This window comes from Mycolicibacterium chitae (assembly GCF_900637205.1).
Lineage (GTDB): Bacteria > Actinomycetota > Actinomycetes > Mycobacteriales > Mycobacteriaceae > Mycobacterium > Mycobacterium chitae.
Genome location: NZ_LR134355.1, coordinates 4948651 through 5006321, shown reverse-complemented (window position 1 = coordinate 5006321; position 57671 = coordinate 4948651). Strand labels below are relative to the sequence as shown.

Annotated in this window: 50 protein-coding genes (2 of these 50 only partly in view); 27 read left to right on the top strand and 23 right to left on the bottom strand. The window is 68.2% G+C overall.

Annotation, left to right across the window (positions count from 1 at the left end):
- Positions 1-295 carry the end of a TetR/AcrR family transcriptional regulator gene (locus tag EL338_RS23935; protein WP_126336020.1) on the top strand. It extends 305 nt beyond the left edge of the window, so the window shows 295 of its 600 coding nt (coding positions 306-600); its start codon lies off the left edge, out of view; it ends in the stop codon at positions 293-295.
- 102 nt (positions 296-397) lie between these two features.
- On the opposite strand, the gene EL338_RS23930 is transcribed toward EL338_RS23935, so the two are convergent.
- Positions 398-1705: an acyltransferase family protein gene (locus tag EL338_RS23930; RefSeq protein ID WP_126336019.1), complete on the bottom strand. Its 1308-nt coding sequence runs from the start codon at positions 1703-1705 to the stop codon at positions 398-400.
- Between the two features lie 249 nt (positions 1706-1954).
- On the opposite strand from EL338_RS23930, the gene EL338_RS23925 reads away from it, so the two are divergent.
- Positions 1955-2932: an LLM class flavin-dependent oxidoreductase gene (locus tag EL338_RS23925; RefSeq protein WP_126336018.1), complete on the top strand. Its 978-nt coding sequence runs from the start codon at positions 1955-1957 to the stop codon at positions 2930-2932.
- 25 nt (positions 2933-2957) lie between these two features.
- Entirely contained in the window at positions 2958-4031 is a 1074-nt protein-coding gene (locus EL338_RS23920; protein ID WP_126336017.1) for an NAD(P)H-dependent amine dehydrogenase family protein, read from the top strand.
- A 9-nt stretch (positions 4032-4040) separates the two neighbouring features.
- On the opposite strand, the gene EL338_RS23915 is transcribed toward EL338_RS23920, so the two are convergent.
- Both EL338_RS23915 and EL338_RS23910 read right to left on the bottom strand, forming a co-directional pair.
- Complete coding sequence (locus tag EL338_RS23915; protein WP_126336016.1) at positions 4041-5222, bottom strand: cytochrome P450; 1182 nt, start codon at positions 5220-5222, stop codon at positions 4041-4043.
- Between the two features lie 67 nt (positions 5223-5289).
- Positions 5290-6075, bottom strand: coding sequence for a spirocyclase AveC family protein (locus EL338_RS23910; protein ID WP_126336015.1), 786 nt, complete (start codon positions 6073-6075; stop codon positions 5290-5292).
- 233 nt (positions 6076-6308) lie between these two features.
- Here EL338_RS23910 and EL338_RS23905 point away from each other — a divergent pair, with 233 nt between their 5' ends.
- Positions 6309-6968: a TetR/AcrR family transcriptional regulator gene (locus EL338_RS23905; protein WP_126336014.1), complete on the top strand. Its 660-nt coding sequence runs from the start codon at positions 6309-6311 to the stop codon at positions 6966-6968.
- Positions 6969-7003: 35 nt separating this feature from the next.
- Here the strand turns inward: EL338_RS23905 and EL338_RS23900 are convergent, their stop codons facing one another.
- Both EL338_RS23900 and EL338_RS23895 read right to left on the bottom strand, forming a co-directional pair.
- Complete coding sequence (locus tag EL338_RS23900; protein ID WP_126336013.1) at positions 7004-7882, bottom strand: mycofactocin-coupled SDR family oxidoreductase; 879 nt, start codon at positions 7880-7882, stop codon at positions 7004-7006.
- A 22-nt stretch (positions 7883-7904) separates the two neighbouring features.
- Positions 7905-9173 carry a cytochrome P450 gene (locus tag EL338_RS23895; RefSeq protein ID WP_126336012.1) on the bottom strand — a complete coding sequence of 423 codons (1269 nt, stop codon included), beginning with the start codon at positions 9171-9173 and terminating at the stop codon, positions 7905-7907.
- Positions 9174-9366: 193 nt separating this feature from the next.
- Here EL338_RS23895 and EL338_RS23890 point away from each other — a divergent pair, with 193 nt between their 5' ends.
- The gene (locus EL338_RS23890; RefSeq protein ID WP_126336011.1) at positions 9367-10647 is read left to right on the top strand and encodes an amidohydrolase family protein; all 1281 of its coding nucleotides are present in this window, start codon (positions 9367-9369) and stop codon (positions 10645-10647) included.
- 20 nt (positions 10648-10667) lie between these two features.
- Here EL338_RS23890 and EL338_RS23885 read toward each other — a convergent pair whose 3' ends face one another.
- Positions 10668-12068, bottom strand: a complete 1401-nt coding sequence (locus tag EL338_RS23885; RefSeq protein ID WP_126336010.1) for a TetR/AcrR family transcriptional regulator — start codon at positions 12066-12068, stop codon at positions 10668-10670.
- 275 nt (positions 12069-12343) lie between these two features.
- Here EL338_RS23885 and EL338_RS23880 point away from each other — a divergent pair, with 275 nt between their 5' ends.
- From EL338_RS23880 to EL338_RS23845, 8 genes are all read left to right on the top strand, one after another.
- On the top strand, positions 12344-13456 hold the full coding sequence (locus EL338_RS23880) for an ABC transporter substrate-binding protein (protein WP_126336009.1): 1113 nt from the start codon (positions 12344-12346) through the stop codon (positions 13454-13456).
- Between the two features lie 432 nt (positions 13457-13888).
- Positions 13889-15103 (top strand): MCE family protein, encoded by a 1215-nt coding sequence (locus EL338_RS23875; protein ID WP_126336008.1) that lies wholly within the window; start codon positions 13889-13891, stop codon positions 15101-15103.
- Entirely contained in the window at positions 15100-16128 is a 1029-nt protein-coding gene (locus tag EL338_RS23870) for an MCE family protein (RefSeq protein ID WP_126336007.1), read from the top strand. The genes EL338_RS23875 and EL338_RS23870 overlap by 4 nt, the downstream gene beginning before the upstream one ends.
- Positions 16125-17207 (top strand): MCE family protein, encoded by a 1083-nt coding sequence (locus EL338_RS23865; RefSeq protein ID WP_126336006.1) that lies wholly within the window; start codon positions 16125-16127, stop codon positions 17205-17207. The genes EL338_RS23870 and EL338_RS23865 overlap by 4 nt, the downstream gene beginning before the upstream one ends.
- Positions 17204-18529: an MCE family protein gene (locus EL338_RS23860; RefSeq protein ID WP_126336005.1), complete on the top strand. Its 1326-nt coding sequence runs from the start codon at positions 17204-17206 to the stop codon at positions 18527-18529. Before EL338_RS23865 ends, EL338_RS23860 begins: the two co-directional genes overlap by 4 nt.
- Positions 18526-19701 (top strand): MCE family protein, encoded by a 1176-nt coding sequence (locus tag EL338_RS23855; protein ID WP_126336004.1) that lies wholly within the window; start codon positions 18526-18528, stop codon positions 19699-19701. The genes EL338_RS23860 and EL338_RS23855 overlap by 4 nt, the downstream gene beginning before the upstream one ends.
- Positions 19701-21188 (top strand): MCE family protein, encoded by a 1488-nt coding sequence (locus EL338_RS23850; RefSeq protein ID WP_126336003.1) that lies wholly within the window; start codon positions 19701-19703, stop codon positions 21186-21188. Before EL338_RS23855 ends, EL338_RS23850 begins: the two co-directional genes overlap by 1 nt.
- Positions 21185-21676 carry an Rv2253/PknI dimerization domain-containing protein gene (locus EL338_RS23845; RefSeq protein WP_126336002.1) on the top strand — a complete coding sequence of 164 codons (492 nt, stop codon included), beginning with the start codon at positions 21185-21187 and terminating at the stop codon, positions 21674-21676. Before EL338_RS23850 ends, EL338_RS23845 begins: the two co-directional genes overlap by 4 nt.
- 3 nt (positions 21677-21679) lie before the next feature.
- On the opposite strand, the gene EL338_RS23840 is transcribed toward EL338_RS23845, so the two are convergent.
- From EL338_RS23840 to EL338_RS23825, 4 genes are all read right to left on the bottom strand, one after another.
- On the bottom strand, positions 21680-23002 hold the full coding sequence (locus EL338_RS23840) for a TetR/AcrR family transcriptional regulator (RefSeq protein ID WP_126337083.1): 1323 nt from the start codon (positions 23000-23002) through the stop codon (positions 21680-21682).
- Positions 23003-23059: 57 nt separating this feature from the next.
- A complete protein-coding gene (arr, locus tag EL338_RS23835; RefSeq protein ID WP_126336001.1) occupies positions 23060-23488 on the bottom strand; it encodes an NAD(+)--rifampin ADP-ribosyltransferase in 429 nt (142 codons plus the stop codon).
- 103 nt (positions 23489-23591) lie between these two features.
- Positions 23592-24629 (bottom strand): CobW family GTP-binding protein, encoded by a 1038-nt coding sequence (locus EL338_RS23830; RefSeq protein WP_126336000.1) that lies wholly within the window; start codon positions 24627-24629, stop codon positions 23592-23594.
- Positions 24630-24753: 124 nt separating this feature from the next.
- Complete coding sequence (locus EL338_RS23825) at positions 24754-25728, bottom strand: SDR family NAD(P)-dependent oxidoreductase (RefSeq protein WP_126335999.1); 975 nt, start codon at positions 25726-25728, stop codon at positions 24754-24756.
- Between the two features lie 220 nt (positions 25729-25948).
- On the opposite strand from EL338_RS23825, the gene EL338_RS23820 reads away from it, so the two are divergent.
- The 10 genes from EL338_RS23820 to hrpA all read left to right on the top strand — a co-directional run bounded on the left by EL338_RS23820 (position 25949) and on the right by hrpA (position 40652).
- Positions 25949-27595, top strand: a complete 1647-nt coding sequence (locus tag EL338_RS23820) for a nitric oxide reductase activation protein NorD (protein ID WP_126337082.1) — start codon at positions 25949-25951, stop codon at positions 27593-27595.
- A 159-nt stretch (positions 27596-27754) separates the two neighbouring features.
- Positions 27755-28603, top strand: coding sequence for a CbbQ/NirQ/NorQ/GpvN family protein (locus EL338_RS23815; RefSeq protein ID WP_126335998.1), 849 nt, complete (start codon positions 27755-27757; stop codon positions 28601-28603).
- An 87-nt stretch (positions 28604-28690) separates the two neighbouring features.
- Entirely contained in the window at positions 28691-29809 is a 1119-nt protein-coding gene (locus EL338_RS23810) for an ABC transporter substrate-binding protein (protein ID WP_126335997.1), read from the top strand.
- A gap of 40 nt (positions 29810-29849) precedes the next feature.
- Positions 29850-30995: a spirocyclase AveC family protein gene (locus EL338_RS23805; RefSeq protein ID WP_126335996.1), complete on the top strand. Its 1146-nt coding sequence runs from the start codon at positions 29850-29852 to the stop codon at positions 30993-30995.
- Positions 30988-32052 (top strand): SDR family oxidoreductase, encoded by a 1065-nt coding sequence (locus EL338_RS23800; protein ID WP_126335995.1) that lies wholly within the window; start codon positions 30988-30990, stop codon positions 32050-32052. The genes EL338_RS23805 and EL338_RS23800 overlap by 8 nt, the downstream gene beginning before the upstream one ends.
- On the top strand, positions 32045-33526 hold the full coding sequence (locus EL338_RS23795; RefSeq protein ID WP_126335994.1) for an aldehyde dehydrogenase family protein: 1482 nt from the start codon (positions 32045-32047) through the stop codon (positions 33524-33526). The genes EL338_RS23800 and EL338_RS23795 overlap by 8 nt, the downstream gene beginning before the upstream one ends.
- Before the next feature lie 37 nt (positions 33527-33563).
- Positions 33564-34781 (top strand): cytochrome P450, encoded by a 1218-nt coding sequence (locus EL338_RS23790; RefSeq protein ID WP_126335993.1) that lies wholly within the window; start codon positions 33564-33566, stop codon positions 34779-34781.
- An 8-nt stretch (positions 34782-34789) separates the two neighbouring features.
- Positions 34790-35719 (top strand): SDR family NAD(P)-dependent oxidoreductase, encoded by a 930-nt coding sequence (locus EL338_RS23785; RefSeq protein WP_126335992.1) that lies wholly within the window; start codon positions 34790-34792, stop codon positions 35717-35719.
- Positions 35720-35819: 100 nt separating this feature from the next.
- Complete coding sequence (locus EL338_RS23780; protein WP_126335991.1) at positions 35820-36716, top strand: mycobacterial-type methylenetetrahydrofolate reductase; 897 nt, start codon at positions 35820-35822, stop codon at positions 36714-36716.
- Positions 36717-40652: an ATP-dependent RNA helicase HrpA gene (gene hrpA, locus EL338_RS23775; protein ID WP_126335990.1), complete on the top strand. Its 3936-nt coding sequence runs from the start codon at positions 36717-36719 to the stop codon at positions 40650-40652. It begins immediately after the preceding gene.
- Between the two features lie 6 nt (positions 40653-40658).
- On the opposite strand, the gene EL338_RS23770 is transcribed toward hrpA, so the two are convergent.
- From EL338_RS23770 to EL338_RS23725, 10 genes are all read right to left on the bottom strand, one after another.
- Positions 40659-41465 (bottom strand): acyl-CoA thioesterase, encoded by an 807-nt coding sequence (locus EL338_RS23770; RefSeq protein WP_126335989.1) that lies wholly within the window; start codon positions 41463-41465, stop codon positions 40659-40661.
- A 26-nt stretch (positions 41466-41491) separates the two neighbouring features.
- The gene (locus EL338_RS23765; protein ID WP_126335988.1) at positions 41492-41848 is read right to left on the bottom strand and encodes a limonene-1,2-epoxide hydrolase family protein; all 357 of its coding nucleotides are present in this window, start codon (positions 41846-41848) and stop codon (positions 41492-41494) included.
- A gap of 76 nt (positions 41849-41924) precedes the next feature.
- On the bottom strand, positions 41925-43133 hold the full coding sequence (locus EL338_RS23760) for a cytochrome P450 (protein WP_235666271.1): 1209 nt from the start codon (positions 43131-43133) through the stop codon (positions 41925-41927).
- A gap of 68 nt (positions 43134-43201) precedes the next feature.
- The gene (locus tag EL338_RS23755; RefSeq protein WP_126335987.1) at positions 43202-43954 is read right to left on the bottom strand and encodes an SDR family oxidoreductase; all 753 of its coding nucleotides are present in this window, start codon (positions 43952-43954) and stop codon (positions 43202-43204) included.
- A 29-nt stretch (positions 43955-43983) separates the two neighbouring features.
- Positions 43984-45294, bottom strand: a complete 1311-nt coding sequence (locus EL338_RS23750) for an amidohydrolase family protein (protein ID WP_126335986.1) — start codon at positions 45292-45294, stop codon at positions 43984-43986.
- A gap of 14 nt (positions 45295-45308) precedes the next feature.
- Positions 45309-46298, bottom strand: coding sequence for an enoyl-CoA hydratase/isomerase family protein (locus tag EL338_RS23745; protein WP_126335985.1), 990 nt, complete (start codon positions 46296-46298; stop codon positions 45309-45311).
- Between the two features lie 22 nt (positions 46299-46320).
- On the bottom strand, positions 46321-47985 hold the full coding sequence (locus tag EL338_RS23740) for a class I adenylate-forming enzyme family protein (RefSeq protein WP_126335984.1): 1665 nt from the start codon (positions 47983-47985) through the stop codon (positions 46321-46323).
- A 39-nt stretch (positions 47986-48024) separates the two neighbouring features.
- Positions 48025-48558 (bottom strand): VOC family protein, encoded by a 534-nt coding sequence (locus tag EL338_RS23735; protein WP_126335983.1) that lies wholly within the window; start codon positions 48556-48558, stop codon positions 48025-48027.
- Between the two features lie 52 nt (positions 48559-48610).
- Entirely contained in the window at positions 48611-49465 is an 855-nt protein-coding gene (locus tag EL338_RS23730) for a phytanoyl-CoA dioxygenase family protein (RefSeq protein ID WP_126335982.1), read from the bottom strand.
- Between the two features lie 60 nt (positions 49466-49525).
- The gene (locus EL338_RS23725; protein WP_163791911.1) at positions 49526-50935 is read right to left on the bottom strand and encodes an amidohydrolase family protein; all 1410 of its coding nucleotides are present in this window, start codon (positions 50933-50935) and stop codon (positions 49526-49528) included.
- A gap of 221 nt (positions 50936-51156) precedes the next feature.
- Between EL338_RS23725 and EL338_RS23720 the strand changes: the two genes are divergently transcribed.
- The gene (locus EL338_RS23720) at positions 51157-51765 is read left to right on the top strand and encodes a TetR/AcrR family transcriptional regulator (RefSeq protein WP_163791909.1); all 609 of its coding nucleotides are present in this window, start codon (positions 51157-51159) and stop codon (positions 51763-51765) included.
- Positions 51766-51794: 29 nt separating this feature from the next.
- Here the strand turns inward: EL338_RS23720 and EL338_RS23715 are convergent, their stop codons facing one another.
- Entirely contained in the window at positions 51795-52721 is a 927-nt protein-coding gene (locus EL338_RS23715) for an SDR family NAD(P)-dependent oxidoreductase (RefSeq protein ID WP_126335979.1), read from the bottom strand.
- 334 nt (positions 52722-53055) lie between these two features.
- Here EL338_RS23715 and EL338_RS23710 point away from each other — a divergent pair, with 334 nt between their 5' ends.
- Genes EL338_RS23710 through EL338_RS23700 form a run of 3 tightly spaced genes read left to right on the top strand, consistent with a single transcriptional unit; the run spans position 53056 to position 55901 of the window.
- A complete protein-coding gene (locus EL338_RS23710) occupies positions 53056-54234 on the top strand; it encodes a cytochrome P450 (RefSeq protein ID WP_126335978.1) in 1179 nt (392 codons plus the stop codon).
- Between the two features lie 12 nt (positions 54235-54246).
- Complete coding sequence (locus EL338_RS23705) at positions 54247-54663, top strand: VOC family protein (protein WP_126335977.1); 417 nt, start codon at positions 54247-54249, stop codon at positions 54661-54663.
- 32 nt (positions 54664-54695) lie between these two features.
- Entirely contained in the window at positions 54696-55901 is a 1206-nt protein-coding gene (locus EL338_RS23700; protein WP_126335976.1) for a cytochrome P450, read from the top strand.
- A gap of 25 nt (positions 55902-55926) precedes the next feature.
- Here the strand turns inward: EL338_RS23700 and EL338_RS23695 are convergent, their stop codons facing one another.
- Positions 55927-57081 (bottom strand): acyl-CoA dehydrogenase family protein, encoded by a 1155-nt coding sequence (locus EL338_RS23695; protein ID WP_126335975.1) that lies wholly within the window; start codon positions 57079-57081, stop codon positions 55927-55929.
- Positions 57074-57671 carry the end of an acyl-CoA dehydrogenase family protein gene (locus tag EL338_RS23690; protein ID WP_126335974.1) on the bottom strand. Its footprint extends 599 nt past the window's final position, so 598 of the gene's 1197 nt are visible here — the last part of the coding sequence; its start codon lies off the right edge, out of view; the stop codon is at positions 57074-57076. Before EL338_RS23690 ends, EL338_RS23695 begins: the two co-directional genes overlap by 8 nt.

Below are 57671 nucleotides of genomic sequence, written 5' to 3'. Positions count from 1 at the left end.
CATCGGCGCGGCGCAGCGGGCCGCGCTGGGCTACGAATTCACGCTGTTCCTGCTGCGCAATCCGGAGGCGCGGGCGGCGCTCGCCGAGCGTCGACAAGAGACCATCCGCTCGCTGGCGCACTACATCGACGCGCATCTGGAGAAGGTCGGCGGCCGCTCGCGGGTGCCCACGGAGGTCCTGGCCAAGCTGCTGATCGCCACCAACGAGGGGGTCACCCTCGGCAGCCATCTCGACGACGAGAACCTCTATCGGCCGTTCATGGAGATGGTCATGAGCCAGATCGAGCCGGCCTGAGAAGGTCGCGTGGGCCGGGGCCGCGAAAATGCTGCCAGGGTCGTGAGCAGCTCCGGGCAACAGCCCTTGAGGCAATCTCGGCACCAAGGCTCAGCAGCGGCCTCAGGCGGGATCCTTCACCCGGCTGCGCGGCCGGATCGCCACCAGGATCAGCCCGCCGAGGAACAGCGCGGCGGTGCCGACGGGGAATTCACCGTCGGGTGCGAAGCCGCCGGCGGCCAGCCGGCCCAGCGCGACGGCCGCGGCCGTCGTCCCCAGGTAGAGCCCGACGGTGGCGACGGACTCCGGGATCGGCACCCCGAAGCTCGGGACCGGCGCGGCGAAAATGGCCCGGCCCCACCACAGCAGCACCAGCAGCGCCACCGTGACGACCGCGAGGATCAGCTCCCACTCGAGCCGGGCCAGCCACCACGCGCCGGAACCGGTCGGCGGCTGGGGCAGCAACCCGGTGGGGTAGCCGACCAGCGTGACGATCACCACCGGCAGCATGTGCCAGAGGTACAGCGCCATCACGTTGTTGTTGGCCACCCCGATGATCTTCGGCCACCGCCCGCGCCGCAGGAAGCGGTTGACGGGACCGGTGATCGCCAGCAGCACACCGATCTGCACGGCGGCCAGCGCCAACAGCGCCACCGACGGCGGGGCGCTGTTCTCCACCCGCACCCCGGGCACGCCGATCATGGCGATCGGATACGGACCCCAGGTCACCAGCATGGGCAGCGCCACCGCCGCGACGGCGGCCATCCCCAGCAGCAGTCCGCGTCGCAAAAGACCGTCGCGCCAGGCGATCCCGAGCTGGTAGATCGCCGCCCAGCAGAAGAAGTAGTTGAGCATCCGGATCTCGGGCACCTCGGTGGCGATGCCGATTACGTCGACGACGATCACCGCGCCGGCCAGCACGGCCGGTACGGCCAGCCCCCAGCGCCGGTGCGCGGCGACCGCCACCGGTGTCAGGGCGACCACCATCAGGTAGACGGCCAGGAACCACAGGTGCATCGCGACGGCCCAGCCGCCGAGGGCCAACACCGATCCGCTGATCCCCGCGGCGAACAACACGGCCATCACGATGAACACCAGGACCACGTAGGCCGCCGTGGGACCGAGCACCCGGCTCACCCGGCGGCGCAGCCACTCCTGCCGGGTCGCGCTGCCCTCGGCCTCGAACCGCGCCCACGACACCGCGCTCGCGAACCCGGCCACCGCGAAGAAGACCGGAACCACCTGGAAGAACCAGGTGATCCATTGCGTCCACGGCATCAGCACCAGCGGGTTGTCCCGGCCGAACGTCCCGTCGTCGTAGGTCATGACCGAGAGCAGCCAGTGGCCGATGACCACCAGGATGACCGCCGCGCTGCGGTACAGATCCAGCGCGAGCTCGCGGGTCGGACCAGTGGTGGCGGCGTCGTTCATGCGCGTCCTCTTCGGCCAGTGTTGGGCCCGGTCCTGCGGGGAAGGCGCCGGGTACCGTCGTCGTCCGCACGCTACCCGGCGGCGGGCGCTGCCGCGTTCGACGCAGCTCCCGGGAACGTCGCAGTCCGCGTCGAACACCTAATATTTGCTGCCGGACGGGAGGCTTTCCCCTGTACTCAACATTTCAGAACGACACTAGCGAAACAAAAATTAGGTTAGTATCGGTGCCTGTGACGACGGCGGGTCCCGATGCTCATCTTCAGGTTTGACATGCGGGCGCCCGGCGGCGCCGGGATCGCCGACCTGTACGCGGCCGCCCTGGACATGTGCGCCTGGGCGGAGACCCGCGGTGCGGTGCTGGCGGTGCTGTCCGAGCACCACGGCGCCGACGACGGCCACCTGCCCACCCCGCTGCTGTTGGCCTCGGCGATCGCCGCGCGAACCACGCAGTTGGCCATCCTGCTCGCCGCGGTGCCGCTGCCGCTGTGGGACACGGTCCGGCTCGCCGAGGAGATGGCCGTCCTCGACATCCTCAGCCGCGGCCGGGTGTCCTACGCGCTGGGCGTCGGACATCGCGCCGAGGAATACGACCTGTTCGGACTCGACTACCGGCGACGCGGCGCCGTGGCCGACGATCAGTTGCCGGTGCTGCTGGCGCTGCTGCGCGGGCAGACCGTCGAGCACGGCGGCCGCACCTTCCGGGTGACGCCGCAATGCGCGACGCCGGGCGGCCCGCACGTGGTGATCGCCGGCGGCAGCCGCGCCGCCGCACGCCGCGCGGCCCGCCACGGGCTGGGCTTCATCTCCCAGACGGCCGACGAGGGACTCGTCGAGTACTACGAATCCTGCTGCCGGGCAGCCGGAACCACTCCCGGACCGGTGCAGCTGCCGGTGCCGGGCGCGCCGACCGCGGTCTTCGTCGCCGACGACGTGGACAAGGCGTGGCACGAGATCGGCGAGTACCTGCTGCATGACGCGATCGCGGCGGCGAGCTACCGGCCCGACGACGACACGGTCGCGAGCATCTCGCGGGCGGGCACCGTCGCCGAACTGCGGGAGCCGGGCGGACCGTACCGGATCCTCACCGAAGCGGAGGCGGTCGAGTACCTGCGCGCGGGCCGGCCGCTGCCGTTGCTCCCGCTGTGCGGCGGCATGCCGCCGGAGATCGCCTGGCCCTACCTGGAGCGGGCCGCGGCAGCCAGCGCGGCCGCTCGGCAAACCACCTGACCGACACCATGATTGGGGAGATCACATGACAGCACCGCTGCGAGTCGTCGTCTGGGCCACCGGCGGAGTCGGGTCGATCGCCATCGATGCCATCGGCCGCCGTCCGGACCTCGACCTGGTGGGCGTGTGGGTGCACTCGCCGGACAAGGTGGGCCGCGATGCGGGGGAGTTGGCCGGCGGCGCACCGACCGGGATCCGTGCCACCGACGACGCCGCGGCGCTGATCGCCCTGCAACCCGACTGCGTGGTCTACACCGCCAGCGGGCCGGAACGCGACGCCGCGGCCGTCCCGGATTACGTTCGCCTGCTGGAGGCCGGCATCAACGTCGTCTCGACCTCGTCGACCACGCTGGTGTACCCGCCGTCGTTCTACTCTCCGCAGTGGCGCGAGCAGTTGGCGGCCGCGGCGACCGCGGGCAACGCGTCGTTCTACGTGTCGGGGATCTTCCCGGGGTTCGGGTCGGATCAGTTGGCGCTGCTGCTGACCACGCAGTCCAAGTCGATCCGCCGGATCACCGTCACCGAGGTCGCCCTCAACGACCACTACCCGGTGGCCGACATCATGATGGACGGCATGGGATTCGGCCGACCGCTGGACTTCCAACCCATGCTCGAGACGCCCGGATTCATCGAGATGGCCTGGCGCGCACCGATCGCGCTGATGGCCGATGCGCTCGGCGCCCAGGTGAGCGAGGTGCGGGGCAGCCTGGACCGCGCGGTCACCGACCGGGACCTCGAGGTCGCGTTCGGCACCATCCCCGCCGGCACCTGCGGCGCCGTGCGCACCCGGGCCCGGGGCGTGGTCGACGGGGACGAACGCATCGTGGTCGAACACATCATCCGGATGGCGCGCGACGTCGCGCCCGAGTGGCCGACCTCGGATGCGGACGCCACCTACCGGGTGGACATCGACGGCGACCCGGATGTGCACTGCGCCATGACGCTCGGGGCCGCCGAGGGGCACGGCGCCGGTCGGGCCGCCATGACGGCCACCGCCATGCGGGTGGTCAACGCCATCCCGTATGTCGTGGCGGCCAAGACCGGCCTGCTGAGTTCGCTGGACATGCCGAACACGTTGCCGCGCCACGCCTTCGACTGAAGGCGCGGCTCAGCGCGTCCGGACCGGGAGTTGTGCCCAGCCGCGCACGCTCGAGGTGTGCGCCATGCGCGTACGGGAGTAGTCGACCTCCCAGTCCGGCCAGCGCTTGAGCACCTCCTCGAACGCGACCCGCGCCTCGAGCCGGGCCAGCGCCGCGCCGAGGCAGAAGTGGATGCCCTGCCCGAAGCTCAGATGTCCGCCCTTGCGGTGGATGTCGTAGCGGTCCGGGTCGGTGTAGCGGGACTCGTCGCGGTTGGCCGATCCGTTGATCAGCAGCATGTACGAGCCCTCGGTGATGACCTGTCCGTAGAGTTCGACGTCGGCGGCCACGTAGCGCGCCTGCACGGGCGACGGCGGGTCGTAGCGCAGCGTCTCCTCGACCGCCGAGGGGATCAGCGAAGGATCGGCGACGAGTTCGCGACGCTGATCGGGGTGCTTGCCCAACTGCTCGCCCATGAACCCGATGAGCCGGGCCGTGGTCTCCCCGCCCGCACCGGCGATCATCGCGGTGTAGGCCAGCACCTCGGTGCGTTCGAGTTGCCGCCGGGTGCCGTCGGGTTCCTCGACCTCCGCGTTGAGCAACTCGGTCATCAGATCGTCGGACGGGTGGGTGGCCCGCCATTCGATGTACTCGGCGAACAGGGCCAGCGACTCGGCGAACACCGTCGCGCTGACGTCGCCGACGTCCTCGCCCACCGAGATGTTCTTGTCGGTGCGGGCGCGGATCTGCTCCTGGCCCTCCTCGGGGATGCCGAGCAGATAGCCGATGGTCCGCATCGGCATGATCGCGCCTAGATCGACGACGAAGTCGAACCCGTCCTCGCCGACGAGCGGATCCAGTGCGCGCGCGCAGAATCCGCGGACCAGATCCTCGACCGCCAACATCCGTCGCGGCGTGAAGACCCGCGACAGCAGGCGGCGGTGCAGGTCGTGCAGCGGGGGGTCCTCGAACAGCAGGATGCCGGGCGGCACCTCGATACCGCTGAACAAGATGTCGGCGGTGGTGCCCCGGCCCGAACGGTAGGTCTGCCAGTCCGGCAGTGCCTGCGCCACATCGTCGTACCGACTCAGCGCGTAGAAGTTGTACTTCTCGTTGTAGTACAGCGGAGCCTCGGCCCGCATGCGCTTCCACACCGGGTACGGGTTGTCGTCGATCTCGAAATCGAAGGGGTCGTAATACAAGTCGGTCATCGGATCAATCGTCACTGGGGTTTCCGTCTTCCAATACTGGCGGCCGCGGGAGCCGCGGCGCAAGGTGTCATTGCGGCTGGTTGGGGACGCCGGGGAACAGCTGCTCGGTGGGACCCGAGGTCACCCAGCCGTTGAGCTTGGTCACCAGGTGCGGTGCGAACACCGAACCGTAGACCGCGTGCCCGACCACGATGGCCGCCACCACCGAGACCAGTGCTGACTGCAGCTTGGTCTTGGACAGCTTGTCGGCCAACATGTCCAGGACGTTGCGGCCTTGGGCGTCGGTGCGCCCCAGCAGGTAGGTGAAGGTCATCATCTGCACGCCCATGGCGATCGAGTCGTAGATCGGGTACTGGTTCTTGGTGCCCTCCCAGAGTCCGAGGCCGGGGATGACATACCCGTAGTAGAACAGCCCGAGGCGCGCGCCGATCAGCGCGTTGAACACGAACGCCCAGCAGAAGCCGACGGCGAACCCGACGGCCAGCAGGGTCTGCGGCCGGCGCCACTGGAACTTCTTGGCCACCCACCGGCCCAGCGCGGCGCCGATGACGGCCGGGAGCACGAAATAGGCGATGTAGCCGACCGGCACCGCCGAGGGCAACCCGCCCCAGGTCATGTCCAGCGGCCACCAGGACGGCATGCGCGGCAGCGCGGGCGGGAACTGCGCGTACACCGCCCAGTCGTAGGGCGCCTCGATCCAGGAGAACGAGATCGCCGAGATGGACAGCAGCAGCAGCGGATGCAGTCGGCCGCGCCGGTAGCTCAGGTAGATGCCGATCAACAGGAACGCCAGGCCGCCCACGTAGGCGAACGTGACGCCGGCGGTGATCAGGAAATCGACGCTGACGTTCACTGGTCAACCTCCGGGGCCTGGGCGCCGCGCGCCTCCGGGTCGAAGTACAGCACCAGTCCGACGATGAGGACGATCAGTCCAAAAAGTGTGCCGAGCATGACAATTGCGCCCACGGCTGCCTCCTTTGGCGGGCAATGCGATGTGTAATAGTGGACACTATTAACCGGGCTGGGTCAAGCATGGGCCTATCGTGAAAGGTCAACCGCGCCGGGCGGTTCGAGGAGTGATGCACCGTGCCCCAGGGACGTTCGACCAACAGACGGTCGACGGGAGAGAAGTCGGCCCCGCGTCGGGCGCCCGGCGAGGCCCGTCGGTTGTTGCTCGAGGCCGCGCGTGACCTGTTCGCCCGCCGGGACTATCGCAGCACCACGACGCGTGAGATCGCCGAGGCGGCCGGTGTCACCGAATACCTGTTGTTCCGCCACTTCGGATCGAAGGCCGGGCTGTTCCGGGAGGCACTGGTGCTGCCGTTCACCAACTTCGTCGACGAGTTCGGCGCGACGTGGCAGGCCGTCGTCCCCGAGGAGACCGACGAGAAGGAACTGGCCCGGCAGTTCGTCGGCCGCCTCTACGACGTCCTGGTCGACCACCGCGGCCTGCTGCTGACCCTGGTCGCCGCCGACGGCCTCAGCGAGGAGGACATCGAGAGCGCCGGCATCGCCGACATCCGGCGCGCGTTGACGCTGCTCGGCGGGATCAGTGGCGAGGGGATGAGTCTGCGCGGAATGCATTCGGGGCAGCCGGATCTGCCCGCGCACTCCACGGTGGCGATGATCGTCGGGATGGTGGCCCTGCGTTCGACGTTCTTCGGGAACAGTCCGCCGCCGCGGGAAGCCATCGTCGATGAACTCGTGCAGGCCATCCTGCATGGCTTCCTGCACCGGCAGGACTGAATCCCGCGAAGATCTCCTGGACCTATGCCCGCGGCCTAGCCGCCGGGGCCGTTGGGCCACTTGAGCAGCGACCCGGCGTCCACCCGGATCTGTTGACCGGTGATGTAGCGGCTCTCGTCGCTGGCCAGGAACACCCCGAGGTGGGCCATGTCCTCCGGTTCGACGTAGGGGATGGGCATCGCCTGGAAGAGCGAGAACAGCGGTTCGGCATCCTCGCGGGTGGCCGTCTTGCCCTCGGCCTTCAGGTCCGGGCGGAACACCCCGTACATGCCCTCGTTCTGCAACAGGTGCGTGTTGCAGTTCGTCGGATGGATCGCGTTGACGCGAATCATCTTGGGCGCCAGGTGCAGACTCATCTCCTCCACGTACTCGATGACCACGCGCTTGCTCCAGCCGTAGCCGGCCCCGCCGGGGCCCATGTCCGGGCTGGTGGTGGTGCCGCGGATCATGCCGGCCGTCGAACCGGTCACGATGATCGACGAGCCGTCGGGCAGGTGCGGGACCGCGACGGCCACGGTGTTCATCACGCCGACCAGGTCGACGTCGGAGGCGTCGACGAAGCCCATCGGGTCCGGGTTGCCCATCGCCATGGGCAGGATGCCGGCGTTGGCGACGACGATGTCGACCCGGCCCAGGTCGGCCACGCCCGCCTCCAGGGCATCCCGGAGTTCGTGGCGCTCACGGACATCGGCGACGCGGGCCACGATCCGGCGGCCGAGTTCCTTGACCGAGCGTTCGGTCTCGGCCAGGTCGTCGGGCGTGGCCAGCGGATAGGGGTTGGACGCGATGTCGCGACAGATGTCGACCGCGATGATGTCGGCGCCCTCGCGCGCCATCGCCAGCGCGTGTGCGCGGCCCTGACCACGCGCCGCCCCGGTGATGAAAGCGACTTTGCCGCTGAGCTTTCCGGTCATATGTGTTCCCTTTGCTGTCGGTTCAGTCGAGCGGTTTGAAGGTGATGTTCAGTTCACTGAGCCCGCGCATGATGAACGTGGGCTCGTAGCTGTAGTGCCGGTTGTCCGCCGCTCCGTGGTGCTCCTCCGAGATGGTGATGTCGCGCATCCGGTCGAGGATCCGATTCAGTGATACCCGGCCCTCCGCGCGCGCCAGCGGCGCTCCCGGGCAGGAGTGCACGCCCCGAATGAACGCGATCTGTTCCCGGACGTTAGCGCGATCGGGCCGGAAGGTGTCGGGATCCGGGAATTTTCGCTCGTCGCGGTTGCACGCGCCGGGCAACACCATCACCGTGGTGCCGGCCGGCACCTCCACCTCGCCCAACTTCGTTGTGGTGCGCGCCATCCGGAAGTGCGCCTTGACCGGGCTCTCCACCCGCAGCGTCTCCTCGAGGAAGGACGGAATCCTGCTGCGGTCGTCGCGCAGCTCGGTCTCGAAGTGCGGGTTCTCGCCGATGATGCGCACCGCGGCGCTGACCAGCTTGGTGGTGGTCTCGGTGCCGGCGGCGAACAGGAACGTCGACAGGTTCATCACGTGTTCGATGTCCGGTGTCGAGCCGTCCTCGTGTTTGGCCTGGGCCAGCTCGGTCAGTACATCGCCGCGCGGTGTGCGTCGGCGGTCCTCGATGTAGCCGTAGAATTTCTCGTTCAGCCAGCTCAGCGGATTGTGGTCGGTCGGCGCCTCCTGTCCCAGCTCGCCGACCTGGGACAGCGCGAACGCGGCCTTGAACTCCTCGTGATCCTCGGCGGGCACGCCCAACAGGTCGGCGATCACCAGCAGCGAGAACGGCTTCGCGTAGTCGGTGAGGAATTCGCAGGTCCCGCGTTCGAGGAAGGTGTCCAGTTGCTGGTCGGCCAACCGCCACATGAAGTCTTCGTTCTCGCTGAGGCGCTTCGGGGTGATCAGCCGGTTGAGCAGCGCGCGGGTGCGGGTGTGCACCGGCGGGTCCTCGGTGGTGATGTGCTCGGCCATCGGCACCTGACCGCGATGTTGCTCGATCAGCTCGGAGACATCGTCGGAATCCCCCGGCCCGAACGGCAGGCCCGAGAACGGCCCGGCCACCGAGACGCACGACGAGAAGGACTGGTCCTTGTAGACGGCCAGCGCCTCCTCGTAGCCGGTCACCGCGAGCACGTTGAACGGCGTGGCGTTGGTGACCGGGCACTTCGAGCGCAGGTGGTCGAAGTAGGGGTACGGGTCCGGGACCAGGGTCTCGTCGGTGAAGAAATCCATCGTGTCGAAGTCGGTCACAAGGCGCTCCTGCTCCATTCGCTGCCGACCACCGGAGGTGATCCGAGAAAACCTAACGTTTGTTCTGGCCAGACTAGCGGCGTCCGGCCGCTGTGGTCAATGGCGAGGTAGTAACCGGGTTCAGCCAGCATTCCAGGTTTGGCGACGCCCAAACTATTGACCTAATATCTGTTTCACTCTAGCGTCGTCCGCCATGAACATGAATGACTTCGTGCTGGTCTCGGTCGACGATCATCTGGTGGAACCGCCGGACATGTTCGAGGGCCACATCCCGGACAAGTACAAGGATGACGTACCCAAGCTGATCCAGCGCGCCGACGGCACCGACGCCTGGGTCTTCGAGGGGCAGGAGGCGACGAATGTCGGCCTCAACGCCGTGGCGGGCCGGCCGCCCGACGAGTACGGCGCCGAGCCGACCAAGCTCTCCGAGATCCGCGAGGGCTGCTACGACATCCACGAACGCATCCGCGACATGAACGCCAACGGGGTCGCGGCCGCCCTGAACTTCCCGTCGTATCCGCAGTTCTGCGGCCAGTACTTCGCCCGCGCCCAGGACAAGGATCTCGGGCTCGCCGTGCTGCGGGCCTACAACGACTGGCACATCGACGAATGGTGCGGTGCGTACCCGGGGCGGATGATCCCGCAGGCGCTGCCGCCGATCTGGGATCCGCAACTCATGGCCGACGAGGTGCGGCGGGTCGCCCGCAAGGGCTGCCACGCCGTGACCTTCTCGGAGAACCCGACCAAGCTGAACTACCCGTCGTTGCACGATCCGCATTGGGATCCGTTCTGGCAGGCGTGCAGCGACGAGAACACCGTGGTCAACCTGCACATCGGGTCGTCGTCGAGCGTGGTGATCACATCCGTGGACGCCCCCGTGGACACGATGATGACGCTGCAGCCGATGAGCATCGTGCAGGCCGCCGCGGACCTGATCTGGTCGCCCACGCTACGCCGGTGGCCCGACCTGACCTTTGCGTTGTCGGAGGGCGGGATCGGGTGGGTGCCCTACTTCCTCGAGCGCATCGACCGCGTGTACACGATGCACCGGGCCTGGACGCACCAGAACTTCGGCGGCAAGCTGCCCAGCGAGGTCTTTCTGGAGCGGATCGCGCTGTGCTTCATCGACGACGGCTTCGGCGTCGAGAGCCGGCACAAGCTCAACCTCGACATGGTCACCTGGGAATGCGACTATCCGCACTCAGATTCGACCTGGCCGCTGGCACCGGAGTCGCTGTCGCTGTATCTGGACGGGGTCCCCGACGTCGAGGTGGACAAGATCACCCATCAAAATGCGTTGCGGCTCTACAGCTTCGATATGTTCGCCCACCACCGCAAGGAGGATCTGACGGTTGGTGCCCTGCGCGCCCAGGCCACCGATGTGGACCTGGGCTTCCGCTCCTCGGAGCGGTTGAAGAAGACCGGCACCGACACCGTCACGGTGCTCGATCTGGCGGCCAAGCTGCCGACGTGAGTCGGACGGCGTGATCCGGGTCAGGCGCGGCTGGCGACGCCCCGGATCACGTCGTCGCGGGCCATCCCCAGGGCGCCCTCGGCGCCGAGATCGCGGATCAGGTTCTCCGGTACCCACAGCACGTCGATCACGCAGCGGGCCAGCAGATCCAGCGGCGGCCGCGGTTCGACCCGCAGGTCGCCGTCGTCCAACCCCTGCACCAGCAGTTCCGCCAGATCCTGCATGCGCTGCCCGAAGGAGTGCGCGGGGCTCTGGTTGTCGGATGGGGCGTGGCGCATCCAGGCGAGCTGGATCTTCCATTCGTCCGGAAACCGCAGGACCGCGTTGATGTGGGTCCAGATCACGGCGTCGAGCTTCTCGACGGTGGTGGAATCCGACTCCAGCGCGGCCACCGTGGCCGCGCCGATCTTGTCGCCGAAGGCCTGCATGATGGACCCCAGTAACCGGTCCTTGGCGCCGATCACCCGGTACACCGTGGCGGCATTGAGACCGGCCTCGGCGGCGATGTCACGGATGGTGGTCAGCTCGAAACCCTTGCGCGCAAACACCGTACGCGCCGACCGGCGGATGTGGTCGGCCTTCGCCTCGCCGTTCGACGGGGGGTGGTCGGTCCGGGCGGCGGCCACCGGATCGGCGCTGTCGCCCCACTGGGCCAGCGCGGCGTCGGCGGCGGCGCGGGCGGCCGAGCGGTCGAGGCGGCGGTCCTCGGCGGGTTGCGCGGCCAGGCCGTGCAACAAGATCTGACACAGCACCCGGGCCACGTCGTCGGCGGGCGCGTCACACCGGATGACGTCGAGGCCGACGTGCAGCATCGACTGGCAGATCCGATCGGCCAGCGGGGCCAGGTCCAGATCCGCCCGCAGGTATCCGCTCCAACGCCCGGCCCGCAGCGTCTGGACCATCGCGTCCTGGATCGCGACGGGCCGCCGACTCAGCAGGTCCTTTAATTCCTGGCTCTCCGTGGGGGCTTCGAGGAAGGACATCTGCAGCGCGGCCCGGTTGCGCACGGCGCAGCGGGCGATATCCGCCGCGAGTTCGATGATCCTGTCCTCGACGTCGGTGGCGTCGGCGGCGTCGAGTCGGCGCAATCCCGCGGCGCCGACCTCGGCCAGATCCGCGTGATACCGGCGCACGAGTTCGATGAGCAACGCCTCCTTGGAGGCGAAGTGGTGGTAGAGGCTTCCCGTGAGGATCCCCGCGGCGCTGGCGATCTGCTGCAGCGACGTGCGCAGGCCCGTCGTGGCGATCAGGGCCTCGGCGGTGGTGAGGATCTCGGCGCGACGCGAACTCTCGCGCGAGAGCGGATCGGCGTCCTCGACCGGTGACGCTGTCGAAGGTGCCCGGTCATCGGCGGAGTGCTGCAGCGACACCACACCTCCCAGGCGGCCGAAGTCGTGCCGATGGGCGCGCACACGTCCCATCCAGCGCCTATGACACCACTGCTGCCAGAGCCCGCAGTGAGGGCAAACGTTATCAGATCCGAGCCCCGCGCACGCCCCGGTGCAACAAACGTTAGGCCGTCGCCGCCGGATCTGCGCAGCGGGCCACAGCCGGCTCCGGTTGGTTCCTTGTCTTCGGGCACCAGTGGTCTGAGCAGTTCAACCGACTGATCTCGGCGGCAATCCGGACGGTGCCGTTGACCCTGGCGTACACCGCCCAGTAGCGTCCCAGAACAAAGATTTGGGGAGGAGTGGAGATGTCCTACGAGGGCACAGCGGAACCCATCAAGATCGGCTACCTGATGGACTTCCTGCTGTCCGACGATTATCCGCAGGATCGCCGCGACGACCTGACCATCCCCTTCGACATGGTCTTCGACGCCGCCCTCGAGGAGGGCCTGATCGACCGCCCGATCGAGATCGTCTACCGCGAGGTGGAGGGTCTGCCCAAGGGCACGGTCAAGGCCGTCATCGACGCCTACGAGGAGTTGGTGGACGAGGGTTGCCTGGTGATCTTCGGGCCGCACATCGGCGACAACGCGGTGGCGATCAAGGACGCACTCAACGAGCGGTTCCGGGTCCCGGCGATCAGTGTCACCGGTTCCGATGAGGCGTTGGGCGAGTGGTTCTTCGCGTTCCCGATGGGTTCCCACTTCGACGAGCCCATCTTCTGGGCCGACCTCCTGGTCAAGGGCGGTCACACCGAGGTCGGTGTGTTGATGGAGAACTCGTTGGTGGGCGAGGCCTACGTGGCGAACTTCCGCAAGGCCTGCCGGCGGCGCGGTATCCGGATTGTCGCCGAGGCCACCATTGCGCAGACCGCGCAGGATGTCGGCGCGGCGGTGCGCACTCTGCGCGACGCGAAGGCCACCGCGATTGTGCACGCGGGCTTCGGGTTCGGCGTGGTCCTGGTCAACCCGGCACTGGCCGAACTCGATTGGGACCCGCCCCGGTTCGCCGGCACCGCCTTCGAGAACGCCTGGATCAATCCGGTGATGTGGAACGCGTTCCTGGGCTGGACCGGGATCGACCAGTACGACGAGCACAACCAGGTGGGGCAGGCGTTCCTCGACGAGTTCGAGGCGCGGCACGGCCGCCGCCCGCAGTGGTGTGTGCCCGTGGTGAACCGTGACGTGGCCGTCACGATCCTGCACGCGCTCACCGACGCGCACCCGCTGAGTCCGCGTGGGGTCAAGGAGGCCCTGGAGCGGGTGAAGATGGTGCCCGCGGCCTCCGGCGCGCCGGGCACCAGGATCTCTTTCGGGCAGTGGAACCGCCGCGGGTGGATGGGTCCGGGATACCTGGTGGCCCGCCAACTCGAGGACGACGGCGAGTCGTCGCGACTGATCGAGCGGTTCGGCGAACCGTAGCGGCGCGACGCATCTACCCTAAGTTTTGTTGCGGTGACCGTTTGCGCCAGGGCGGCGGGTGGCGTCGGCATCCCCTCCGGAAGCGGCGTATGCGGCCTGGTCCGGCGGCTACACATGCGTAAATAAGATGACCTCGGCGATGCCAGGGGTCCCCCGGTGTCGCGCCGGGTCGACCGCCGAACGCACTGGGCGGAAGGGGTATTGACCAAACATCTGTTTCTGTCGTAGTCTCGGCACGCTCAGCCCCTCGGGGTTCCGGACTTCGGCCGGGACCCCCTCACCGATGGAGACCGCACACGTCCACTTCGGCGAAACATCCACGCGCGCAGGTCGATACGGCCGGGCGCGACGTAGACGCACAACCAGACCGCACGGCGACGCGGTGACGAGGAGCGGGGGAAGCGTGGAATGCACAGGCTAGGTCGGCCGCGGATGTTTCACCCCGGCAGGCCGGAGCGGCGCGATTACCTGATTCGGCCCCTCGTCGGGTTGGTGACGGTCCTGGGCCTCGTCGCCCTCGTGGCGCTCACCGCGGCGCTCTTTCGCGGCAGTTTCATCCCCAGTGCCCCGCTGACCGTTCTCGCCGAGCGAAGCGGGTTGGTGTTGAACCCGGATGCCAAGGTGAAGATGCTCGGCGTCCAGATCGGTCGGGTCGCGGCGATCGAACGCCAACCCGACGGCACCGCGGCGATCCAACTGGCGATGGACCCGGATCGACTCGCGATGGTCCCCGCCAACGCCCGGGTGGACATCGCCTCCTCGACGGTGTTCGGCGCGAAGTTCATCGAGTTCCTGCCGCCGACCGACGCCGCGGACACCCCGATGCGGCCCGGTGACGTCGTACGGGCCGAGCGGGTCACGGTGGAGATCAACACGCTCTTCGAGAAGCTGTCGTCGGTGCTGGCCGTCATCGAACCGGAGAAGCTGAACCAGACCCTGGGCGCGCTGTCCTCGGCTCTCGACGGGCGGGGGGAGCAGTTGGGCCGGACCATCGCCGACTTCGACGCCGTTCTTGCCGAACTCGAGCCCGCGCTGCCCAGCCTGGCGCACGACATCGCAGTGCTCCCCTCGGTTTCGGCCACCTTCGCCGACGTCGCTCCCGATCTACTGGACACCGCCGCCGCCGCCGCGAGCCGGATCAGCGACAGCATCGTCGCCGAGCAGCACAACCTCGACGCCTTGCTGGTCAGCGTGATCGGGCTGGCCGACATCGGCGACGACGTGCTGGGGACCAACCAGGCGGCACTCGCCGAGACGCTGCGGCTGTTCGCACCGGTCACCGACCTGACCAACCAGTACCACCCGGCCCTCACCTGCGGGCTCGGCGGCCTGTTGGTCATGGCACAGGCCCCGCCGCTGAAAGTGCCGGGCGCCCAGGTGCTCACCGGCTTCCTGTGGGGTCAGGAGCGCTGGCGGTATCCGGAGAACCTGCCCAAGGTGGCGGCCAAAGGCGGGCCCCAGTGCACCAACATGCCGGTGGTTCCGTTCGAAACCCGGCCGCCCTATCTCGTCACCGACACCGGCGCCAACCCGTGGCGCTACGACAACCCGCGCATCACCTGGAATTCGGATGCCCTCAAGCAGGCGCTGTTCGGGCCGCTCGACGGACCGCCGCGCAACTCTGCCCAGATCGGACAACCCGGATGAACCAAACCCGGGGCACGGCATGGAAGTTCGGGATCTTCGCCGTGGTCATGGCCGTGCTCACCGCCTTCATGGTGATGATCTTCAGCGAGTACCGGGGCGGTGACACCACGCGCTACAGCGCCGAGTTCGCCGACGTGTCGAGCCTGGAAACCGGTGACACCGTCCGGATTTCGGGCATCCGAGTGGGACAGGTCAGCGCGGTCCGGCTGACCGCGGACAAAACTGCGGTGGTGGACTTCGACGCCGACAGCACGGTGGTGTTGACCACCGGCACCAAGGCCGTCGTGCGCTACCTCAACCTGGTGGGCGACCGGTACCTGGAACTCGTCGACGGGCCCGGGCCTACGACCGTGCTGCCGGCCGGCGCCCAGATCCCGGTCGAGCGGACCGTACCTGCGCTGGACCTCGATTCGCTGCTCGGCGGGCTCGAGCCCGTCATCCAGGGGCTGGACCCCGCCGACGTCAACGCGCTGACCTCGTCGCTGGTGCAGGTCCTGCAGGGGCAGGCGGGCACCACCGAGTCGCTGTTCGCCAGGACCTCGACGTTCACCACGGCCCTCGCGGACAACGGTCAGCTGCTCGAAGACCTGATCGAGAACCTGAATGTGGCGATGGGCGCCGTGGCCCGCGACGGCACGAAGTTCTCCGAACTCGCCGATGGAATGGAACGTCTGGTCACCGGCCTGGCCGCCGAGCGGGAGCCGATCGGCGCCGCCGTCGACGCGCTCAGCAGCGGCACCAGCACGCTGCTCGACCTGCTCCGCGAAGCCCGACCCCCGCTGGCCGGCACCGTCGATCAACTCAACCGCCTGGCGCCCGCGCTGGACGCCAAGAAGCACCGCATCGAAACGGCTCTGCAGAAGGCGCCGGAGAACTACCGCAAACTCGTCCGGATCGGCGCCTATGGCAGCTTCGTGAACTACTACCTGTGCTCGATCTCGATCCGCATCTCGGACCTGCAGAACCGGACCGCCCAATTCCCGGTCTTCACCCAGGAAACCGGCCGCTGCGCGGAGACCGAATGAACCGATACCGCGGCCCCCGCCTGATCCGCACCGGCCTCATCGGCGCGGTCCTCGTCGCGCTGATCATCGCGGTGGGACTGCAGCCGCAGCGAATCCTCGACTGGGCCGGCGCCGTCCGCTACCAGGCGACCTTCGCCGAGGCCGGCGGCCTGATCCCCGGCAACGACGTGAAGATCGCCGGGGTGACGGTGGGGTCGGTGTCCGACGTGGCGCTCGAACACGGCCGCGCCCAGGTCAGTTTCACCGTGTCGGGCAACGTGCCGCTGGGCTCGATGACCACCGCCCACATCCGAACCGGAACGTTGCTCGGCGAACGGCTACTGGTGCTCGAGTCGGACGGGGAATCCACCATGCGGCCGCTGGAGGTCATCCCGCTGGCGCGCACCTCCTCGCCCTACTCGCTGACCGAGGCGGTGGGGGACCTCACCACCAACGTCGCCGGCACCAACACCGAGTCCTTGAACCAGTCGTTGGACACCCTGGCCGCGACCATCGACCAGATCGCACCGCAACTCGGGCCGACCTTCGACGGCCTGGCCCGACTGTCCCAGACGGTCAACCGGCGCAACGACACGGTGACCGAACTGCTGGCCAACACCGGAACCGTCACCGGGATCCTGTCGGACCGCAGCCAACAGGTCAACACGTTGCTGCTCAACGCCAACGACCTGCTCGACATCCTGGTGCAGCGCCGCCAGCAGATCGTCCAGTTGATCAATGCCAGCTCGGCTGTGGCACAGGAGCTTTCCGGTTTGGTCGCCGACAACGAGCACGAGCTGGCCCCGACCCTGGAGAAGATGAACGCCGTCACCGAGATGCTGGAGAACAACCGCGACAGCATCGCCAAGGCCCTGCCCGGCCTGGCCAAGTACCAGGTGACACTGGGCGAGACGGTGGCCAGCGGCCCGTTCTACACCGCCTTCATCCCCAACCTCGACCTGCCGCCGCTGCTGCAGCCGTTCCTGGACTACGCCTTCGGTTTCCGCCGCGGCGTCAACGCGGGTCAACCGCCCGACGACGTTGGCCCGCGCGCCGAATTCCCCTTCCCCTACAACGGAATTCCGGAGCATCCCCGATGAGCGCCCGGGCCCGGGGGCCGCTGGCGCTGGCCCTGGCGGTGCTGCTGCTGGCCGGCTGCGCGGTGTTGGTGCGCGCCACCGTGTTCCGACCGATGACCATCACCGCCTACTTCAGTTCGGCCACGGCCGTCTATCCCGGTGACGACGTGCGGGTGGCGGGGGTCAAGGTGGGCACCATCGAGCGGATCGAGCCCGACGGGGCGCACGCCCGAGCCACGCTGCGCGTCGACCGTTCCGTCCCGATCCCGGCCGACGCCAAGGCCGTGATCGTGGCGCAGAACCTGGTGGCCGCGCGATATGTGCAACTGGCGCCGGCGTATCTGGACTCGGGTCCGACCATGCCCGACGGCGCGGTGGTCCCCGCCGACCGCACCGCGGTCCCGGTGGAATGGGACGAGGTCAAGGACCAGATGATGCGGTTGGCCACCGAACTGGGGCCGACCGGCACGGTGTCGGACACCTCGGTGGCCCGGTTCGTCGACAGCGCGGCCGACGCCATGGGCGGCAACGGCGCCAAGCTGCGCGAAACCCTGCGGCAGTTGTCCGGTGCCGGCCGGATCCTCGCCGAGGGCAGCGGAAACCTCGCCGACATCATCGAGAACCTGCACACCTTCGTGCGCACCCTGCGGGACAGCAACGAGCAGATCGTGCAGTTCCAGGACCGGCTTGCCACCCTGTCGGCGGTCCTCGACGGGAGCCGCTCCGACCTGGATCTGGCCCTGCGCAACATCTCCGAGGTGATCGGCGAGGTCACCCGGTTCGTGCGCGGCACCCGCGACCAAACCGTCGAGCAGGTCCAGCGGCTGGCCAACGTGACCCAGACCCTGGTGGACAACCGCCGCAGCCTCGAAGAGGTGCTGCATGTGGCGCCGACCGCATTCGCGAACTCCTACAACATGTTCGACCCGCGCACCGGCGGTGCCAGCGGCGTGTTCACGCTGAACAACTTCGCCGACCCGGTGAAGTTCATCTGCGGCCAGATCGGTGCGTTGGAGAACGTGACGGCGACGGCGACCGCCGAACTGTGCAAGAAATCGCTGGGCCCGGGGCTGCGCAGGATGAACTTCAATTACCTGCCGTTCCCGTTCAACCCGCTGCTCACCGCCCAACCCGCCCCGCACCAGATCATCTACTCGGAACCGCATCTGCGGGACGGCCCCCCGCCGGCGCCACCGGAACCGGTCCCGGCCGTATCGGCCTACACCGGCGCGGGCGACGTCCCCCCGCCGCCGGGCATGGCGGCCCCGGCCCGGCTACCGGAGGTACTACTGCCCGCCGAGCAACCGGCACCCGATGCCGCACCGGGGAGTCCACCGTCATGAGGATCTCGGTTCTGCTTCGTCGTCTGGCCGCCGTCGGCTGTTGTGCGCTGCTGCCGGGCTGCGCGTTTGGCGGGGTCAACTCGCTGCCGTTGCCGGGCGCGGTCGCCAGCGGCTCCGACGGCGTCACCTACCACGTCCAACTGGCCAACGTCGGCACGCTGGAACCGAATTCGCCGGTCCTGATCGACGACGTGGTGGTGGGCAGCATTCGGGGCATGCGGTTGCAGAGTTGGCAGGCCGACGTCGAGGTATCGGTGCGCTCCGACGTCACGGTGCCGGCCAACGCGGCGGCCACCGTGGGGCAGACCAGTCTGCTGGGCTCCATGCATCTGGCGCTGGATCCCCCGGTGGGCGAGGCGCCGGCCGGTCGGCTGGCCCCGGGCGCGACCGTGCCGCTGAGTCGGTCGAGCGCGTATCCCTCGACCGAACAGACGTTGGCGTCGCTGTCGACCGTGGTCAACGCCGGCGGCCTGGGCCAGATCGGCGACATCGTGCACAACCTCGGCACCGCCCTGGCCGGCAATCGGGACGAGGCGCGAGATCTGTTGGCGCGCCTGGACCGTTTCGTCGCCGTCTTCGACGAGCAACGCGAGAGTGTCATCGCCTCCATCGCGGCGATGAACCGCCTGGCAGCCACCCTGGCCACCCAACGAGATGTCGTCAGCACGGCCCTGCAGCGCATCCCGCCCGCGCTGGAGGTCCTCAACCGCGAACGGACACGGTTCACCACCGCGCTGGACAAGCTGCGCGTCTTCGCTGACACCGCCCGCGGCCTCATCGACCAGACCCAGGACGATCTGGTGCGCAACCTGCGCAACCTCGACCCGACCATCCGGTCACTGGCCGATGTCGGACCAGACCTCGGAGACGCCCTCGCCTTCGCTCCCGTCTACCCGATGGGGCAGAACCTGATCGACCGCGGGATCCGGGGCGACTACATGAACCTGTTCATCGTGATCGACCTGACCCAGCATCGGCTCAAGCGCGGCCTGGCGGCGGGAACCCGTTGGGGTAACTCGGATCTGCCGTTGGTGCCGGCCCCCGGCGACCCGGGGTACGACGCGTACTACGCGGCGAATCCGCTGACCGCCCCGCTGGCGCCGCCGCCGGTCCCGGCACCGCCGCCGGAGGTTGCGCCCCCGCCGGTGGCCGAGTTCCCCGGGGGTGGGTGATGCTGACCAGGTTCGTGCGCGTGCAGTTGATCGTCTTCACGGTGGCGTCGGTGATCGGCGTGGCCACCATGCTCTACACCTACATGCAGGTGCCGACCCTGCTGGGGATCGGCCGGATCACGGTCACCCTCGAACTGCCTGCCGCTGGCGGGCTCTACCGGTTCGGGAACGTCACCTACCGCGGTGTGGAGGTCGGCAAGGTCACCGCGGTCGACCTCAACGGGGGCCGGGTCGAAGCCACGCTGTCCCTGCAGACCCGGCCGCGGATCCCCGAGCACGTGGTGGCCGAGGTCCGCAGCATGTCGGCGGTCGGCGAGCAGTATGTCGATCTGCTGCCCGACGACGCTGAACCGCCCTATCTGCGCAACGGGTCGGTGATCCCGCTCGAGAACAGCAGGATCCCGCAACCCGTCGGCCCGATGCTGGACAAGGTCAGCGCATTGGTCGGCAGTATCCCGAAGGACAGCATGGCGGCGCTGCTCGACGAGTCGGCGCAGGCGCTCGGCGGTGCGGACTTCGACCTGGGCTCACTGCTGGACTCCGCCGCTACGGTGGCCGCGGACTCCAGCGCCGTGCGGACGGACCTTCGGGGACTGGTGCGCGACGGCGCGGTCCTGCTCGACGGGCAGGTTCGCTCCGAGCAGTCGACCCGCACCTGGACCAAGAGCCTGGCCGGGGTCACGCGACAACTCACCGACAACGATCCGCAGATCCGCACCATCCTGGAGAGCGGACCGGCACTGGCGCAGGATGTCTCGATGTTGCTCGACCAGGTCAAGCCCACCCTGCCGGTGCTGTTGGCGAACCTGGTGAGCGTGGGCCAGGTGGCCGTCGCCTACCGCCCGAGCCTGGAGCAGTTGCTCGTCCTGCTGCCGCCGGTGAGCAGCTACTACCAATCCTCCATGCCCAAGGGCAACGCCACCGGCATGCCGGTCGGGGACTTCCGGATCTCCGTCGACGACCCGCCCGGCTGCATGGTCGGATTCTTGCCGCCCTCGGAATGGCGCTCGCCCGCAGACACCACGACCGTCGACACCCCGGACGGGCTGTACTGCAAGCTTCCCCAGGATTCCCCGATCGCGGTGCGCGGCGCGCGGAACATCCCGTGCATGACCCGGCCGGGCAAGCGGGCCCCGACGGTCGAAATCTGCGAGAGCGACAAGGAATTCATGCCGCTGGCCATGCGGCAGCATGCGCTCGGTCCGGCACCGATCGATCCGAACCTGGTGCGCCAGGGTATCCCGCTCGACGAGCGGGCCGGGGACACGCAGCTTTTCGGCCCCATCGAGGGGACCCCGCTGCCCGGTCCGGCGGTTCCCAGCGCCAACCACGGCGAGGCGGACATCGGGCCGGCGGTGGCCGTCGCGGAGTACGATCCGCGCACCGGACGTCACCTCGGTACCGACGGGTTGACCTATGAGCAGTCCAATCTGGCAGGCGCGCCGGATGATTGGCGCGCCCTGATCCTACCGAAGGGGCCGGCATGATCGCACGGATCTCAGCTGCACTGGGCAGTGCCACGCTGGCCGCCTCGCTGGCGGGGATGTCCGCGGCCCCCGCCTCCGCCGACGACGAAGTCGCCGTCAACGGGGTCTACACCGCGGTGTCGGACGGGCAGTGGTCGGCCACCAACGAACGCTTCGAACTGCGGCCCTCGCTGATCAGTACGTGGACCATCAGTTCCCATTGCCAGAACTACCTGGATTGCACCGGCCGGGTGGAAAGCGACCACGGCTGGCAGGCGGATCTGACCTATCGCGGGGGAGACTGGTGGGTCGAACACACTGTGCCGGACTGGCTGACCTGTCCGGACGGGACGAAAGCACCTGGCAAGCAGGGCTTCCGGTTCTGGGCGGACCGGGCCAGGCCCGGCGTGCTGATGGGCTGGGACAAGACGGTCGGTCCCAGCGGTGCGTGCGGCATCAACCGGCCGGTGGTCATCGAGATGCCGTTGACCCTGACCCCGGTCGGCTGAGCATCAGTCTTTTCGGGTGGTGACGCCGCGGATCACGGTGTCGCGGGCGTGGATCAGCGATCCACGCGGGCCCAGTTCCAGCGAGATGTTCTCCGGAATCCACTGCACGCCGATCACGCAGCGGGCCAGCGTCTCCGCATTGGGATGCTCGATGTCGATCTCGCCGGACCGAATCCCCTCGGACAGCAGGGATTTCATCTGCCGCACCCGGGTCGAGAAGGCTGCGCCGGGGTTCGGGGTGTCCGGCGGTGACTGCCGCATCCAGGCCAGCTGGATGCGGAATTCATCGGGGAACCGGGTCAGCGCATTGATGTTCACCCAGCTGAGCGCGTCCAGCTTCTCCACCGGGGTGGCCCGCGACTTCAGCACCGCGGTCCAGCCCGCCCCCACCCGCTGGCCGAATGCCAGCATGATGGACATCAGCAGGTCTTCCTTCGATCCGATCAGCCGGTACACCGTGCCGGTCCCCATCCCGGCGGCGGCCGCGATGTCGCGCACGGTGGTGGTCTCGTAGCCCCGTCGACCGAATTCGGCGCGCGCGGCCGCCCGCACCCGGTCGGCCTTGTTCTCCAGATCCAGATCGGCGTCGTGCCAGGTGTTCACCACCTCGTCGGCCGCGGCGAACGCCGCGGAGCGGTCCAGGTCGGGGTCGGTGGGCTGACCGGCGGCCAAGCCCTGCAACAGGATTCGGCAGAACACCGTGGCCACCCGGTCGCTGGGAGCGTTGTTACGGATCACATCGAGCCCGACATGCAGCATGGTCTGGCAGATCCGGTCGGCCAGGATCGGCAGGTCGACGTCCGCGCGGATGTAGCCACTCCACTTGCCCGCGCGCAGGATCTGCAGCATCGCGGCCTGGATGGAGGTGGGCCGCCGTCGCGTCAGTTCCATCAGTTCCGGATCCGCGCTGGGGCCCTCGTAGAACGACATCTGCAGGGCCGCGCGGTGTTCCACCGCGCACGCGGCGATCGCGCAGCCCAAGTCGGTGATCTGCGCGTCGATGGGCGGCGGGTTGGGCGCGTCGAGTCCCTCGAGGACGCGTTGTCCGATGCGGTCCAGATCGGCGTGGTAGCGCCGGATCAACTCGATGAGGATCGCTTCTTTGGACTCGAAGTGGTGATACAGGCTGCCGGCCAGGATCCCGGCGGCATCGGCGATCTGCTGCAGCGACGTGCGCAGCCCGGAGTTGGCGATCACCGTGTTGGCGGTCTGCAGGATCTCGGTGCGCCGACTGGCGTCGTCCGATGCCACACCCGCCGCCACCGTGTTGCTCACCGCTTCCTGCACGGTTACCGACTCCGTCCTGCCTTGGCGCAGCAATCCCATCGGTGCGCTCGGCACCAGGATTCTTAGCGGCGATTCTACCGGCCGCGCCGCGCCTGTTCAGTCGTAGATGACAGCGAGTCCTTGGCGGCGAAGGTCCTCGAGCCGATCCCGGAAGTCCTGTAGGAACTCGGGGGAGTGCCCCACCCAGTCGGTGATCTCCCCGACGACCGTCACCGGTTCCCGGCTGCGGTAGGAGTGGGTGGGGTTGCCCGGGGCCTTCTTGTCCGTCACGTTCGGATCGTCCTCGACGTCGCCCTGCGGCTCGACGACATAGACGCGTTCGCGACCGGGGCCGGCGGCGAACTCCGCGGCCAGGACCGCCGCAGCCAGCACCTTCGTCATGTAGATGTGGTTGGCGATGCGGCCCTCTTCGTAGTTCGACGGGCGCCCCGGCACCAGCAGATCCCCGACCCGGAGGTCGGCCTTCGTGCCGTGCAGGAAGGCGCCCGACTCGTGAACCCTGTAGAACTCCGATTGCTCTGTCATGCCGGTCTCAGTCCCCCTTCGTGTCGGTGCCGTGCGATTTTGCACCGCCCCCGGGGCCTTGCGGCAAGCCCACCCTCAGGCCCTAAAGTGAGAGCGGGATGGGTCAGATGCTGAGCTTGCGGTAACGCTGCAGCCGACGAAACCCCGCCGCCGGCGCCGGACCGTCCACGGGCCGCACCGCCGCCTCGACCCGCGCGCGCACCTCGTCGACATCGAGTCCCGTGCCGATGGCGACCAGCGAGTTGCTCGGCGCCTTCGGTGGCGCCGCGCCGATGTGCACGGTCGCCCCGACGGTGTTCACCAGGTAGCGGCGCGAGCGATCCCGGGAGCGGACCGCGACGACGCCCTTCATCCGGTACACCCCGGCGGGCGGGTCCTCGAGCAGGTCGAGCAGGGCGCCCGGATCGACATCGCCAGTGCTGGTGGCGGTCACGGAGGCGGCGTGCGCGCCGTCGTGGGGGTGGACATGAGCGTGGTCGTGGTCGGCCGCGTCCTCGAGCAGCAGTTCCCGCAGCGACAACTGGCTCGACTGGTCCTCGGCGCCGGCGATGTCGAACAACAGCGCCGGATCGATCTTGGCCCCCACGGCGCCGACCACGTGGACCGCCTCGTTGGACTGCCGGATCCGGGCCTCGATGCGCTCGAACACGCCGGCGCGTTCGGCCTCGGGAATCTGGTCCAGCTTGTTGACCACCACCAGCGAGGAGGCCGAATATCGGGCCGGCGGAGTCGGATCCCGGTCCACGGTGTCGAAGTGGGTCGCGGCGTCGATGACGTCGACGACACCGCCGAGTCGGACGTTGTCGACGCCGCTGAACCGGATCAGCCGGCCCACCGCGACGGGTTCGGCCAGCCCGCTCGCCTCGAGGATGATGGCGTCGAGGCGCAACTTGGGGTCGGCGAGCTTGGCCAGCGCGTCGTCGAGGCCGCCCTCGTCGGACAGGCAGCAGATGCAGCCCCCGGCGATCGAAGCCGGCTCGTCCACCTGCCCGGTCACCAGCGCGGCATCGACGTTGAGTTCGCCGAAATCGTTGATGACCACTCCGATTCGGGCGTCGGGTGTGCGCAGCACGTGGTTGAGCAGCGTGGTCTTACCCGCGCCGAGATGTCCGGTCAGTGCGATCACGGGCACCGTTGCCACGCCATTCCCTCTCCACTTGGCCGACGACGTCGCGACCGAGTGTAGATGTCGGGCCCGACGGGGCGCCCGCCTCGACCCGCCGCGCCGCGGCAACCGAGGCGCCAAGCCAAATATTTGTTCCGTCCTAGGCGGTGCTGGGTGCGGGGAACGCCACCTCGGCCCCGCCGGGCATCGCGCTGATGCCCAGCCGACCGCACACCTCGAGCACCTCGTCGACGATCGACTCGGGAACGGTGAACCGCTCGGTGTCCGATACTTGATCGATGTTCGCCCGAATGTCCTCGGCGCTCGGGTCGTCGGCGGGGTCGGCCAGCCAGCCTTCGGCCAGGCCGACGAAGACCCGGGCGTAGCGGCCCGCGCAGGCGGAGTAGTTGCGATGGGTGAATTCGCAGGCCGCACTCGCCAGGTAGGTGACCAGGGGCACCACCAGTTCGGGCCGGATGGCGCGCATGAACCCCGACTCGGCCAGGAACTTCTCATCGCCCACCGTTTCGGTGACCATTCGCGAAAAGCCGGTGGGTAGAACGGTATTCGACCGTATCCCGTAGGCGGCACCTTCGATGGCGATGACGTTCGAGAGCCCGACCAACCCCGTCTTGGCGGCGGCGTAGTGCGCCTCCAGCGGTTGACCGAAGTTGCCCGCCGACGACGAGATGAACACGAATCGGCCGTAGTTCTGCCCGGCCATCACCTTGAATGCCGGTTGGCTCAGGTAGAAGCCGCCATCGAGATGGACCTGCAGCATCCGCCGCCAGTCATTGGGCGACAACTGGTCGAAGGGGATGCTGTTGAAGATGCCGGCGTTGCTGATCACCGCGTCGACGCGCCCGAACTCCGCGACCGCGGCGTCGACGATCGCCTGGCCGCCGGCCGGGCTGTCCACTGAGTCGTAGGACGCGACGGCGCGTCCGCCGGCCGCGGTGATCTCCTGGACCACCTGATCGGCCACGCTGGTGTCGGTGCCCTCGCCTCCCATGCTGCCCCCGAGGTCGTTGACCAGCACCGATGCTCGGCGTCGGGCCAGGTCGAGGGCGTAGAGCCGGCCCAGTCCGCGGCCGGCTCCGGTCACGATCGCGGTCTGGCCGGCAAAGTCGATCATCGCGGTGCTCCCTGGTCGGGTGGCTGCAATTGTGCTGAGCCACTGTCGTTCTACCGGTCGGCCGGCGCGGGCGGATTCAACTTTTTCGTTGACCGCGACCGCGGTGGAACTTTACGATGGAACAGATATTTGGTCAACGAACCCGTCCGGCGGGCTGGAGGCACGAGTGGACAACGATCCTCGGGACGGCGCAGGCAACTCCCATGTGCAGGCCCTCGGCATGTTGGCCTCGGCGCTGGCGGGCCGTCCCGTCGGGGTCTCGCCGCTGTCGGCCGGCGAGCCGTCGTGGACGGACGGGCGAACCATCTTCCTGGATCCGTCGGCGCCGCCGGGGGAGCGCACCGCCGCCGTCGCCGTGCACGCCTCCCTGATCGCCGCCGGCAGTCTCGATCCCGAGGTCATCCAGCCCCTGGTGCGGCATTCCCGGGTGGCCAAGAGGTACCTCGCCGTCGAGGGACACCGCGCGCTGGTGGCCAACACCACCATGCTGCCGGGGCGGCTGCTGGGCCTGGCGGACCCGACCGTGGGCGGGGTCAGCGACGGCACCGCGACCTCGCTCGCGCTGGCCCGCGGCCGCGAAAAGCTGCAAAGCGCCCCGCCGAGCTTCGGGGTCCTACGGCCCAAGAAGGTCCTGGCGGCGGCCGCCGCGGCCGCCCGGCAGGTGGACCACGAGCAGGTGGGGCACGTGCCGCGGCAGCAGTCCAACCCCGACCTGGAGGAACTCGACGAGGACGCCGTCGACGACTCCGATGATCCCGACCTGTTCAGCAGCCCGGTCGGTGGCGGCGGGGCCATCGGCAAGCTGCTCAAGAAGCTCCTCTCGTCGGCGCGCAAGACCGGGGGCAACGGCGGTGGGCCGCCGGGTGCCGACGCTCCGACGCATCGGATCAATTCGGCGAACCGCGGCGCGTACGCGGTGTCGTCGCTGGCCACGGTCAACACCGAGGAAGTGGTCGACGTCGAAAAGGATGGGCTCAAGTACCCGGAGTGGGACGCCGAGCGCGGCGTCTACCGACCGGACTGGTGCACCGTGCGCGAGGTCGCGGCGACCATCAAACCGTCGGCCACGCAGGCCATCGAGGGGGCCGTCGGCGTGCGGCGTCCGTTGGCGCGCCTCGGCATGGGACTGCACCGACGGCACCGTCAGCCGCAGGGGGACGACATCGACGTCGACGCCGCCGTCGAGGCCCGGGTCGAGGTCCGGGCCGGTTCGGTGCCCGACGAGGCGGTGTACCTCGACAGCCTGCGCCGCCAGCGCGACCTGTCCGTCCTGCTGCTGCTGGACATCTCGGGCTCGACGGCCGAGCCGGGCACGGTCGGACGAACCGTCCACGAGCAGCAGCGGGTGGCGGTCGCGCACCTGATGGTCGCGCTGCACGATCTCGGCGACCGGGTGGCGCTCTACGGCTACTACTCGTCGGGGCGCACGGCGGTGAACATGGTGCCGGTCAAGCGTTTCGACGACCACCTCGACGCGCAGATCCTGCGGCGGCTCAACAGCCTCGAACCCGGTGCGTACTCGCGGCTCGGCGCCGCGATCCGGCACGGGTCGGCGGTGCTCGAGGACCGTGGCGGAACCTCGCGGCGGCTGTTGGTCGTGATCTCCGACGGCCTCGCCTACGACCACGGTTACGAAAAGGCCTACGGCGCAGCCGATGCGCGCCGAGCCCTGACCGAGGCCCGCCGCCGCGGCACCGGCTGTGTGTGCCTGACAGTCGGCGCGAGCACCGATGTCGCCGCGCTGCGCCGGGTGTTCGGCAGTACTGCGCACGCCACCATCGCCCAGCCCGATCACCTGGCCACGGTCATCGGGCCCATGTTCCGCTCGGCCGTGCGTTCGGCCGAAGTTCGCCGTCGAGTGGCATGACGGATTTCGAGAAAAGGTAGGAGTCAATGACAAGTTCCGGAGAAGTGCTGGTGTACCGACGGCCGATCCCGTTCGCGGCGGCCAACTACTAAAACAAACTTCTGTTCTGTCGTTGCGCATCCGCGCGGCGGAGGGGCGGATGCGACGAAAGGTATCTAGATGTCGAACGAGTCCGGGCTTGCCTACCAGAACGGTGCGCGTCCGCAGACCGAGAGCGCCCGCCCCTATTACCAGGCGGTCGGCAACGAGGAGACGGTGTTCAAGGCGGCCTACCGCCAGGGCCTGTCGCTGGTCCTGAAGGGCCCGACCGGCTGCGGTAAGACCCGCTTCGTCGAGGCCATGGCCCACGACCTGGGCCGGCCGCTGATCACCGTGGCCTGCCACGACGACCTGACCACCGCCGACCTCGTCGGCCGCTACCTGCTCCGCGGTGACGAGACGGTCTGGGTCGACGGGCCCCTGACGCGTGCCGTGCGCGAGGGCGCGATCTGCTACCTCGACGAGGTCGTGGAGGCGCGCCAGGACACCACAGTCGTTCTGCATCCGCTCGCCGACTACCGCCGCCAACTACCGATCGAGCGACTCGGTGTCACCCTGGACGCCGCCCCGGGCTTCGGCCTGGTGGTGTCGTACAACCCCGGCTATCAGAGCGTGCTCAAGGACCTCAAGGATTCGACCCGGCAACGCATGGTCGCCATCGAGTTCGGTTTCCCGCAACCGGATGTCGAGGAGGGGATCATCGCCCACGAGGGGGGCGTGGACCGCGCCACCGCGGTGGAACTGGTGCGGTTCGGTCAGGCGATCCGGCGTCTCGAGACCGGCGGGTTGCGCGAGGTGGCCTCCACGCGCGTGCTCATCGCGGCGGGCCGGCTGATCGCCGAGGGCCTGTCCATCGCCGAGGCCGCTCGCGTCGCCATCGCCGGACCGCTGACCGACGACGTGGCGGTGACCCGCGGGCTCAACGAGATGATCGACATCTACCTGGGTGAGGCGGCGCCAGGCCATTGATCTGCGGCGGCACCGCCGCTAGGGTCTAAACAAATATTAGGTTTCGTATCCCACGCGCCGGTGACCGGCGCCGCCCACGGAGGTCAGATGTCCTACGAGAGCACCGCAGAGCCCATCAAGGTCGGCTATCTGATGGACTTCACCCTGCCCCCGGGATTCCCGGAGGAACTGCTGAACTCGTTCACCCGGACCTTCGATCTGGTCTTCGAGGAGGCCGTCGAGCAGGGCCTGATGGACCGGCCGGTGCAGATGATCTACCGCGAGGTCGAGGGTCTGCCGAAGGGTTCGGTCAAAGCGGTCATCGACGCGTACGGCGAGCTCGTCGACGAGGGCTGCCTGGTGGTCTTCGGACCGAACATCACCGACAACTGCGTGCCGCTGCGGGAGGCGATCGAGGAACGGTTCAAGGTGCCGGCGATCAGCGTCACCGGCACCGACGACTGGCTTGGCGAATGGACCTTCGCCTTCCCGCAGGGGTCGATGACCGACGAGCCGATCTTCCTTATCGACCTGGTGGCCAAGCGCGGCCTGAAGGAGATCGGGGTGCTCGTCGAGCAGAACCTCATCGGTGAGAGCTATCTGAAGAACCTGCGAAGTGCCGCTGCCCGCAAGGGAATTCGGATTGTCGCTGAGGCGGCCATCGCGCAGACCGCGCAGGACATCAACGCCGCGGTCGCCACGCTGCACGAGGCCAAGGCCGAGGCCATCGTGCACCTCGGCTTCGGCTTCGGCATCGTGTTCATCAATCCCGCCCTCGAGGCCGTCGACTGGGATCCGCCGCGCTTCACCACCACCGCGTTCCAGAACGCCTGGGTCAACCCGATCATGTGGAACGCGTTCCTGGGCTGGGTCGGGGTGGACCAGTACGACGAGGGCAACCCGGTGGGGCAGGCCTGGCTCGATCGGTACGCCGCGCGGTACGACGGCAGCCGGCCCGAGTACTGCGTGTCGGTGGTCAACCACGACGTCGCGGCCACCCTGGTGCGGGCCTTCACCGACGCCCACCCGTTGAGCCCGCGCGGGGTCAAGGAGGCGCTCGAGCGGGTCAAGATGATGCCCGCCGCCTCCGGAGCTCCGGGAACCCGTGTCTCCCTGGGGAAATGGACCCGCCGGGCCTGGATGGGTTCGGGGTACCTGGTGGCCCGGACCCTCGATGCCGACGGCATCAACTCGCATCTGGTCGATCGTTTCGGAGAGGACACCTGATGACCTTGCTGATGCTGCCGACACCGCCCCGGGGCCGACCGTGACCACCGAGGAGTACGCGCCGCTGACCACGGAGAGGCCGGCGGCCGGTAAGGGGTCGGCCAAACGCACCGGACCGAACTGGGGCCGCTGGGCGGGGGCCTTCGCCCTGCTGGCGTTCTTCAGCCTGTTCATCGCTTTCGCCCGGACCGAGGTCCACCCCCGGGTGGCAAACCCCGACGTCGAGGGCCGACCGCGCCCGGTGGAGTTCCTGTTCGGCTTCGACGGTTGGTTGTGGGTGCACCAGATCGGCACCGTGATCCTGCTGGTCATCCTGGTCGCGATCTTCGTGCGCGGCTGGCGGCGCGACCCCGGCAGCCCGATCATGCTGATGTTCCTGTGCACCACCCTGATCGTGTGGCAGGACCCCATCATGAACTGGGCCCCGTTCGCGGTCTACAACCCCGAATTGATCCACTGGCCCGAGAACTGGCCGCTGATCATGTTGTCCCCGACCGTCGAGCCGTTCATCGTGTTCGGTTACGTCGCCTTCTATTTCGCACCGTTCTTCCCGGCGATCTGGATCGTCCGCAAGCTGCAGGCCAAGTACGGCCCCACCGCGTTCGTGTCCCGGCATCCACTGATCAGCCTGGGCTCGATCACACTGGTGATCGGGTTCGTCTTCGACGCCATCCTCGAGGTCAGCCTGGTCCGCACCGGTCTCTACATCTACTCGCAGGCCATCCCGTTCGGGACGCTGTTCCCCGGCACCACGTTCCAGTTCCCGCTGATCTGGGAATCGCTGGCCGTGACCTTCGTGATGGTTCCGGCCGCGGTGCTCTGCTATCGCGACGACACGGGCAAATCCGTGGCAGAGAAGCTCGCCGCCCGGGCACGGCTGTTCCCGAGCAAGCCGGTGCTCGGCACCTTCCTAGTGATGTTCGTGATCATCAACGTCGCCTATTTCGCCTACGGCAGTTGGTTCTGGGCGATCAAGGCCAGCGGCGCGGCCACCGCTGTTGCCTGTCCGTGGCCGTATCCCGAGGCGAAAGTCTATGACCCGCAGGGTTATTACCGGGCAAATGGCGCCGAGGGACCGTATTCGGTCGGGAAATGGGCCACCTGGCAGCAGGGGCCGTTCCAAGACCTCGACGTCGAGCTGGGTTCCAAGGGTGATCGGTGCGCACCGGAGAATGCGAATGGGTGAGCCGCGTTCGGTTGTCATCACCGGTGCGTCACGGGGATTGGGGTTCGCCTCGGCCGTGCGCCTGCACCGCGACGGGTGGCGCGTGGTCGCGGCGATGCGATCGCCGGAGAAAGGGGTGCCGCTGCTGCGCGAGGCCCTCGGCGTCGATGAGTCCGACGACCGGCTCATCGGCGTCCAGTTGGACCTGATGGATGCGGCGTCGATCGCCGCCGCCGCCAAATCGATCGAGGAGGCCGTCGGCGCACCCCATGCATTGGTGCACAACGCGGGCATCTCTGCGGCCGGAATGGTCGAGGAGACCTCCCCGGAACTCTGGGAGCGGATGTTCGCGACCAACGTCTTCGGTCCGGTGGCGCTCACCAAGGCGCTGCTACCTGCCATGCGCGAGGCCGGCCATGGTCGCATCGTGCTGATCTCGAGCGCGGCCGGTGTGCGTGGAATGCCGGCCACCGCACCGTATTCGGCAGTCAAAGGGGCGCTGGAGCGCTGGGGTGAAGCGATGGCCGGGGAGGTGGCGCCATTCGGGATCGGCGTGTCGGTGCTGGTCACCGGGACCTATGACACCGACATCATCACCGACGCCGGGACCACCGACGACCGGGACCTGGACGGGCCGTACGCCCCGCACCACCGCACGATGGACAAGCGCGGGCGGGCCATGATGAAGCACGCCGCCCGCTCGCCCGAGGACTTCGCCGCGGGCCTGGCCAAGGCGCTGGACAGTGCGAAACCCTTCGCCAAGTCCGCGGTCGGACCGGACGCGCGAATGTTGTTGGTCGCCAACCGGTTACTTCCACCATCCGGGTTGCACCAGATGACGCGGGTGATGATGGGCATCCCGCGGCACGGCGCGATGCGTGGCGGCGCCGTGCCGCTGACCGCGGCGCAGCGCGCGATGGCGCTGGCCGCGAAGGTCGTTCCGCAACCCGTGCTGATTCGGCTCGCCGAGGTGGCTGCACGCCGCCAGGCCGCCCGCCAGGACCCCGAACAGAACAGCCCCGAACAGAACAGCCCCGAACAGAACAGCCCCGAACAGAACAGTGAGAACGATGCCTGAGGCCGCTGCGCCCTACGAGTCCCGAATGCTGATCGACGGCAAGCTCGTCGACGGCGAGGCGGGTGTGTTCACCAACATCAATCCCGCCACCGAGGAGGTGCTGGGCGAGGTCGCCGACGCCTCGATCGCCGACATGGGGCGGGCCATCGACGCCGCCCGCCGTTCGTTCGACGAGACCGACTGGTCGACCAACCACGCGCTGCGCAAACGCTGCCTGCTGCAGTTGCACGACGCGATCGCCGGCGAAATCGAGGACCTGCGCGAGGAATTGATCCGGGAGGTCGGCGCCCCGCGCGCGGTGACCCACGGTCCGCAGCTGGACGCCCCGTTCGCCGACGGGCTCAAGTATCCCGCCGGGTTGATCGACACCTTCCCGTGGGAGACCGACCTCGGCGACACCGTGGTGTCGGTGACCGGCGTCAACACCACCCGCAAGGTCTGGCACGAACCGGTCGGAGTGGTCGGGGCCATCGTGCCGTGGAACTTTCCCTTCGAGGTCAGCATCAACAAGCTCGGCCAGGCGCTGGCGGCGGGCAACACCGTGGTCCTCAAGCCCGCCCCCGACACCCCGTTCAACGCCACCCGGCTCGGCCGGCTGATCGCCGAGAACACCGACATCCCGGCCGGTGTGGTGAACGTGGTCACGGCCTCGGACCACCTCGTCGGCGAGGAACTGACGACCTCGCCGAAGGTCGACATGATCTCCTTCACCGGTTCGACCGCGGTGGGCAAGCGGATCATGGAAAAGGGCGCCGCCACCATGAAGCGGCTGTTCCTGGAACTCGGCGGCAAGTCGGCGACCATCGTGCTCGACGACGCCGACTTCAACACGGCCTGCCTGATCGGGATCGGCCCGCTGATGCACGCCGGCCAGGGCTGTGCCGCCCCCACCCGAATGCTGCTGCCGCGCTCCAGGTACGACGAGGGCATCGCGATCCTGCGGGGCATCTACGAGAACATCGCCGCGGGGGACCCGCAGGACCCGGGCACACTGTGCGGCCCGGTGATCTCGGCCAAGCAGCAGGCCCGCATCCTCGGCTACATCCGCAAGGGCGTCGACGAGGGCGCGACGATGCTGGTGGGCAGCACCGAGGCGCCGACGGGCTTCGACAAGGGATTCTGGGTCAGCCCAACCCTTTTCACCGATGTCGACAACAGCATGGTCATCGCGCAGGAGGAGATCTTCGGCCCGGTGCTGGCGGTGATCCCGTATGAGGATGAGGACGACGCGGTGCGCATCGCCAACGACAGTCCCTACGGTCTGGCCGGCAACGTGATGTCGGGCTCGCTGGACCGGTCACTGGCGGTCGCCAAGCGGCTGCGCGCGGGGTTCATCGGACTCAACGGCACCGCCGGCTACGGGGCCGACACCCCGTTCGGCGGCTACAAGGACAGCGGCGTCGGCCGACAGAACGGCCTCGTCGGCTTCAGCCAGTACACCGAGGTGAAATCGGTGGCCTACCCGGCTCAATAGCGTTCTGCGCACGGCCTGTACAGCCCAAAGGAGCAGCATGGAACAGCTTTTCGACGACCTCGAGGACTTCGGTTCGTTCGACGACGCGATCTCCGGCGACGTCCGGGACCCCTACACCGAGCTGGCTCGGCTGCGGGACTCCGAACCCGTCCAGCGGTTGGAGACCTCCGGGGCGCTGCCGCACGAGGAATCGCTGCCGATGTTCATCGTGTACCGCTACGAGGAGGCGCAGCAGATGCTGCGCGACAACGAGACGTTCTCCTCGGCGAGCGTCATCGCCGCGTTCGGCCCGGTGCTCGGCGAGAAGGTGATGCTCGGCATGGACGAACCGGTGCACGGTCGGCTGCGCGCCCTGGTGCAGAAGGCGTTCGGCCAGAAGGCCCTGGCGCGTTGGGAGGACGAACTCGTCGGCCGGGTGGGCAACAGCCTGATCGACAAGTTCGCCCCGAACGGCAAGGCCGACCTGGTCAAGGAGTTCACCTTCGACTACCCCAGCCAGATCATCGCGGGGCTGTTGGGTCTGCCGGAGGAGGACTATCCACAGTTCCAGCGCTGGTCGATCTCGCTGCTGAGCTGGCTGATGAATCCCGAGCGCGGCCTGGCGGCCTCGGCGGCGCTGTGCGACTACTTCGCGCCCATCCTGGAGGCGCGCCGGATCGAACCGCGCGAGGATCTGATCAGCGCGCTGGCCGCCGCGGAGATCGACGGTGAGAAGCTGGCCGACGAGGAGATCTTCTCGTTCCTGCGGCTGCTGCTGCCCGCCGGGGTGGAGACCACCTATCGGGCGCTGGGCAGCCTGCTGCTGGCGCTGTTGTCGGATCCGATGCAGCTGGAGGCCATTCGCGCCGACCGCTCGCTGCTGCCGCAGGCCATCGAGGAGGGCGTGCGCTGGGAGGCGCCGCTGCTCACCATCACCCGGGTGGCCACCCGCGACACGGTGCTCGGCGGTGTGCAGATCCCCGCGGGTGCCACGGTGATGCCCATGCTGGGTTCGGCGAACCGCCAGGACGACCGCTACCCCAACCCCAACGCGTTCGACCTGTTCCGCACCCCCAAGGGCAACCTCGGCTGGGGCCACGGCGTCCACGTGTGCCTGGGGATGCACCTGGCGCGGCTCGAAATGCGCACCGCCATCAACCTTTTGCTGGACCGGCTGCCCAACCTTCGGCTGGATCCGGACGGCGACGACCCGCACATCCGTGGACAGGTGTTCCGCTCACCGACCTCGGTCCCGGTCCTGTTCGACGCGCAGTAGGCCAGGCCGTGGCAGAACTGCGCTTCGACGGCCGCGTCGCCGTCGTCACCGGAGCCGGCCGCGGCGTGGGCCGCGGCTACGCACTGCTGCTCGCCGCGCGCGGCGCGGCCGTGGTGGTCGCCGACAACGGCGCGGGCATCGACGGGGCGGGCTCCTCGGCGACGCCGGCCCAACAGGTGGCCGACGAGATCACCCGCGCCGGGGGACAGGCCGTCGCGTGTCACGCCTCGGTGGCCGAGGAACGCGGGGCCCGCGCCGTCGTCGAGGCGGCCCTGGACACCTACGGCCGCGTCGATGCCGTCGTCAACAACGCCGGCATCCACGATCCGGCGCTTTTCGGCGACCTCACGATCGGGCAGATCCGAACCATGTTCGAGGTGCACTACTTCGGCACGGTCTTCGTCACCCAGGCCGTCTGGCCGCATCTCGTCGCCGCCGGCTACGGGCGGGTGGTCAACACCGTCTCGGATGCCATGCTCGGCGGCATCCCCGAACTGAGCAGCTACGGCTCGGCCAAGGGCGCGGTGTTCGGGCTCACCCGTAACCTCGCCACCGAGGCGGCCCCGCACGGGATCACGGTGAACGCGATCGCGCCGCGCGCCTTCACCCGGATGTCGGCCTCGCACGCCGACAAGGTCGCCGCCGTGCTGTCGCTGAGCACCGAGGTGATGGACCAGATCAACGCCGGCATGCCGCCGGAGCTCGTCGCCCCGGCCGCCGCGTTCCTGGCGCACGAGTCGTGTCCGCTCAACGGTGAGGTGCTGCAGGCCGGCATGGGCGGGGTCGCGCGGATGGCCATGGTGGTCAGCCAGGGCGTGTCGACGCCGTCGCTCACGATCGAGGATGTGGCCGACAACCTCGACCGCATCATGGACCTCGAGGCGTCCGGCGTCACCGGTGCGGCCGCACCCCCGCCGCTGAGGTCGTCCGCCAGCTGAGAACCGGGGCGACTATCGTGTCTTGAGGTGCCGATCCCCGGCCGCCGGGGGTGGCGATGCGGCCACACCGACCGGCAAGCCGTCCTAGGAGCTATTTTCTGTGACCCTCAACACCGTTGCGCTCGAACTCGTGCCGCCCAACGCCGAGCTCGGCCGCGATCGTGCCGTCGAGGAGGCGCACAAGGTGCGCGAGGCGGCCTCGGCCACCGGGCTGGAGGGCCGGATCGGGCACGTGATGATGCCCGGCATGATCGAGGAGGACGACGGCCGTCCCATCGAGATGAAGCCGAAGATGGACGTCCTGGACTTCTGGAACGTCATCAAGCCCGAGCTGCCCGGCGTCCGCGGCCTGTGCACCCAGGTCACGGCCTTCCTCGAGGAGGATCCGCTCCGGCAGCGCGTGCGTGACCTGCGCGAAGCCGGAATCGAGGGGATCGCCTTCGTCGGGGTTCCGCGCACCATGAACGACGGCGACGGTGCCGGGGTCGCCCCCACCGACGCGCTGTCGCTGTTCGCCGACGAGGTGCCCAACCGCGGCGCCATCCTGATCCCGACCCGCGACAGCGAACTCGGCCGGTTCAACTTCAAGTGCGACCGCGGCGCGACCTACGCGCTGACCCAGCTGCTGTACTCCGACGCCATCGTGAAGTTCCTGACGGAGTTCGCCGCCGAGACCGACCACCGGCCCGAGATCCTGCTGTCCTTCGGGTTCGTGCCGCAGGTCGAGTCCCGGATCGGCCTGATCAACTGGCTGATCCAGGACCCCGGCAATGCCGCGGTGGCCGAGGAGCAGGCCTTCGTCAAGGAACTGGCCGCCGCCGAGCCGGTGCAGCGCCGCCAGCGGATGGTGGACCTGTACAAGCGCGTCATCGACGGGGTCGGCGAGCTGGGCTTCCCGCTGAGCATCCATCTGGAAGCGACCTACAACGTCAACAAGGCCGCCTTCGACACGTTCGCAGACATGCTGGCGTACTGGTCGCCGCCTACTCTCGACTGAGTGTCCGACCCTTCGCGCGAGGCGGTGCGCGAGTTGCGCGCCCGCCTGGACGACCTGACGATCCGCGACGCCGCGCGCCTCGGCCGGCGCCTGAAGGGACTGCGCAACCCCACGCCGGACGCACTGCACAAGATCGAGAACCAGATCGCCACCGGCGCGGCGCTGGTGACCGCGCGCCGCGACGCCGTCCCGGAGATCAGCTACCCCGACCTGCCGGTGAGCGCCAGCCGCGACGAGCTGGCCGCGGCCATCGCCGCCCACCAGGTGGTCGTGGTGGCCGGCGCGACCGGCTCCGGTAAGACGACCCAGCTGCCCAAGCTGTGCCTGGAACTGGGCCGCGGGATCCGCGGCACCATCGGCCACACCCAGCCCCGCCGGCTGGCCGCGCGCACCGTGGCCCAGCGCATCGCCGACGAGTTGGGCACCCCGCTGGGCGAGACCGTCGGGTACACGGTCCGGTTCACCGACCAGGCCGGCGACCGCACCCTGATCAAGCTGATGACCGACGGCATCCTGCTGGCCGAGATCCAGCGGGACCGCCGGCTGCTGCGCTACGACACGCTGATCCTCGACGAGGCGCACGAGCGCAGCCTCAACATCGACTTCCTGCTCGGCTATCTGCGCGAGCTGCTGCCGCGGCGCCCGGATCTCAAGGTCATCGTCACCTCGGCGACCATCGAGCCGGAGCGCTTCGCCGCACACTTCAGTGGGGCGCCGATCGTCGAGGTGTCGGGCCGGACCTATCCCGTCGAGATCCGCTACCGGCCCCTCGAGGTCGCCGTCGGCGGGGACGCCGAGGATGCGGTCGATCCCGACGACCCCGACCACGACATCGTGCGCACCGAGGTGCGCGATCAGACCGAGGCGATCCTGGATGCGGTGCGCGAGTTGGCCGCCGAACCACCCGGCGACGTGCTGGTGTTCCTGTCCGGGGAACGCGAGATCCGCGACACCGCGGAGGCGCTGCGGGCCGCCGACACCGGCACCCGCGACCTCGAGGTGCTGCCGCTGTACGCCCGGCTGCCCACCGCCGAACAGCAGCGGGTCTTCGCGCCGCGGCCGGCCAGCAACCTGAGCCGACGAATCGTGTTGGCCACCAACGTGGCCGAGACCTCGCTGACCGTCCCGGGCATCCGCTACGTCGTCGACCCCGGGAGCGCCCGGATCTCGCGGTACAGCCGCCGCACCAAGGTGCAGCGGCTGCCCATCGAACCCATCTCGCAGGCGTCGGCCGATCAGCGGGCCGGGCGCTCGGGGCGCACCGCGCCCGGCGTGTGCATCCGGTTGTACTCCGAGCCGGATTTCGCGGCCCGACCCCGCTACACCGATCCGGAGATCCTGCGCACCAACCTGTCCGCGGTGATCCTGCAGATGGCCGCGCTCGGGCTCGGCGACATCGAGAGCTTCCCGTTCCTGGACCCGCCGGATCAGCGCAGCATCCGCGACGGCGTGCAACTGCTGCAGGAACTCGGCGCGTTCGACGCCCGCGGCGCCATCACCGATCTGGGCCGACGCCTGGCGCAGCTGCCCGTCGACCCGCGCCTGGGCCGGATGATCCTGGCCGCCGACGAACAGGGTTGTGTCGAAGAGGTGCTGGTGCTGGCCGCCGCGCTGTCGATCCCCGATCCGCGCGAACGCCCCGCGGATCGCGAGGAGGCGGCCCGGCAGAAACACGCGCGCTTCGCCGACGAGAACTCCGACTTCGTGACGTACCTGAACCTGTGGAACTACCTCGGTGAGCAGCGAAAGGCCCGATCCGGGAACGCGTTTCGACGGATGTGCCGCGAGGAGTTCCTGCACTACCTGCGGATCCGGGAGTGGCAGGACCTGGTCGGTCAGCTGCGCAGCATCGCGGCCGGCCTCGGGATCCGGGCCGGGGAGAACGCCGGTGCGGCCACCGACCCGAACCGCGTGCACGCGGCGCTGATCGCGGGTCTGCTGTCGCACATCGGCATGCGGGAGGGCGACTCCCGCGAATATCAGGGCGCCCGCAACTCGCGGTTCATGCTCGCACCCGGATCGGTGCTGACCAAGCGGCCGCCACGCTGGCTGGTGGTCGCCGAACTGGTGGAGACCAGCCGGCTCTACGGGCGCATCGCCGCGCGCATCGACCCGGACACCGTCGAGGCCATCGCCGGAAATCTGGTGCAGCGCAGCTACAGCGAACCGCACTGGAGCGCCAAGCGGGGCGCCGCGATGGCCTACGAGCGCGTGACCCTCTACGGGCTGCCGCTGGTGGTCCGACGCCAGGTGGACTACGCCCGGACCGACCCGGAGTTGGCGCGCGAGATGTTCCTCCGCCACGCCCTGGTCGACGGCGAATGGCAGACCCGCCACCACTTCTTCCGGGACAACGCCGCGTTGCGCCACGAGTTGGCCGAGATGGAGGAACGCGCGCGGCGCCGCGACCTGATGGTCACCGACGAGGAGATCTACGCGCTGTATGACGCCCGGGTCCCGGCCGACATCGTCTCGGTCCGCCACTTCGACGCGTGGTGGAAAAAGCAGCGGCACCGCACCCCGCAGCTGCTCACCTTCACCCGCGAGGAACTGCTGCGCAGCGACGACGCCGACGAGCACCCGGACGTCTGGAAGGCCGACGACGTCGCGCTGCCACTGACCTACCGGTTCGAACCGGGCGCCGAGGACGACGGGGTGACCGTGCACGTCCCGCTGGAGGTGCTGGCCCGCCTCGGTGGCGACACCTTCGCCTGGCAGGTCCCGGCGCTGCGCGAGGAGTTGGTCACCGCGCTGATCAAGTCGCTACCGAAAGACCTGCGGCGCAACTTTGTTCCCGCCCCCGACACCGCGCGGGCGGTGCTGCCCGAGCTGGCCCCGGAAGGCGAACCGCTGCTGGACGCGTTGCAGCGGGCGCTGCGCCGGCGCACCGGGGTGGTGGTGCCGATCTCCGCCTTCGACCTGGAGAAGATCCCGGCCCACCTGCGGATGACCTTCGCCGTGGAGAACGCCGAGGGCGCCGAGGTGGCCCGCGGCAAGGACATCGACGCGCTGCGCGAGAACCTGGCGGGAACGACGCGCGCCGCGGTGGCCCGGGCGGTGGCCGACGGAGTGGAGCGGACCGGTCTGCGGGACTGGCCCGCGGACCTCGAGACGTTGCCGAAGACCGTCGAATCCGTCAGTGGGGGCAACCCGGTGCGGGGCTACCCGGCGCTGGTCGCCGCCGGCCCCGCGGTGGACGTGCGGGTGTTCTCCACCCCCGAAGAACAGCGCGCCGCGATGCGCGAGGGCACCCGCGCGCTGCTGCGCCTGGTCGTGCCCGTGCCGATCAAGGCCCTCGAACGCGAACTCGACCCCCGGTCCCGGCTGATCCTGGGCAACAACCCGAACGGTTCCCTGACCGCGCTGATCGAGGACTGCGCGGACGCCGCGATCGCCGCCCTGGTGCCCGAACCGGCCTGGACCCGTGACGATTTCGCCGCGCTGCGCAAGCAGGTGGCGGCCGGCCTGGGCTCGCGGACGCGTGACCTGCTCGCCCGCGTGCAGCGGGTGCTGGCCGCCTACCACGACGTCCGGGTCGCCCTGCCAGACCAGCCCAATGCGGCGCAGGCCGACGCCGTCGCCGATATCCGCACCCAGCTCGCGGATCTGATGCCGGCGGGGTTCGTCAGCGCCGCCGGGGCCGGCCACCTCGGCGACCTGACGCGCTACCTGACCGCGATCGCTCGACGGCTGGAACGGTTGCCGCAGGCGCCGGCGGCCGACCGCGAGCGGATGCTGCGCGTGCACACGGTCGAGGACGCGTATCACGACCTGCTGCAGGCGCTTTCGCCGGTGCGCGCGCAGGCACCGGAGGTCCGCGAGATCGGTAGGCAGATCGAGGAGTTCCGGGTCAGCCTGTGGGCCCAGCAGTTGGGCACGCCGAAGCCGGTCAGCGAGCAGCGGATCTACCGCGCCATCGACGCGGTCCTGCGCTGAGACCGGTCAGGCCTTGTAGTACACCAGCTGGTGGGTGGTGGCCAGCAGTGTCCCCGAACGCGACCAGAGCTCGGCGGATTGATCGAAGTATCCGCCGGTGAACCGGTTGGCCCGGGTGCTGCCAAGTACGTAATCGTCGCCCACCGCGGCCAATTCGGCGCTGTCGGCGTGAAAGTACACGGTGAAGCTGATGGTCCCGGCGGGCCCGAACGCGCCGAGTCGCAAGAAGGTGCGCGGGTAGAAGATGTCGCACTGCGCGGCCAGCGCGGCGTGGTCCAGGGCCCGGCCGCGCCGGTCGCGCACCCACAGGGTGGTGGTCGACGAGGGGTTGGGCCCGTCGTCGGGCCCGGGGATGGCGCCCTCGACGAACCGCAGGTCGTAGTTGCCGATCCAGACCACCATGGCCGGTGCGTCCGGGGCGGGCAGGCTCTCGGGGGCCGACGCCTCGGGCATCATGAGTTCGGAGTCCGACCAGGTGTCGCGCTGGGCGGCAAACACCGCGGTCGCGGTGGTCTTGGGCTCCCCGTCCTGGGACAGTTCGACCTGCCAGTGCTGGTTGGACCGATTCGTGCGGACCGCGCGGGCGGCGATCCGGAACTCACCGTCGACGATCGGGGCCAGGTAGTTGACGGTCAGGGCCAGCGGTTCGCCGCGCCGGTCGGGGTGCGTCTCGATCGCGCGGAGCACGGCGGCCGCGGTGATCCCGCCGAACGGGCCCACCATGTTGGCCCACTCCGGCAGGGTGCGGCCGCGCAGCGCCCCGTCGGCCGGCTCGAAGGTCATCGCCCGGTCGAACGGATGCAGCTCAGCCATGGACCGAATGGTACATAGCTGAGGCGTCAGTCCTCCGGCGGGGTGAAAAAGTATTCGCGCCAGGCCGTGATCTTGCCGTCCCTCACCTCGTAGGCGCCCATGACCGGCCAGCTCTTCTGCTTGCCCTCGACGATCCAGTGATCGAACCGCTCCATCAGCACCACGTTCCCGGTGACGGCCAGATGGCGGATCTCGAGGTCCACGCACTTTCCGCGGGCGAAGAACGCCTTCATGATCTGCTGGATCGCGTCGCGGCCGGCCAGTTCCGGATATTCGGGCCCGATGAAAAACGTGGCATCGTCCGCGAAATGGCTCATGACCTCGTCGACGTCATTGCGGCCCCACGCGGCGATCTCGGCGCGCACTACTTCCTCGGCACTCATTGTTCTCCTTGTTCCAGTGATGAATCAGAATCGAACCGGCGCGATATCACGCTATGACGAATCACGCTATGACAAATCAAGTGACGACAAGCGGTAGCGTGTCCCATCCGCGGACGGTGGATGTCGGCGACATCTCCGCGGCGTCGAGATCGACCTCCCACGCCGGGAAGCGAATCAACATTTCCTCCAACGCGATCCGGCCCTCGAGTCGAGTCAGCGCCGCGCCGAGACAGAAGTGAGCGCCCAGCCCGAAGGTGAGCAGCGACGGAATCCTGCGGTGGATGTCGAACCGGTCGGGGTCGTCGTACACCCGCTCGTCGCGGTTGGCCCCGCCGGCGACGAAAAGGATGGCGCTGCCCGCAGGAACGGTCTGGCCATGGAATTCGGCGTCGGCGGCGACGTATCGGCCGATGTGCGGGGCCGGCGGTTCGTAGCGCAGAAGCTCCTCGACCGCGTTGGGGATCAAGGACGGGTCCGCGACGAGCTCGCGACGCTGATCGGGATGCTCGGCGAGCACCTTCGCCGTCCAGCCGATCAGTCGGGTGGTGGTTTCGTTGCCGGCGCCGGCCACCACCTGGACGTAGGCCAGAATCTCGTCGCGGGTCAGGCGCCGCTGCGTGCCGGTCTCGTCGACGAACTCAAGGTGCAGCAACTCGCTCATGATGTCGTCGGACGGGTTGTCCACCCGCCAGTCGAGGTATTCGGCGAACACCCCGCCGCGGACCAGGCTGTTCTCCTTGAACTTCATCGCTTTTCCGGGCTTCACCCGCAGGTTCGCGTCGCTGCGGTCCCGAATGTGTTCCTGATCCTCTTCCGGGATGCCGAGCAGCATGCCGATCACCCGCATGGGCATCTGGGCGGCGAACTCGCTGATGATGTCGAACCGGGCGGACCCCACCAGCGGGTCGAGGCACGCCGCGGTGAACGCCCGGATCTTGGGCTCGAGCGAGGCGACGGTCTTGGGGGTGAACATCTTCGACACCAGTTTGCGGTGGATGGCATGCGTCGGCGCGTCCTCGTAGATGACGAGGCCGGGCGGCATCTCGATGCCCGACTTGATCAGCTCCAGGATGTTGCCGCGACCGGACTTGAACGTGTTGCGGTCGGCCAATCCCTTTGCCACGTCGTCGTATCGGCTGACGGCGTAGAAGTCGTGGCGCTCGTTGTAATACAGCGGCGCCTCATCGCGGAGCCGACGGAAGGTCGGATAGGGGTCGCGGTTGATGTCGAGATCGTAGGGGTCGTAGTAGACGTGGCCGGTGGGCGTCAACTGGTCGGTGGACACTGGGCTGTTCCCTTCGATGGGCCCGGCGGATCCGGGCGTTCGGTCTCCGTTGTGCGCTGGCTCATCGTTCAGGCCCCCATGCCGCCGTCGACGGCGATTGCCTGACCGGTGAGGAACCCCGGGGCATCGGCGCACAGCCAAAGGGCGATGTCGGCGATCTCGGTGGCCTCGGCCAGCCGTCCGATAGGTGCTGCGGCGAGCAGGGTTTCGACCACATCGGGGGTCATCGATTCGCGGAACATCGGCGTATCGACCGTGCCGGGGCAGATCGCGTTCACGCGCAGGCCCTCGCTCGCGTACTCCCGGGCGGCGACCCGGGTCAGTCCGACCACCCCGTGTTTGGCGGCGGTATAGGCCGAGACGGTGGGGGCCGCCCGCAGGCCGGCGACCGAGGCGCAGTTGACGATGGCTCCGCCGCCGGAATCGATGATCGCGGGGATCTGGTAGCGCAGACACGACCAGGTGCCGGTGAGGTCGACGGCGATGACCCGGTTCCAGTTCGCCATGGTGGCCTCGGCGGTCAGTTTCCCGTGTTCACCATCCACCCCAGCCGAGTTGAACGCCGCGTCGAGACGACCGTACACGGCGACCGTATGCGCCACGGCCTGCGCGACCCCGGCGTCGTCGGTGACATCACAGGGCACGAAAGTGCAGGTGCCCCAGGCGCTGAGTTCGGCCTCGGTCTTGGCGCCGGCCTCCTCGTCGACGTCGGCGAGCGCCACGGCGTAGCCGCGCCGGACGAAGGACTCGGCGGCGGCGCGACCGATTCCCGACGCGGCGCCGGTGATGAACGCAACCTTCTGCGGTGCTGCTGTGGACACTGTTCCTCGTCTCTGCAATGTCGTGCCGGCTACCGGGCCGACAGGCTGTCCAGTTCCACGTGCGGTTGGTCGGAGGTGCTCTGGCCCCGCCGGTCGATCACCGGGACACCGTCGCGAATCACGGTCCGCAAAGCCTCGCGCGGCCGTGCCAACAGCGACGGATCCTCGACGGGGTCGCCGTCGACGATGATCAGATCCGCCAACGCGCCGGGTTCGATCACGCCGACCGTTGCCGGCGGATCCACCAACAACTGGCCGGCGTTGCGGGTTCCCCAACCGAGCACGTCTTCGGTGGTCAACCCGTCGATCTGGGCGTAGTAGGCGAACTCGCGTCCGTAGTTTCCGACCTGGTGGTCGAGCGGATCGTCGGCCACGAGATCGCGGAACACCCCGCTGTAGTCATCGCCGATCAGGATGCGAACCCCGGCTGCCTGCGCGGCCGGCAGCATGGCGCGCACGTGGTCGTACTGCTCGCGCCGCACGCCCATGGCCTCTCCGTAGCCGAGTTCGAGGACGCTCCGGAGAAAGATCAGACTCGGCACCCAGAAGGTTCCCGATTCGACCATGGCCGCGATGACTTCGTCATCGATCTCATCACCGTGGTCGACGACATCGAGGCCGAGTTCGATGCACTCCATGATCATCGCCTTGTCGGCGACATGCGCACGGACTTTGGCGCCGCGCTCGTGCGCGGTCTCGATGATCGATGCGATCTCCGCGCGAGACATGTTGCGGGTGGTCCGGTGTGGTTGTCCGTGCCCCGCACTGGCGAAGATCTTGATGGTTTCGGCGCCCCGGTTGATTTCTTGGCGGACCAAGGTGCACAACGCATCCGGGCCATCGGCGCAGACGTCCGTACCGGGCGTCTGGTAGGCCTTCCACCACCGTCCGCCGTTGTTCATATCGCCGGTGGTGCCCAGGTGGTGCCCGCAGGCGCGGATCCGTGGACCGGGAATGATGTCCTCGGCGATGGCCATCTTGAGCTGGGCGTCGATGTCGTTGGAGCACGACGCCCCGGCGAACCCGGTGAACCCGCTCTCCAGCAGCACGCGGCAGGTCCGAACGCCGATCGCCATCAGGACACCCGGCGGACGCTCCTTGCCCAGCCGATCGCCGTCGGCGATGTTGAACTTGAAGAAGTCCGAATGCAGATGGCTGGTGATCAACCCCGGCAGCAACGTCATGCCTTGGGCGTCGATGACGGTCGTCGACGGCGATCCGGATGCCGCCGGGGCAGGTCCGTCAACTGCCGTGATCGTATTCCCCTCGACCGTGACACTGTGCCTGCCGGGCAGCAGCTTTCGTCCGTCGAACAGCTTGGCGTTGGTGATCTCCAGCATGGTCGCCCTCCGCCCTACGTTGCAGCCCGGCCCCGCCGGCTCAATCGCCAGTCCGGGGGAAATTGCCCGTCGTTGTCACGGACGGTGTCGGTGAGGCGGCCCAGGGTCGCTTCGTCGAGTTCCATCGAGTTCGTCTGGGGGTCAGGCCGCAGCGCATCGAGCGTGGATTCGAGCAATCCGGCAACGACGCTGCCCATGTATTCGCCCTGGTGCTGCTTGTAGATCTCGAAGAAGGTCTTCTGGGCGAACACGGTGTCGGTGGGCCGGCTCCGCGAACAGGCCAGCGCGTACTTCTCCGTCATCGCTTCGAGTTCGTCGAAGGGCACGACGGCGTTGATGAAGTTGCAGTCGTACATTTCCTTGGCGGTGAAGGGCCGTCCCGTGAACACCATCTCCATGAACTTGCGCGCACCCATGGTGTTGCACCACTGCCACTGCCGGGCCGCGAATCCCGCGTAGCGCCATGCGGCGTGGCCGAACAGGGAGTCGTCGGAGGCGATCACGATGTCGGCGTCGGCGGCCTGATAGAAGTGCCAGCCGTAGCAGTAACCGCGCACCTCCAGGATGCTGATCTTCTTGAAGTCCTGGAGGCTGCGCATGCCGGCGCTCGGGTCGGTGTAGTACTGGACCGTGGTCGCGCGGCGGCGGTAGGTGCCCTCCGGCGGGTACACCACATCGGCGTCCTCGGGCACGCGCACGGCGTGGTTCATGGTGCCCTCGCCGCGGCCGGCCATGGTGTCCATCAGTTCCGCGAGGTCGGCCCCGCTGCCCAGGTTGGGCCCGTTGGCCCGGATGACCAGCACTTTCACGTCGTCGTCGACACCGGCGTAGTGGATCAGGTCGGCGTAGCGGTGCTGGGCGTCGATGGTCATCGCGTTGAGTTCATCGGCGCGGTCGAGCGTGATCGTCGCGATCTTGGTCTTCGGGTCCTTCTCGTACAGCACGATGTCTTCGGCGGAAGGGCTGGCCTTGGGTGGCGCATCCTGCGCCGCCTGCTCGGTCATGTTGCTTCTCCTGTCGGTGATTTCAGCCCGCGGCCGAAGCCGCGTGGTCCAGCGGTGCCCGCGCCTCGAGGTGTGCCGCGACCATGTCGGCCACCTCGGAGAGGCGCACCTTCCCGGTGGGTGTCCTCGGTATGTCGTCGTGGTTGATGAAGACGATGCGCCGGGGAACCTTGTAGCCGGACAGCGTCTCGCGCAGTGCCGCCTGCAGTTCGGCCTCGGTCGGATCGCTGCCCTCGGCGCATACCACCGCCGCCACGACGAGCTCGCCGAGTTCCGGATCGGGGAGCCCCGCCACCACCGACAGCTCGACCTGCGGCAGGGCGTTCAGCGCCACCTCGACCTCCAGCCGAGACACGTTGGCGGAGTTGGTCTTGATCATGTCGCTGATCCGACCGATGAAGAACGCATAGCCGTCGTCGTCGATCCGGACGAGGTCCTTGGTGGGGAAGAACCCGTCGGCGGTGAACACCGCCTGGCGGGCCACCTTGTAGAAGCCGGTCATCAGCGCGCCCCCGCGCAGTTGCAGCTCGCCCACCTCGCCGGGGGCCACCTCGATTCCGGTCTCCGGGTCGACGACACGGCGCTCGATGCCGTTCACGGCGCGTCCGGCGGCGCCGGCCTTGGATTCGGGCAGTCGGGTGGTCACCGATTCAGCGCTGTGCGGCGCGAAACTCTCCGACATCCCGAGCATCCGGGTCTGGAGGTGGCGGGGGATGGGGTCGCCGTGCTCGTCCCAGGTCGGGCCGGTGGTGATCTTGATGTCGCTGAGGTCGATCCCGCGATCGTTGGCTGCCGCCTGCAGTTTGGCCAGCAGGTGCCAGATGACGATGTTGGTGACGGCGTGCCGTTCGATGGTGTCCAGGATGACGTCGATGTCCGGAGCGGTCGGATAGATCAAGGTGCTTCCGGTGCTCAGCACCTGTAGGGCCGCCGAGATGCCGCCCATCCAGAAGGCCGGCAGCAGCGACAGCGTGCGGTCGTCGCGTTGCACGTCGAAGTAGGTGGCCAGGACGGGAGGCTGGCGGGCGGTCGCCCACTGCCCGTGCACCACCGCCTTGGGGGTGGCCGTGGATCCCGAGGTGTACACGACAAAGGCGTCGTCGCCCGGAACGACCTCGCGTTCCACCGCCGCGAGCAGTGCGGCGTCCGGAGCCGCCGGCCCTTCGCCGCGGGCGTGCAGGTCCGCGATCGACCCGGCCCACGGCAGGCCGGTCACGTCGTCGAACCACACCGACCTCAGATAGGGTGCGACCTCGAGGCGGAGCGCGTGCGCGGCGGCCTGATCGACGCCCGGCAGGGCCGCTGCCAGGTTCTTGCCGAAATCGCGAGAACCGAAGCGCCGCACAGCGATCAGGATCTGTGCATCACTGGTGCGGACGATGTGGGCCAGTTCGCTCGGGGTCGTCAGCGTGCTGATCGGGGTGACCAGCGCACCGATGCGCAGGGCGGCATAGAAAGTGGTGAGCAGCAGCACGCTGTCGGGGGCCAGCAGCGCGATCCGGGTGCCCTTGCCGGCGCCGATCGCCAGCAACGCGCGCGCCATCCGGCCCGTGTGCTCGTCGAGGTCCCGGTAGGTGAGCGCCTCGTCGGCGACCAGGAGCGCGGGGTGGTCGGCGCGCTCGGTGACGACCTGCGCGAGCAATTGCGGAAACGTCTGCGGAAACGTTGCCGGCTCGATGTTCTCCATCAGCGGGACCGGGGTTCTCGCCGGCTGGGTGCGGCCATTTCAGAACCTGGTGATGGGATCGACGCCGTCCCAGGCTTCGGCGGCGGCGCGCATCGCGGCGAATCCCTTCTCGCGGACCGGACTCGGCTCGAGCAACTCGATCATGAATCCGAGCGTGGGGGTGGTGTCCACCCAACAGGTGCGGCTGTTGCCCACCTGCCCCTCGAAGGCCAGTTCGGCACCGCCCGCGATGTAGGCGTCGCGCTCGGATTCGTAGTCGGTGCACACCAATGCCATGTGATGTAGGCCGGATTGCCCCCTGCCGAACAGGTCGCGGAAGACCCCGGGGTCGTCGTTGTCCTGGCTGACGAGTTCGATCTGCAGATCGCCGGCGTAGGCGATCGCGGCGGTCACCGTCGGGAACTCGGCCGGCACACCACGGTGTCGTCCGTTGACACAATCGACCCCGTCGAACCAGAAAAAAGGGCCTACACCGGTTGTTCGGGACCAGGTTTCGATGGCGGGGCGCAGGTCGGGTACCACCCAGCAGGCCTGCATGAAGTTGCTGTTGGGCAGCGGTGCGGCGGTAGTCAACGGGGCATCCTTATGGGCGAGGTGGTCAGCGGCGCGCAAAGTGATCGACTGGTCAGCCGATCAGCGGGAACCGTTCGTCGTTCAATGCTTGCCACGGCACCATCTCGCTGGTGTCGAAGTTGGGGCACGGTGATCCGTTCCAGCAGACGTCGGCGGGCTGGACGATCAACAGATAGCCCCACCGGGGGCGGTCCATCATGTTGGCACCGGCGCCGTGAATGGTGAGGTGGGTGTGCACGGTGATGTCACCCAACTCGTAGTCCATCTGCTCGCTCATCTCGAGCTCGCGCAGTTCCGGGAACGTCTCGAGCGCGTCCCCGCCGCCGTAGGTGGTGTAGTCACCCATGACCCCGGCGCGATGCGACCCGTTGACGAACGACATGGTGCCGGCTTCCGGTCCGTACGACTCGAGCGGAATCCAGAAGGTCATACCGCCGGTTCGGTCGACGGCAAACGTAATGTAGTCCTGGTGGAAGGCGGTGGCGCCGTTGCCGCCGTGCCGAGATGACTTGGTGGAGGGTAGCTTCGGGACGAAGAAGTCCGAATAGTAGCGGGTTCCGACGGGCGTCCCGTCGTTGTTCCGTCGGCCCAACAGCCGCGTCGCGCTCTTGCCGATCTCGTCGATCAGCGGCCGCAGCACGGGGTTGGATAGGCCACCGCTGCGCTCGGCGTTGAAGTACGCCAGGGCGCCCTTGGCCTCGCCGTCGGCGGCCGGGGCCATGTCGGCCTTCATCGGATTGCTGTCGGCATCGGCGCCCATCTTGTCCTGGGCCAGTTCGAGCATCCTGGCCAGGACATCGGGATCGACGAAGCGCTTGAGTTTCACCCAGCCGTGCTGGTTGAGATGCTCGACCTCCTCGGGGGTGACCAAGCGGCACGGAGACTTCAGGCCGGTAATCTCATCCATGGTGGATAAACTCCTGGTAGGCAGCGGGATTGGGCATCGACCGGTGGTTGCGGAGCCGGCTCAGATGAAGATGCCCGGCCCGGTGCGGAAGGCATAGAGGCCGACGACGGCATCCTCGGGCAGGGTGTAGGGGGTGGCGACCTCGCCGACGGTGGGGCCGATGCGCGCGGCGACCTCGGCGAGTTTCGCGCGGTCGAGGCCGTACAGGTCCGCGGCGGTCTCACCGAGGAACTTCTGCGTGTACTTGGGGTCGATATCGGAGAACGTGAACCGCATGGCCTCGCGGGTGTCGGGGAACGTCCCCTCGGCGTGCGGGTAGTCGTCACCCCACATCACGTTGTCCACGAGGTCGTGCTCGACCGACAGCTTCGCCTCGGCGTTCGACATGAAACTTGCCCCGATGTAACAGTTTCGACGGAAATACTCCGACGGTGGCTTCGGCAGCTTCGCGCGGATCGCGGCCCCGGTCGGGCCGTGGTAGAGCCCGTCCATGTCGGCCATCGCGGCCGGCGCCCAGTCCACCCACTGCTCGGTGAGGACCAGTTTCAGGTTCGGATAGCGTTCGAACACCCCGCTGAAGATCATCACCCACAGACCCCGACGGGTCCGGAACGGTGTCTCCATCATGTACATCATCTGGGCGCCCTGCCCCTCGTAGGGGTAGTGCTCGCCGCCGCCGCCGTGCGTGTTGACCGACATGCCGGTCTCGTTGCAGGCGGCCCAAAGCGGTTCCCAGGCAGGGTCATTGAGCATCGGGAAGTCGCCGCGCGGCGCGGGGAGGTTGATGCCCTTCAGGCCCGCCTCGGCCGCCCACTCGACCTCCTTGGCGCAGGCGTCCAGGTCGGAGATCGGGATGTGTGCGATGCCGGCGTGCCGTTCCGGGGCCAGCGACACGAAGTCGGCCAGCCACCGGTTGTAGATGCGGACCCCGACCTTCTCGAGGTAGTCGTAGGCGGTGTCGCCCCAACTGATCAGGCCGGTGGTCGAGAACGGGATCGACTGGCCGTTGAGCCCACCGTGGAAGATGACGTCGGCGGCAACGCCTTGCGCGTCCATGTCGGCGATGCGCGCGTCATGGTCCTGGAGGCCCGGCGCGAGGCTGTGCTCGTAGCTGCGTTGCAGGAACCGGGCTCCGACCTGGTCGGCGTTGCGGATACCGGCCTGCTTGCCGAACTTCTCCGCCTCGGCCTTCTCGAGTTTTTGTGCCTGCGTCTTGCCTCTTTCGGCTTGGGACTTCCCCAGCGACCAGCTTTGTTTCGCACCGGATTTCGCTTCCGAGGACCGCCAGGACAACAGGCCCTGACTCTCCATCTCGGCGACGAAACGGTCGAAATCATCGAGGTGCTTCGCGTCGCAGTATGGGCGCAGCTGGTCCTTGACCGATGGGCCGACGTGACTGTCGATCGACACCGTGACGTAGCGCTGGTCAGCGGCAAGGCTGCCGACAGTTTCGGATTGATCTAGCGACATGCGTTCCCCTCGTCCGGGCGGCTGGAGAAGCCCTGCGGAGACCGCTGCAGGGCGGCGGTCTGGGCGTTCGAAGGAAAACGCTAAACGACAACCGACCGTTTTGCAACGGTGTTCTACTTTTGCCCTATCGTGGCAAATATCGGGGCCCGCCCGGTCTGCTCGACGCATTGACTAGGGTTTTTGGCATGAAGTCGCGGGTTCAGGAGCGCACGAGTCGACACGTGCTGGACGCCGCGCGCACCTACATCGAGACGCACGGCCTCGAGCAACTTTCGATGCGGCGGCTGGCCAACGAAGCGGGGGTGAGTGTCCGCACGCTCTACAACCACTTCGGCGACAAGGATGGCCTGCTCACCGCGCTGGTCCAAAGTTCCTTGGACGGCATCGACGTCGCGGTTCACCACCTGTCGGCGACAGATCCGATCGAACGCATCTGGGAAGCGATCGCCGTGTCGATCGACAAGACGGTGGCAGAGGTGCCCAAGGCCGTGGTCCGTGCCGTCGTCATGGACGATCGTCTGGTTGACCTGGTCAATGTGCGCTGGACGGGGTGGGATCTGATCGTCGCGGAGATCGGTGCCGCGACCAGGGCGGGTGCACTGCGCGACGACATCGAACCGGCTCTGCTGGCCGAGCATGCCGCGATGGTGTTGTTCCATCTGCAACGTCGGTGGACCGCCGGCGAACTCGACGACGCCGGGCTGCGCGCGGGCGCTCTGCACGCTTTTGACATCTGCCTGCTCGCCGTCGCGCAGCCACGTACGCGCGCCCGGATACTCGAGCACGCCCAATCGCTCACCGGGCAACGGCCGCGGCTCACCGAGGGTTGAAAGCGCTGCTCAAAGGCGTTCTGTCAGCATCACTTTGCGCGTAGCGCACCGAAGATGTCGTCGGTGGTCGGGACTTGGGCGCCGTCGATGGCCAGCACGGTGTCGATGTTGTCTGCAATACTTTCCGCGGTCAATCCGGTCTCGCGTAGCCCCTTCGTGGCGACGAAAGCCATCCGTGCGACGCCACCCATCCCGACCTGGAGGATTTCGCCGTTGAGTCGGCAGTCCTCGTGCGCCAGATAGGCGACTGCCGGGGCGCACAACTCGGGCGGCATGCTCGCGTTGACCTGCTGAATCTTCTCCTCGGGCAATCCGTAGAGCTGCGACAGGCTGTCGCAGTGGTCGGCCGACAGTCGCGTGTAGGCGCGTGGCGCAACGGCATTGACCCGGATGCCCGCGGGAAGTCCCTCGGTGGCAAGGTTTCGCGTCAGCCCGTAGACGGCGCCCTTGGCCGATGCGTAGCTGGTCAGGCCCGAAACGCCGCCGAGCATGGCCTCGGAGACGGTGTTCACAATGCGGCCGTATCCGGCCGAGATAAAGTGCGGCCAGGCGGCCCGGATCAGGTAGAGCGCACCGAAGAAGTGCACGTCAAGCATGCTGCGGAACTGTCCGAGCGAGAGCGCGTCGAAGTTCGCCGGGTCATGGATGCCCGCGTTGTTCACCACGATGTCCAGTCGGCCGTATGTGTCGATGGCCGTGTCGATGATCGACGTCGCCGAGTCTTCCTCGGCCACTGAGGCGCAGCACGCGACGGCCTCCCCGCCGAGATCTTTGATCTCCTGCACCACCTGGTCGGCCGGGGCGGAGGACGTCCCGTTGCCCGTCGCATCGACTCCGTAATCCGCGACGATCACGCGGGCCCCCTTCTGGGCCAGCAACAGGGCGTGACCACGCCCGATACCGCGGCCCGCGCCGGTCACGATCGCGACCCGGCCGTCAAAACGCAACTCAGACATGCCTTTTCCCTCCAGTGTGGACCGAACTGGTCCGCGACACTACTCCCCGCAGCGTCTCGGTGTGCAGGCTCATCCAGGATGGCTCGAATCGGGAGTCGCCGAATATGTTGGCAGCCAGCCGGTTTCCGGCCATGGTGTCGAGCGTTCCGAGCTTCTGGCCGGCGCACCGCACTCCTCGTTACGGCGGTCGAATTCTCGACAAATCCTTGACCGGACGATAACGGGTCTGCTAAGCAGGTGCCCAGCACATTTCGTCGCGTTCAGGAAATCGCACCCGCAGCCAACCCGATGTCCTGAGTCGCTTTCCGCGTGCCCACTTCTTGGAGTCGATCGCATGACTGTTCCCACCGACGTCGATCTGTACTACGACCCGTACAACATCGACCTCAACATGAACCCCTACCCGGTTTTCGCGCGGTTCCGGGAGGAGGCGCCGCTGTACTACAACGAGCAACACGACTTCTACGCGCTGAGCCGCTGGGACGACGTCAACAAGGGCGTCATCGACCACGAGACCTTCATATCCGGCCGCGGGGCTTTGCTGGAGCTCATCAAGTCGGGCATGGAGATGCCGCCCGGCACGCTCATTTTCGAGGACCCGCCGATCCACAACATTCACCGCAACCTGCTGTCGCGGGTCTTCACGCCCCGCAAGGTGCTCGCGCTCGAGCCGCAGATCCGGGAGTTCACCACGCGATGCCTGGATCCGCTGGTCGGCACTGGGAACTTCGACTTCGTCAACGATCTGGGCGAGCAGATGCCGATGCGCGTGATCGGCATGCTGCTGGGTATCCCGGAGGACCGGCAGCAAGCCATCACCGACCACGGCGAAGAGACTCTGAACAAGGACAAGGTCGACTCGCTGGCCACCGGTGAAGTGTTTGCCGAGTTCGTCGACTGGCGTACTGAGAATCCGTCCGACGACATCATGACCGACCTGCTCAACGCCGAGTTCGAGGACGAGACCGGCACGGTGCGCAAGCTGCGTCGCGATGAGTTGTTGTTGTACCTGACGGTCATTGCGACCGCCGGCTCGGAGACCACCACCCGGATGCTGGGCTGGGCCGGTAAGACCCTGGCCGAGGTGCCGGAGCAGCGACGGGACCTGGTGCAGAACCCGGACCTGATTCCGCGGGCGATGGAGGAGATCCTCCGCTGGGAGCCGCCGGCGCTGCAGCTTGCCCGTTACGTCACCCGCGACGTCGAGTATTACGGTCACACCGTGCCGGAGGGCTCGGCGATGCTGCTGCTGGTGGGCGCGGCCAACCGCGACTCGCGGCGGTTCCACAACGGGGATGTCTTCGATATCCACCGGGAACAGCAGGGGCACATGACATTTGGTGCAGGAACGCACTTCTGCATGGGCAATGCGCTGGCCCGCCTGGAACTGCGCATCGCCATGGAGGAGATCCTCAAACGCTTCCCGGAGTGGGAGGTCGACTGGCCCAACGCCGTGCCGTCCGAGACAGCCGCGGTCCGCGGCTGGGCCGCCATGCCCACCTTCGTCCCCTGATCCGAGGACCACATGCATCGCATACTGCTCAGCACCTTCCTGATCGACGCGCCCGCCGAGGTCTTCGAGAAGACCACCGACTTCTGGGCCGGGGCGCTCGACGCCGAAGCGTTACGGCCCCGAGGCGGTCGCGACTACCGGATCCTCGAGGGCGCCTCCGACGACTTCCGCGTCGTGGTCCAGAACGCCCACTCCGGCGAGGCGGGCATACATTTCGACATCCACACCGACGATCTGGAAGCCGAGGTGGAACGCCTCAAGGGACTCGGCGCCACCGTGGTCGACGATTCCTTCGTCGAGCACCCCGGTAAGTGGGTGATCATGGCCGACCCTGCCGGCAAGGAATTCTGTGTGGTCTACGCCCTGAATCCGCTGCGCCCCCAGGCCGACCGGGATGCGTTCGAGCGCAAGGCCAAGCCGGTCGGCTGACCGACGTTCACCCCTCGACCCGAGAAAGATCCATGACCAAGCCGCAGGTAGTTTTCGACCCGTTCTCCGACGAATACTTCAACGATCCGTACGACATCTACCTGCGGATGCAGGACGAGGCGCCGGTCTATTACAGCGAGGAATCCGACTTCTACGCTTTGACCCGGCACGCCGACGTCGCCGCGGCGCTGAAGGACCACGAGACGTACTCCTCGTCCCAAGGCTGCGACCTGGCCACCGTGCAGGCCGGCGAAGGTCCGCAGGGGAAGGTGATCATCTTCATGGATCCCCCGGACCACCGGGTGATGCGCAGCCTGGTGAACAAGGCGTTCACCCCGCGCGCGATCCAGTCGCAGCGCGAGACCGTCGAACAGCTCGTCGACCATTATCTGGCGCAAGCGGATCCGCACAACTTCGACGTGGTCCAGGATTTCTCGGGCCCGTTCCCGGTCGAGGTGATCACCCGGATGGCCGGGGTGCCCGAGGATTACCGACAGATGGTCCGGGAGTGGATCGACATTTCGTTGGTCCGCGAGCCCGGCAACATGGGTTTCACCGAGGCCGGCGCCCAGGCGGCGATCGAATCAGGCACCTACTACTACCAGCTGGCCCAGGAGCGTCGGGCCAACCCGCAGGACGACATGATCAGCCGGCTGATCACCGCTGAGATCTTGGGCGAGGACGGTCAGGTCCGGAACCTCGACGACGTCGAAGTTGCCGGCTTCACCGCACTCCTGGGCGGGGCGGGTGCGGAGACCGTCACAAAGCTGCTCGGCAATGCCATGGTGACGTTCGCGAAGAACCCCGACCAATGGCAGAAGCTGGTCGACGATCGCAGCAAGGTTCCCGCCGCGGTCGAGGAGATGCTGCGCTTCGACGGCCCGGTGCACTACAACGTGCGCTTCACGCTCAAGGAGGCGCACCTGCACGGCATCACCATCCCGGCCGGCAAGCCCGTGTTCCTGATGAAGGCCGCCGCCAACCGCGATCCGCGTGCCTTCACCGCCGCCCACCTCTTCGACATCGACCGCGACCGCACCGAAGCGCAGAATCTCGGCTTCGGCTACGGCATCCACAGTTGTCTGGGTGCGGCGCTGGCGCGGCTGGAGACCACGATCGCGCTGGAACGGCTACTCGATTTCATGCCCCGCTACGAGGTGCAGTGGGACGGACTGGCGCGCGTGCAGATGCAGAACGTCGCGGGATACAACCGTGTGCCAGTGCAGGTTCTGCGTTGATGGCCCCGCTATCCCGGGACTGAGCTCAGCGGGGTGAGCCGACTGCGACCTCGGGCACCCGCTCGACCGCGGCCGTGTCCAGCACCAGCTTCGCCACCCGATCCCGGTGCTGCTCGGCCGAACCCAACAGCGCGGCATCGGTGGTGGCGCGCTTGAAGTACAGATGCGCCTGGTGCTCCCAGGTGAACCCGATGCCGCCGAGGGTCTGGATGGCGTCCCGGGCGACCCGGCTGAACGCCGCCGAGCAGGTGGCCTGCGCAATGCTGGCCGCCAGCGCGGGGTCGTCGCTGCCGTCGGTCAGCGCCCAGACCGCGTGGTAGGCAGTCGATCTGGCATGCTCGACGTCCACCAGCAGATCGGCCAACCGATGCTTGACGGCCTGGAACGAGCCGATGGGCCGACCGAACTGCAGCCGGGTCTTGGCGTACTCCACGGCGATGTCGAGCAGGTGCTGGCTGGCGCCGACCTGCTCCACGGCCAGCAGCACCGAACCGACCTGCAGGGCGTGGGTGATGACGCGCTCGGCCTCGTCGGGCCCGGCGATCAATTGCGCCGGGGCCGAGGCGAATTCGAGGTCGGCCTGCGGGCGGGTCAGGTCCAGCGTCACCAGGTTGGTGCGCTGGGCCGCGGCGGCGTCCACGGCGTAGAGCCCCACGCCGCCGGATCCGTTGGCGGCCACCAGGATGACGTCGGCGGCGTCGGCGTCGACCACCCGCGCGACGGTGCCGCTGACGGTCACGTCGCCGTCGGTCGCGGTCAGGGTGACCGCGGCGGGATCGAAGGCCCCGGCCTGATCGGCCACCGCGAAGGCGGCGGTCTTGCGGCCCTCGATCAACTCGGGCAGCAGCTCATCGCGCGCGGCGCCGGCCGAGGCCGCCACCAGCGCCGGAATGGCCAGGTACACCGTGCCGAACAGCGGACCGCAGGCCAGCGCGGCGCCGAGTTCCTCGACGGCGACGGCCTGATCCACCAGGGTGCCGCCGACACCGCCCGCGGACTCGGGCACGGCCAGACCCAGCACGCCGAGTTCGGCGCCCAGACGGGCCCACACCTTCGGGTCGAACCTCGGGTCGGACTCCATCAGGCGACGGACCGTCTCCTCGTCGAAGTTGTCCGCCGCGAACCTGCGCACCGCCTTGCGCAGCTCCTGCTGCTCGGTGCTGAACGTGAACTCAGCCACGGGGGATCTCCTTCCACGGCATGCCGGCGTCGGCACGCAGGTCGCCCGGCAGACCCAGGACACGTTCGCCGAGAATGTTGCGCATCACGTCCGAGGTGCCGCCTTCGATGGTGTTCGCGCGGCTGCGCAGGAACCGCTGCTGGACCGGGCCGCGCCAGTCCGCCTCGGAATCCTCTTCGTCCAGCAGGTTGTAGTTGTGGTACAGAACCCCTTCGGGCCCAAGCAGATCCATGCACCACTGGTAGATGTGCTGGTTGAGTTCGGCGCCCACCAGCTTGCCGATGGAGCCCTCCGGGCCGGGGCCGCCGACCCCGGCCGACGCGCGGGACCGTTCCGAGGTCAACCGCTGCGCCTCGGACCGCAGCCACAGCTGGGTCAGCCGGTCCCGCAGCACCGGGGTGTGCAGATCGGGGCGGGATGCCCACAGCCCCACCGCATCGGAGATGGTGCCGGCGCCGCGCCGGCTTCCGCTGCCGCCGAGCGCGCTGCGCTCGTTCATCAGCGTGGTCATCGCCACGGCCCACCCGTTACCGACATCGCCGAGGCGGTGCGCGTCGGGGATGCGCGCGTCGGTGAAGTACACCTCGTTG

Excerpts from the sequence above, each read along its gene's own strand:
- EL338_RS23770 (WP_126335989.1), bottom strand. The coding sequence starts at position 41,465 with ATGGCTGAGCTGCATCCGTTCGACCGGGCGATGACCTTCGAGCCGGCC.
- EL338_RS23795 (WP_126335994.1), top strand. The coding sequence starts at position 32,045 with ATGCCTGAGGCCGCTGCGCCCTACGAGTCCCGAATGCTGATCGACGGC.
- EL338_RS23920 (WP_126336017.1), top strand. The coding sequence starts at position 2,958 with ATGACAGCACCGCTGCGAGTCGTCGTCTGGGCCACCGGCGGAGTCGGG.
- EL338_RS23890 (WP_126336011.1), top strand. The coding sequence starts at position 9,367 with ATGAACATGAATGACTTCGTGCTGGTCTCGGTCGACGATCATCTGGTG.
- EL338_RS23765 (WP_126335988.1), bottom strand. The coding sequence starts at position 41,848 with ATGAGTGCCGAGGAAGTAGTGCGCGCCGAGATCGCCGCGTGGGGCCGC.
- EL338_RS23715 (WP_126335979.1), bottom strand. The coding sequence starts at position 52,721 with ATGTCTGAGTTGCGTTTTGACGGCCGGGTCGCGATCGTGACCGGCGCG.
- EL338_RS23710 (WP_126335978.1), top strand. The coding sequence starts at position 53,056 with ATGACTGTTCCCACCGACGTCGATCTGTACTACGACCCGTACAACATC.
- EL338_RS23750 (WP_126335986.1), bottom strand. The coding sequence starts at position 45,294 with ATGCTGGAGATCACCAACGCCAAGCTGTTCGACGGACGAAAGCTGCTG.
- EL338_RS23820 (WP_126337082.1), top strand. The coding sequence starts at position 25,949 with ATGTTGGCCTCGGCGCTGGCGGGCCGTCCCGTCGGGGTCTCGCCGCTG.
- EL338_RS23745 (WP_126335985.1), bottom strand. The coding sequence starts at position 46,298 with ATGACCGAGCAGGCGGCGCAGGATGCGCCACCCAAGGCCAGCCCTTCC.
- EL338_RS23705 (WP_126335977.1), top strand. The coding sequence starts at position 54,247 with ATGCATCGCATACTGCTCAGCACCTTCCTGATCGACGCGCCCGCCGAG.
- EL338_RS23700 (WP_126335976.1), top strand. The coding sequence starts at position 54,696 with ATGACCAAGCCGCAGGTAGTTTTCGACCCGTTCTCCGACGAATACTTC.
- EL338_RS23880 (WP_126336009.1), top strand. The coding sequence starts at position 12,344 with ATGTCCTACGAGGGCACAGCGGAACCCATCAAGATCGGCTACCTGATG.
- EL338_RS23860 (WP_126336005.1), top strand. The coding sequence starts at position 17,204 with ATGAGCGCCCGGGCCCGGGGGCCGCTGGCGCTGGCCCTGGCGGTGCTG.
- EL338_RS23875 (WP_126336008.1), top strand. The coding sequence starts at position 13,889 with ATGTTTCACCCCGGCAGGCCGGAGCGGCGCGATTACCTGATTCGGCCC.
- EL338_RS23925 (WP_126336018.1), top strand. The coding sequence starts at position 1,955 with ATGCTCATCTTCAGGTTTGACATGCGGGCGCCCGGCGGCGCCGGGATC.
- EL338_RS23810 (WP_126335997.1), top strand. The coding sequence starts at position 28,691 with ATGTCCTACGAGAGCACCGCAGAGCCCATCAAGGTCGGCTATCTGATG.
- EL338_RS23815 (WP_126335998.1), top strand. The coding sequence starts at position 27,755 with ATGTCGAACGAGTCCGGGCTTGCCTACCAGAACGGTGCGCGTCCGCAG.
- EL338_RS23885 (WP_126336010.1), bottom strand. The coding sequence starts at position 12,068 with ATGGGACGTGTGCGCGCCCATCGGCACGACTTCGGCCGCCTGGGAGGT.
- EL338_RS23870 (WP_126336007.1), top strand. The coding sequence starts at position 15,100 with ATGAACCAAACCCGGGGCACGGCATGGAAGTTCGGGATCTTCGCCGTG.
- EL338_RS23865 (WP_126336006.1), top strand. The coding sequence starts at position 16,125 with ATGAACCGATACCGCGGCCCCCGCCTGATCCGCACCGGCCTCATCGGC.
- EL338_RS23800 (WP_126335995.1), top strand. The coding sequence starts at position 30,988 with ATGGGTGAGCCGCGTTCGGTTGTCATCACCGGTGCGTCACGGGGATTG.
- EL338_RS23915 (WP_126336016.1), bottom strand. The coding sequence starts at position 5,222 with ATGACCGACTTGTATTACGACCCCTTCGATTTCGAGATCGACGACAAC.
- arr (WP_126336001.1), bottom strand. The coding sequence starts at position 23,488 with ATGACAGAGCAATCGGAGTTCTACAGGGTTCACGAGTCGGGCGCCTTC.
- EL338_RS23840 (WP_126337083.1), bottom strand. The coding sequence starts at position 23,002 with ATGGGATTGCTGCGCCAAGGCAGGACGGAGTCGGTAACCGTGCAGGAA.
- EL338_RS23790 (WP_126335993.1), top strand. The coding sequence starts at position 33,564 with ATGGAACAGCTTTTCGACGACCTCGAGGACTTCGGTTCGTTCGACGAC.
- EL338_RS23730 (WP_126335982.1), bottom strand. The coding sequence starts at position 49,465 with ATGGATGAGATTACCGGCCTGAAGTCTCCGTGCCGCTTGGTCACCCCC.
- EL338_RS23825 (WP_126335999.1), bottom strand. The coding sequence starts at position 25,728 with ATGATCGACTTTGCCGGCCAGACCGCGATCGTGACCGGAGCCGGCCGC.
- EL338_RS23740 (WP_126335984.1), bottom strand. The coding sequence starts at position 47,985 with ATGGAGAACATCGAGCCGGCAACGTTTCCGCAGACGTTTCCGCAATTG.
- EL338_RS23930 (WP_126336019.1), bottom strand. The coding sequence starts at position 1,705 with ATGAACGACGCCGCCACCACTGGTCCGACCCGCGAGCTCGCGCTGGAT.
- EL338_RS23900 (WP_126336013.1), bottom strand. The coding sequence starts at position 7,882 with ATGACCGGAAAGCTCAGCGGCAAAGTCGCTTTCATCACCGGGGCGGCG.
- EL338_RS23850 (WP_126336003.1), top strand. The coding sequence starts at position 19,701 with ATGCTGACCAGGTTCGTGCGCGTGCAGTTGATCGTCTTCACGGTGGCG.
- EL338_RS23725 (WP_163791911.1), bottom strand. The coding sequence starts at position 50,935 with ATGTCGCTAGATCAATCCGAAACTGTCGGCAGCCTTGCCGCTGACCAG.
- EL338_RS23855 (WP_126336004.1), top strand. The coding sequence starts at position 18,526 with ATGAGGATCTCGGTTCTGCTTCGTCGTCTGGCCGCCGTCGGCTGTTGT.
- EL338_RS23845 (WP_126336002.1), top strand. The coding sequence starts at position 21,185 with ATGATCGCACGGATCTCAGCTGCACTGGGCAGTGCCACGCTGGCCGCC.